The organism is Paenibacillus sp. 01T424 (assembly GCF_056398745.1).
This window is the reverse complement of the sequence record NZ_JBFTPZ010000071.1, coordinates 1-57,671: the sequence shown is the minus strand read 5'-3', so window position 1 is coordinate 57,671 and position 57,671 is coordinate 1. Positions and strand designations below refer to the sequence as shown.

46 protein-coding genes (1 of these 46 running past the window's edge) are annotated in these 57,671 nt (G+C 43.9%); 41 read left to right on the top strand and 5 right to left on the bottom strand.

What is annotated here, in order from left to right:
• Window positions 1–86, top strand: part of the annotated coding region (locus tag AC1DPK_RS32355; protein ID WP_477512814.1) for an S-layer homology domain-containing protein (this coding region is incomplete at its 5' end). 2,965 nt of the annotated region lie to the left of the window's left edge; 86 of its 3,051 annotated nt are in view.
• Window positions 87–199: 113 nt separating this feature from the next.
• Here AC1DPK_RS32355 and AC1DPK_RS32350 read toward each other — a convergent pair.
• Both AC1DPK_RS32350 and AC1DPK_RS32345 read right to left on the bottom strand, forming a co-directional pair.
• On the bottom strand, window positions 200–676 hold the full coding sequence (locus AC1DPK_RS32350) for a small multi-drug export protein (protein ID WP_477512813.1): 477 nt from the start codon (window positions 674–676) through the stop codon (window positions 200–202).
• A 24-nt stretch (window positions 677–700) separates the two neighbouring features.
• Window positions 701–1,729 carry a peptidoglycan DD-metalloendopeptidase family protein gene (locus AC1DPK_RS32345; RefSeq protein ID WP_477512812.1) on the bottom strand — a complete coding sequence of 343 codons (1,029 nt, stop codon included), beginning with the start codon at window positions 1,727–1,729 and terminating at the stop codon, window positions 701–703.
• A gap of 193 nt (window positions 1,730–1,922) precedes the next feature.
• Here AC1DPK_RS32345 and AC1DPK_RS32340 point away from each other — a divergent pair, with 193 nt between their 5' ends.
• From AC1DPK_RS32340 to AC1DPK_RS32330, 3 genes are all read left to right on the top strand, one after another.
• The gene (locus AC1DPK_RS32340; protein ID WP_477512811.1) at window positions 1,923–2,681 is read left to right on the top strand and encodes a response regulator; all 759 of its coding nucleotides are present in this window, start codon (window positions 1,923–1,925) and stop codon (window positions 2,679–2,681) included.
• Complete coding sequence (locus AC1DPK_RS32335) at window positions 2,678–4,429, top strand: sensor histidine kinase (RefSeq protein ID WP_477512810.1); 1,752 nt, start codon at window positions 2,678–2,680, stop codon at window positions 4,427–4,429. The genes AC1DPK_RS32340 and AC1DPK_RS32335 overlap by 4 nt, the downstream gene beginning before the upstream one ends.
• Window positions 4,430–4,614: 185 nt before the next feature.
• Window positions 4,615–4,797 carry a hypothetical protein gene (locus AC1DPK_RS32330; RefSeq protein ID WP_441876987.1) on the top strand — a complete coding sequence of 61 codons (183 nt, stop codon included), beginning with the start codon at window positions 4,615–4,617 and terminating at the stop codon, window positions 4,795–4,797.
• A 78-nt stretch (window positions 4,798–4,875) separates the two neighbouring features.
• On the opposite strand, the gene AC1DPK_RS32325 is transcribed toward AC1DPK_RS32330, so the two are convergent.
• On the bottom strand, window positions 4,876–5,538 hold the full coding sequence (locus AC1DPK_RS32325; RefSeq protein WP_441876984.1) for a PspA/IM30 family protein: 663 nt from the start codon (window positions 5,536–5,538) through the stop codon (window positions 4,876–4,878).
• A 62-nt stretch (window positions 5,539–5,600) separates the two neighbouring features.
• Window positions 5,601–5,816, bottom strand: a complete 216-nt coding sequence (locus tag AC1DPK_RS32320; protein ID WP_076271803.1) for a PspC domain-containing protein — start codon at window positions 5,814–5,816, stop codon at window positions 5,601–5,603.
• Window positions 5,817–6,413: 597 nt separating this feature from the next.
• On the opposite strand from AC1DPK_RS32320, the gene AC1DPK_RS32315 reads away from it, so the two are divergent.
• The 36 genes from AC1DPK_RS32315 to AC1DPK_RS32140 all read left to right on the top strand — a co-directional run bounded on the left by AC1DPK_RS32315 (window position 6,414) and on the right by AC1DPK_RS32140 (window position 55,666).
• Window positions 6,414–9,755 (top strand): outer membrane protein assembly factor BamB family protein, encoded by a 3,342-nt coding sequence (locus AC1DPK_RS32315; RefSeq protein WP_477512809.1) that lies wholly within the window; start codon window positions 6,414–6,416, stop codon window positions 9,753–9,755.
• A gap of 432 nt (window positions 9,756–10,187) precedes the next feature.
• On the top strand, window positions 10,188–10,859 hold the full coding sequence (locus AC1DPK_RS32310) for a hypothetical protein (protein ID WP_477512808.1): 672 nt from the start codon (window positions 10,188–10,190) through the stop codon (window positions 10,857–10,859).
• Window positions 10,860–12,487: 1,628 nt separating this feature from the next.
• Window positions 12,488–19,600: an endo-alpha-N-acetylgalactosaminidase family protein gene (locus AC1DPK_RS32305; RefSeq protein WP_477512807.1), complete on the top strand. Its 7,113-nt coding sequence runs from the start codon at window positions 12,488–12,490 to the stop codon at window positions 19,598–19,600.
• Window positions 19,601–21,766: 2,166 nt separating this feature from the next.
• Window positions 21,767–22,972, top strand: a complete 1,206-nt coding sequence (locus tag AC1DPK_RS32300; protein ID WP_441876968.1) for an outer membrane lipoprotein-sorting protein — start codon at window positions 21,767–21,769, stop codon at window positions 22,970–22,972.
• Between the two features lie 148 nt (window positions 22,973–23,120).
• On the top strand, window positions 23,121–24,305 hold the full coding sequence (gene alr, locus AC1DPK_RS32295; protein ID WP_441877571.1) for an alanine racemase: 1,185 nt from the start codon (window positions 23,121–23,123) through the stop codon (window positions 24,303–24,305).
• Window positions 24,306–24,532: 227 nt separating this feature from the next.
• Window positions 24,533–24,814, top strand: a complete 282-nt coding sequence (locus AC1DPK_RS32290) for a CopG family ribbon-helix-helix protein (protein ID WP_477512806.1) — start codon at window positions 24,533–24,535, stop codon at window positions 24,812–24,814.
• A 3-nt stretch (window positions 24,815–24,817) separates the two neighbouring features.
• Window positions 24,818–25,168 (top strand): type II toxin-antitoxin system PemK/MazF family toxin, encoded by a 351-nt coding sequence (locus AC1DPK_RS32285; protein ID WP_028609438.1) that lies wholly within the window; start codon window positions 24,818–24,820, stop codon window positions 25,166–25,168.
• Window positions 25,169–25,415: 247 nt separating this feature from the next.
• A complete protein-coding gene (locus AC1DPK_RS32280; protein WP_441876963.1) occupies window positions 25,416–26,135 on the top strand; it encodes a CpaB family protein in 720 nt (239 codons plus the stop codon).
• 2 nt (window positions 26,136–26,137) lie between these two features.
• Window positions 26,138–26,986 (top strand): CpaE/TadZ family protein, encoded by an 849-nt coding sequence (locus AC1DPK_RS32275; RefSeq protein WP_477512805.1) that lies wholly within the window; start codon window positions 26,138–26,140, stop codon window positions 26,984–26,986.
• Window positions 26,941–28,356, top strand: a complete 1,416-nt coding sequence (locus AC1DPK_RS32270; RefSeq protein WP_477512804.1) for an ATPase, T2SS/T4P/T4SS family — start codon at window positions 26,941–26,943, stop codon at window positions 28,354–28,356. The genes AC1DPK_RS32275 and AC1DPK_RS32270 overlap by 46 nt, the downstream gene beginning before the upstream one ends.
• The gene (locus tag AC1DPK_RS32265) at window positions 28,349–29,284 is read left to right on the top strand and encodes a type II secretion system F family protein (RefSeq protein ID WP_477512803.1); all 936 of its coding nucleotides are present in this window, start codon (window positions 28,349–28,351) and stop codon (window positions 29,282–29,284) included. The genes AC1DPK_RS32270 and AC1DPK_RS32265 overlap by 8 nt, the downstream gene beginning before the upstream one ends.
• Before the next feature lie 13 nt (window positions 29,285–29,297).
• Entirely contained in the window at window positions 29,298–30,188 is an 891-nt protein-coding gene (locus AC1DPK_RS32260) for a hypothetical protein (RefSeq protein ID WP_441876951.1), read from the top strand.
• A gap of 35 nt (window positions 30,189–30,223) precedes the next feature.
• The gene (locus AC1DPK_RS32255) at window positions 30,224–30,373 is read left to right on the top strand and encodes a hypothetical protein (RefSeq protein WP_179089950.1); all 150 of its coding nucleotides are present in this window, start codon (window positions 30,224–30,226) and stop codon (window positions 30,371–30,373) included.
• Window positions 30,374–30,418: 45 nt separating this feature from the next.
• Entirely contained in the window at window positions 30,419–30,565 is a 147-nt protein-coding gene (locus AC1DPK_RS32250) for a hypothetical protein (RefSeq protein ID WP_441913223.1), read from the top strand.
• Entirely contained in the window at window positions 30,562–30,987 is a 426-nt protein-coding gene (locus tag AC1DPK_RS32245) for a hypothetical protein (protein ID WP_441876945.1), read from the top strand. The genes AC1DPK_RS32250 and AC1DPK_RS32245 overlap by 4 nt, the downstream gene beginning before the upstream one ends.
• A 21-nt stretch (window positions 30,988–31,008) precedes the next feature.
• A complete protein-coding gene (locus AC1DPK_RS32240; RefSeq protein ID WP_441876943.1) occupies window positions 31,009–31,494 on the top strand; it encodes a hypothetical protein in 486 nt (161 codons plus the stop codon).
• A 63-nt stretch (window positions 31,495–31,557) separates the two neighbouring features.
• The gene (locus AC1DPK_RS32235; RefSeq protein ID WP_477512817.1) at window positions 31,558–32,778 is read left to right on the top strand and encodes a M24 family metallopeptidase; all 1,221 of its coding nucleotides are present in this window, start codon (window positions 31,558–31,560) and stop codon (window positions 32,776–32,778) included.
• Between the two features lie 24 nt (window positions 32,779–32,802).
• The gene (locus AC1DPK_RS32230) at window positions 32,803–33,282 is read left to right on the top strand and encodes a PH domain-containing protein (RefSeq protein WP_339207432.1); all 480 of its coding nucleotides are present in this window, start codon (window positions 32,803–32,805) and stop codon (window positions 33,280–33,282) included.
• Window positions 33,275–34,807 (top strand): PH domain-containing protein, encoded by a 1,533-nt coding sequence (locus AC1DPK_RS32225; protein WP_477512802.1) that lies wholly within the window; start codon window positions 33,275–33,277, stop codon window positions 34,805–34,807. The genes AC1DPK_RS32230 and AC1DPK_RS32225 overlap by 8 nt, the downstream gene beginning before the upstream one ends.
• 147 nt (window positions 34,808–34,954) lie before the next feature.
• On the top strand, window positions 34,955–35,488 hold the full coding sequence (sigY, locus tag AC1DPK_RS32220; protein WP_441876934.1) for an RNA polymerase sigma factor SigY: 534 nt from the start codon (window positions 34,955–34,957) through the stop codon (window positions 35,486–35,488).
• On the top strand, window positions 35,475–35,813 hold the full coding sequence (locus AC1DPK_RS32215) for a YxlC family protein (protein ID WP_441876931.1): 339 nt from the start codon (window positions 35,475–35,477) through the stop codon (window positions 35,811–35,813). Before sigY ends, AC1DPK_RS32215 begins: the two co-directional genes overlap by 14 nt.
• Entirely contained in the window at window positions 35,801–36,022 is a 222-nt protein-coding gene (locus AC1DPK_RS32210; protein ID WP_441876928.1) for a sigmaY antisigma factor component, read from the top strand. The genes AC1DPK_RS32215 and AC1DPK_RS32210 overlap by 13 nt, the downstream gene beginning before the upstream one ends.
• 37 nt (window positions 36,023–36,059) lie before the next feature.
• Window positions 36,060–36,269 carry a PLD nuclease N-terminal domain-containing protein gene (locus AC1DPK_RS32205; RefSeq protein ID WP_339207436.1) on the top strand — a complete coding sequence of 70 codons (210 nt, stop codon included), beginning with the start codon at window positions 36,060–36,062 and terminating at the stop codon, window positions 36,267–36,269.
• The gene (locus tag AC1DPK_RS32200; RefSeq protein ID WP_477512801.1) at window positions 36,266–37,216 is read left to right on the top strand and encodes an ABC transporter ATP-binding protein; all 951 of its coding nucleotides are present in this window, start codon (window positions 36,266–36,268) and stop codon (window positions 37,214–37,216) included. The genes AC1DPK_RS32205 and AC1DPK_RS32200 overlap by 4 nt, the downstream gene beginning before the upstream one ends.
• Window positions 37,213–38,058: an ABC transporter permease gene (locus AC1DPK_RS32195; RefSeq protein WP_477512800.1), complete on the top strand. Its 846-nt coding sequence runs from the start codon at window positions 37,213–37,215 to the stop codon at window positions 38,056–38,058. Before AC1DPK_RS32200 ends, AC1DPK_RS32195 begins: the two co-directional genes overlap by 4 nt.
• 104 nt (window positions 38,059–38,162) lie before the next feature.
• A complete protein-coding gene (locus AC1DPK_RS32190; RefSeq protein WP_339207439.1) occupies window positions 38,163–38,546 on the top strand; it encodes an ATPase in 384 nt (127 codons plus the stop codon).
• A gap of 148 nt (window positions 38,547–38,694) precedes the next feature.
• Window positions 38,695–41,775 carry an ATP-binding protein gene (locus AC1DPK_RS32185; protein WP_477512799.1) on the top strand — a complete coding sequence of 1,027 codons (3,081 nt, stop codon included), beginning with the start codon at window positions 38,695–38,697 and terminating at the stop codon, window positions 41,773–41,775.
• 64 nt (window positions 41,776–41,839) lie between these two features.
• Entirely contained in the window at window positions 41,840–42,946 is a 1,107-nt protein-coding gene (locus AC1DPK_RS32180; protein ID WP_477512816.1) for a response regulator, read from the top strand.
• Between the two features lie 205 nt (window positions 42,947–43,151).
• Window positions 43,152–47,024 carry an Ig-like domain-containing protein gene (locus AC1DPK_RS32175; RefSeq protein ID WP_477512798.1) on the top strand — a complete coding sequence of 1,291 codons (3,873 nt, stop codon included), beginning with the start codon at window positions 43,152–43,154 and terminating at the stop codon, window positions 47,022–47,024.
• A gap of 265 nt (window positions 47,025–47,289) precedes the next feature.
• Window positions 47,290–47,577 carry an Asp-tRNA(Asn)/Glu-tRNA(Gln) amidotransferase subunit GatC gene (gene gatC, locus AC1DPK_RS32170; protein WP_477512797.1) on the top strand — a complete coding sequence of 96 codons (288 nt, stop codon included), beginning with the start codon at window positions 47,290–47,292 and terminating at the stop codon, window positions 47,575–47,577.
• A gap of 35 nt (window positions 47,578–47,612) precedes the next feature.
• Window positions 47,613–49,070 (top strand): Asp-tRNA(Asn)/Glu-tRNA(Gln) amidotransferase subunit GatA, encoded by a 1,458-nt coding sequence (gene gatA / locus AC1DPK_RS32165; protein WP_076271889.1) that lies wholly within the window; start codon window positions 47,613–47,615, stop codon window positions 49,068–49,070.
• A gap of 36 nt (window positions 49,071–49,106) precedes the next feature.
• Window positions 49,107–50,546: an Asp-tRNA(Asn)/Glu-tRNA(Gln) amidotransferase subunit GatB gene (gatB, locus tag AC1DPK_RS32160; RefSeq protein ID WP_339207443.1), complete on the top strand. Its 1,440-nt coding sequence runs from the start codon at window positions 49,107–49,109 to the stop codon at window positions 50,544–50,546.
• A gap of 148 nt (window positions 50,547–50,694) precedes the next feature.
• Window positions 50,695–51,405 carry an MgtC/SapB family protein gene (locus tag AC1DPK_RS32155; protein WP_076271891.1) on the top strand — a complete coding sequence of 237 codons (711 nt, stop codon included), beginning with the start codon at window positions 50,695–50,697 and terminating at the stop codon, window positions 51,403–51,405.
• Window positions 51,387–53,312 (top strand): DUF4097 family beta strand repeat-containing protein, encoded by a 1,926-nt coding sequence (locus AC1DPK_RS32150; RefSeq protein ID WP_477512796.1) that lies wholly within the window; start codon window positions 51,387–51,389, stop codon window positions 53,310–53,312. The genes AC1DPK_RS32155 and AC1DPK_RS32150 overlap by 19 nt, the downstream gene beginning before the upstream one ends.
• A gap of 77 nt (window positions 53,313–53,389) precedes the next feature.
• The gene (perR, locus tag AC1DPK_RS32145) at window positions 53,390–53,824 is read left to right on the top strand and encodes a peroxide-responsive transcriptional repressor PerR (RefSeq protein ID WP_076271893.1); all 435 of its coding nucleotides are present in this window, start codon (window positions 53,390–53,392) and stop codon (window positions 53,822–53,824) included.
• Between the two features lie 117 nt (window positions 53,825–53,941).
• A complete protein-coding gene (locus AC1DPK_RS32140; RefSeq protein ID WP_477512815.1) occupies window positions 53,942–55,666 on the top strand; it encodes a glycosyl hydrolase family 18 protein in 1,725 nt (574 codons plus the stop codon).
• 170 nt (window positions 55,667–55,836) lie between these two features.
• Here the strand turns inward: AC1DPK_RS32140 and AC1DPK_RS32135 are convergent, their stop codons facing one another.
• Window positions 55,837–56,196, bottom strand: a complete 360-nt coding sequence (locus AC1DPK_RS32135) for a YgzB family protein (RefSeq protein ID WP_076271895.1) — start codon at window positions 56,194–56,196, stop codon at window positions 55,837–55,839.
• Window positions 56,197–56,349: 153 nt separating this feature from the next.
• Here AC1DPK_RS32135 and AC1DPK_RS32130 point away from each other — a divergent pair, with 153 nt between their 5' ends.
• Window positions 56,350–57,234 (top strand): nucleotidyltransferase-like protein, encoded by an 885-nt coding sequence (locus AC1DPK_RS32130; RefSeq protein WP_441876898.1) that lies wholly within the window; start codon window positions 56,350–56,352, stop codon window positions 57,232–57,234.
• The last annotated feature ends 437 nt before the right edge of the window (window positions 57,235–57,671 follow it).

Below are 57,671 nucleotides of genomic sequence, written 5' to 3'. Positions count from 1 at the left end.
CTGTGCTTGCTCCAAAAGATGAAATCACGAGAGCAGAAGTGGCTGTGATCATCCAAAGACTTCTCAAAAAATCTAATTTGATTTAAAAGACTAAATACTAAAGGGTTATCTTACAAAGGTGAATACACCAATGTGAGATAACCCTTTTTTCTGTTTGAGCAATAGGTTTTAAGTGAGCCTGTATGCTCGATCATCGCAATTAAATTATTTTCATATAGCTGAATCCATAAACAGAGCCGAGCGCCATTACAATGGTCCATACGGCAAGGCTGACTGCCATCCATTGAATGACGCGTTTTCGCGAAGAGCCTAATGACAAAGCTAATAAAGCCGCGATGTCGGTACCCACAATAAGGGGCGCCAGCAGGGCAAGTCCGGGAAGGCCGTAACGCTCCCAAATTCGCCTTGCTCGAGTCTCCTTTTTTGATGTTGTGGTAATGCCCTTCTTCAATTTCCGATTCGTATTCCACTTCGAAAATTGTTTGAAAAACAGGCCCAGGAGCAGTACCAAAAGAAAGTTGCCTGCAAAACCGATAATGGCTACTGCTACTGGCGACAATCCTGCTACGATGCCAAGAGGTACGACTAGAAATACATCCAACCACGGCGCTGCTGCAAGTAAAAATGAAACAATATATGGCCATATCCCATCCGTTTGCTGAATCCATTCAATCATAATGTTCCTCCAGTTATTATTTATCTAATTAGCTGAGGAAATGGYTTCGCCTTGAGTCGGCTTCATCGCATTTTCCCACTTCACATTGATGGATCGGGCAGTGAATAGTTCGGGTCCGTCCGATAGCTGAAAATGCAAATGGGGCTCACTGCTATTGCCTGAATTGCCGGTCAGACCGATGACGTCGCCTTTTTTGACCTTGTCTCCTGGCTTAACTGTTGCAGAGCCTTTCTTGAGATGCGCCAGATGGCTGTATTCTCCACCGTGATCAATGACGACATTATTCCCAGCAGGTTCATTCGGATTCATTACCCCAACAGGCGCATTATCTAAAATATCATTCACTACCGATATGATTGTACCATCCGCTGGAGCAATGATTTCTTTCCCGAAGGCAAAATAGCTTTCATTTTTGAGCGGGTCACCTTTATAGGAAAAATGATCCTTTGTTTGGATAAAATCGTACGCGTATCGCTGAATCTCTAGTTCATAATGATAATTCACAAGAACATTCTCGCCGCCCCAAAATACGAACCAGTCGCCCTCAAAAGGTAAAGCATATTTATTTTTGCTCAGCTTCGAATCGGTTTCAGGTGAGGAGGTTAGTTCCTGAACTTGAATTGATGTAATGACTCCGTCAGAATCAAACATTCCGAGCAGCCCCTTATTCCCCTCATCACTCACCCATATGCGCCGGTCGTAACCATTAAGCTGTATAGTAGAGGATTTCTCGAAGCTATGGATCCCATTCGTAAATTCCTCTCCCGTCTTTTCTAAATCTGCTTCGCTTACCGCATCTTTTAAAGGTTGATTAAAACGGGCATAAATTTCCTTATACTTGCCGTCCAGCAGCGCCTTTGGCAAGTCGTCTGGCATAAGTAATTGGTTCGTTGTCTCCGTGGGGCTCATTGTTGGCACAGCTCCTGTGTTGGTGGTCACTGCTGAATTTTCTCCGCTGCAAGCGGCTAGAAGTAAAGCTAGTGAACCGGCAGCTAATGCCGTTTTTGCAGTCATTGCTGTACCATATATATAATTCGTTGCTCCTTTTTTCATTTTCATCGCCTCCCGATAATACCATTGTAGCAGCAGAGTCTTAGCTCTTATGAAACCCATCATTAACGCACTCTTAACTTTAAGAAGGGTGAATGGAAACGAATTAAGCTTCCCTTAAGATTAGAATGATTTAAAGTGAAAAAAATCATGCTATGATGATATAAACATCAGTTGGCGGAAGGAGCTGGCACGAATGAACCATGCATCGATTTTGCTCGTTGATGATGAGCAAGCGCTACTGGAGCTTTTGCAGACGGTATTGCGCAAGGAAGGCTACATGAATATTGATACCGTGCAATCGGGTGAAGAAGCCATTGAAGCTTGTGAAGCTAAAAAATACGATTTAATTGTATTGGATGTGATGCTGCCAGGGCGCAGCGGAATTGAAATATGTCCTTTTATCCGGCAAACGACGAACGCGCCAATTTTATTTCTAACCGCGAGAACATCGGATTTCGACAAGCTGACAGGGTTTGCAATTGGCGGAGATGACTACATTACCAAACCATTTAATCCACTGGAAGTGGTAGCCCGCATAAGGGCGCAGCTGCGGCGGTACTTTAGTTCGTCAACGGAGACTGCTGCCTTAAAGAATATCTCAGAAGATTCTCTCAATCGAAAATCCAACGTATTTGATTACGGCCGATTTAAATTAGAAGAGACAGCAGGTGAGCTGTTTATTGAAGGACAGGCTGTTTCATGTCCTGCGCTTGTGTTTCAGCTGCTGCTTTTTCTATGCAAAAACCCTAATCGAATATTCAGTAAAAGCGAGCTGTATGAGAAGGTTTGGGGTGAAGAAGCCTTCAGTGATGACAATACGGTCATGGTTCATATTCATCGGATAAGAGAAAGAATTGAAGCTGATCCGTCTAACCCAAAATTTATCGTTAACGTCAGAGGTATGGGCTACAAACTAGTTAAAGCGGATCAGCAGGAGCTTACTATGCCATGAATATTAAGCGACAACTAACACTGAAGTTCGTTCTTCAACTCGCAATAGCAGGAATGATCGTTCTTCTCATAGCTGCGCTAACCTTTTATTGGATGCTGCAGCGGTTTAGCGAGATTAACATAACACGTGATTTTGCCAGTGTAGGGTTAGAACAGATGGTAGAATCCTCTAAGCTTGGCAAGAATGGCATTACGTTTGCACCCAGCTTGCTGAGGCAGGTGAAGAAAAACAATGGCTGGCTGCAAAGCCTAGATGAGAATGGAAAAGTTGCTAGTGCTTATAACACGCCCAAAGATGTTCCTAACCAATACGGGCCAGGTGAATTAGTGGAACACTGGATGGGGAAGAGCGCATTTCCTTACCAGATTGCGTTATGGATACAGCAGAAGGATGGGAAGAAATTCACAATGGTCTATGGGGCTCCAAAAGTAATAGAGCCTATATTGGAACAATTAAATGAAGTCGAATTCATTGTTTCTGAAAAAAAATTAGTCCTTCCAGATGCCTTATCAGGAAAAATAAGATCGGCTCATGCTTTTGTTCAACTGATCGATTCGGCAGGATTGGAACTGGACTCCTATAACAAGCCCGATGCGGTGCCTTCGCTATACTCCGTTCCGGAACTTGCGCTTCGCACATTGTACAGTGAAAGATACGGTTACCGGATAGCAACCTCGTATGATGCAAAAACTGGAAACACCTGGCTTGTCGGAGAACCGAATACTGTAGCGGGAGAATCGGGCAAAAAGAAATGGATACCGGAGGAAGCACAGGTAGTCATTATCGGGTCCATTTTCTTGTTTATCTCCTTACTGGTCTTGTTCGTACTCCTCTCACTATGGCAAGCCCATCGTTTTGGCGCCCCGATGCTGCACATGCTTGTATGGCTGGATTCAATAGGGAAAACCGTGTATGAAGAACCTGTCGATCGTAGAGGTCTCCATCGAAGCCGAACGTCAGCAGGAAAATGGCGGCGAAGGTATCGTGTTTTTGCTGATGTGATGGTTTCTATTGAAAAGCTATCCAATGCCTTGAAGAGAGAGCAAGCGATGCGGGAGCAAACGGAAAGCCTGAGAGAAGAATGGATTGCTGGCGTTACCCATGATTTGAAGACGCCGTTATCCTCAATAACTGGTTATGCCCATTTATTAGCGGAGCCGGCATATGATTGGTCTCAGGAGGAGGTACGTAAATTTTCTGCGACGATGCTGGAAAAATCGGCTCATATGGATATGTTGATCAGCGATCTTGCTATGACGTACCGATTGAGGTCGGGAATTCTTCCTCCTGAGACGATGAAGGTTGAACTAAACGCCTGGCTTTATGAAGCGCTTGAACAGGCTGCCGCTGATCCTGCTTACGGAAAACAGCGAATTGTATTTCATGCTGCGCAAGATGATGTCTGGTTCCAATTGTATACACCTTGGCTGGAGAGGGTAGTTAATAATTTAACCGCTAATTCGCTGCTTCATAACCCGCCTGATACCGTTTTGACGGTATCGCTTCTGGCGGATGAAGAAGGTGGCGGAATAACGATAAAATTCTCCGATGATGGCGATGGTATGGATGAAGTTACATTAAATCGGCTTTTTGAGCGTTATTATCGCGGCACGGATACCGCATCCACCACCAATGGTTCTGGACTTGGCATGGCTATATCGAAGGGACTGATTGAAGCTATGGGTGGCAGGATTATGGTTAAAACAACACCGGGTGAAGGGACGACGATTTTGTTAATATGGAACTGACAACATCGACTTTCATCGAACAAACAACAGTTAAAGAATTGCTGTAAAATTAGTAAATAAATGAAAAAAAACGCTAGATCATGATATATTGATGATCTAGCGTTTTTTTAAATCTACAAGAGAATGAAAAATGTAAAGAAAATATATTCTTGTCAATCGAAATTATTTGCCAGGGAGGGGTAAGAATGCAGCAACAGGAAAAAGAAATACAGGAGCTTAAAGAACGATTAGTTAACGTCGAGGAAAAACTTCAACGTAAATCGAATTCTTCTAACGCTCTTAAGTTTGTACTGTGGTTCGTCCTTATATTCGTCGTTCTACTGATCGCAATTGGCGTATTTCAATTTATTAGCTCTTCTTCATCCTAATTTAAAATAAATATTCTAACGAATGAAGCGGCGGTCAATGACGTTACTATACGTCTTGCCCGCCGCTTTAAGTTGTATTTAGGCTTTTTTAGTTTGAAGCCGTTTAAGTTCTTCATCCACACGAGCTTTGCGCTGCTCGAGCTGCTGATCGGAACCATATGCGCCAGCATGTAAGCTGTTGTATGAACCTTTCGTAAGGTCACGTTGTGCTTCTAATTCCATCACCTTCTGTTCAATCCGATCGAACCCTTGTGAAGCGGAGCTGCCATGTAGGGAGTTGGAATAGCCAGTAGAAGTTGCAGTTGTCTGCTGCACGCGGGTAATGAGCTCAGCGCGTTTTCCTTGCAGCCGTGTTTTCTCTTCTTTTAATGCCTCAATGCGATAACCGAGGTCAAGTACCGCTTGCTTTGCTAGCTGCTGCAGTCTTGCCGTTTCTTCGGCTTGTTCTAGATACAACAGCTTCGCTTCAAGCGCCGTACGTGCTTCTGCTTCACGTTCCTCAACTGCCGCTTGCTCTGCTTTACCCTCGTAATAGCTTACTTGTCCGCTGAATTCACTTAGTTTAGATTGCAGCATACGATCCTGTGCTTGCTGCTGTGCTAGCGCATGCTCCGTTTTGGCAATTTCCTCATCCAAATCTCTCAAATAATGATTAAGCATCATGACCGGATTTTCCATCTTATCCAACATTTCATTTGCTGCTGCCTTTGTCATACTAACTACTCGTTGTAAAATTCCCATTGATAATCTCTCCTTAAAAGTTTGTGTTTGGTTTTATTTTCATTTGCATTCGTTTATTTGATTTAGTAGTGATCGGCAAATCGAAAGTCGTTGTTAATTGCTTTTGGGATAAAGAGGGTAGCTATAAAATATGCGAGTATAACCGTTCCGAAGCTGAAGAACGCCGCAATGACAACTAACAATCTAACAATAGTGGAATCAATGCCGAGCCATTGTCCGATGCCTCCGCATAGACCTGTCAGCTTGCTGTCTGTCGTTGATCGAAATAATTTTTTCATATACAGTCATCCTTTCGTGTAGCTCATCTATGTCCTTATTGTAGCCTCTTGAAGATTCTTTCGTAACGGTCCTCGGGCCATTTCGGTGCTAGGCTTTAGGCGGGGACTGTCTGCGACGGGCGACGGGGCTGCCGCTATTCTTATAGCAGTTATAGGCTGTGCTTTATTAGAAATTGCAATTGGGATTGGTGGTGGTCTCAGTTGAAAATGTAAATCCATAAAAAAACTGCCCGAAAGTAATTAGACCTTTGGGCAGCTTTATCGGGATGAACGTGTTGTTGTTAAGGTGTTAAAACCAAAGATTTACGGTTGTGGGTTACATATTCATTGCGTAGCTAGGCTTTAGACGCGTTTCTTCTTTAAAGGAGCTGCTTAGAAATACTATTCCTGCAGGCAAACCTTCTGCTGTGTAATCAGTCGGAACCGTGATTGCTGGCTGGGAATCCTGAATAAGGGCTAAGTTGGTTATTGTTTCCCACTTTCCCGCCTTCTCGAGCGAGAGAGGCTGCTAAATTCCTTTACTCTATTCAACCAATCTACTATTATAAATTTAGATTTGAGAGATAATAATTAGTATAAATGGGAGATGGGACCAACATGAACAGATGGTTTTATTATAAAATCGGAATTTGCTTGCTGATCGTTTTTACGCTGTGTGTTCCAAGCTTCGGTGCTTCATCCTCTGTCCAAGCGAATGACGCTAAACCTGCTGCTTCCTATTTAGCAGAGCGTTGGAGCGAGAGCATCAAGGGAGGTGCAGCTGCGAATCCGGTCATCGGTGAGGACGGTACGGTGTATATCCTATCTCAGCAAGGGAAGGTTTATGCCTTTAGCCCTGCTGGCAAGCAGCTGTGGACTGCTGATGTTAGTCCTATGGATGATACTTCTCCAGAAAGGGAGGGTCAGCTCGAAGTTGGAGCAGATGGGATCCTTTATGTCGGCTCAAGAGGGAATTTATATGCATTCAACAAAGATGGCGTGAAAAAATGGGAGTATGAAACAACCTATTCAAGCTTTCAAAAGGTTGTCGTTCAACGTAACGGCTTAATCTATATTCAAGTCAGATCAAGGGAGMTGCTGCTTGCCTTGCGCACGGATGGCACGAAAGCAATGGAACGAACCAGTATTAGAAATTTGGTAAAGCACGCAGGCACTTTAGAGGATAAGGTTTTTATTACATCTTATAACCTAGATACTAAATTTGTTGAGGGCAAGATAAGTTTAGAATCTACATCTTATGCTGAGGAATTAAATGCTAGTGGTTTATCGCGCTGGAAAGTCAATTTGAATGGATCATCTTATAATACCCCAATGACGGACAAGCAAGGCAATTTAATCGTATATTTAGAAGCTTCGAAAAAAGGAGATCAATCGGGTAGTTCACAGCTTAATCAGGACAGAAGTCCAGGTGAGGTTAAAGTGATCAGCGAGGGAGCTGTGAAACAAAGTTACTCGCTAAGCGCAAGGACGTACGCTCCTATTGTTTTTGATGATCAACAAAACGCTTATATTGTAACGCGAGATGCCGTCATTTCTAAATTTGATACGCAAGGAAAACTTATATGGAAGCTGCAAATCGATCAAGAGGCTAATGTATTGGAAAATGGAACGGCAATGCAGTTGGATAAAGATGGTTCCCTTCTTTTCTACAGCTCATTGACTAGTTATGATAAGACGAAAGTTGAGAAAACCGAGCAAAATGAATATTTTAAGCATCGGTTGCTTCGAATTAGTCGAGGAGGGGAACTGCTTTCCTCTATAAAGAGCGGTATTTACACAACCTCGGTTGTTTGGTTAGACAATGGAATGATTTTATTAAACGGTTATGACAAAGTTGTTTTATCGGATATGAAATTAACGAAGCTAACAGAGTACAACATGAATTCTCCCATTTATTTAACGTATAGGGATATCAATACGATCTATGTTGGAACAGAGAGCGGCCGGGTAATCGCGCTTGAAATAAAACAAGCATCGAACAAGGGCGATGCGGTTTCCATCACGTTTGGGAACCTCTTTCCGTACATTGAATCAAAAAGTATATACTCGCTATTTGTAACTGTGAAGTGGGCAGATGGCAAGGAGCAAACCAATCCGCAAGGCATCGTTTATCGCAGCAGCAATGAAAAAATTGCTTATTTTGATAAACAGGGCCTTCATACGGTCGGAGCTGGTGAAGTCGAGGTGAGCGCTGAATATTTGCATTTAAAGACGACAATGAAAATTAAGGTAAACGAGCGAGCTTATATGAATGAGCCTGGGGTTACCTATAGCGCTCAGCTTGTGAAAAAATGGGGAGTGTCACTGCCTACACTGAATAGCAGTATTAATGAGGTATACCAGGTTCCCCTCCTCTCGGATGATGGAACGGTTTATGCGCTTAGCAGTCAAGGGAAGGTAGCAGCGGTCAGTTTGGAAGGAAAGCTGCAGTGGCAATACGATTTGAAGGAGCAGGTAGGGGCGAGGCCTGCAATTGGACCGGATGGACGGCTATTTATAGGAACGAATAGCGGTTTGCTTACAGCATTTGATCCAAGCAGCGGCAAGCAGGTTCTTCATAATATGGTGGCAGCTAATCAGCGCAATACTATGCTTGGCTGGGATCGTTCCGGCAATAGATATACAGGATTCACAAATAATAATATTGTAAGGGATGGCAGCAAACGAAGCGTTACCAGTTATCTTGAAGCATCAAATGTTTCGGATACTCGGCTTTGGTCGATATCCTTGAGTGGAGAGATCACACATTTTGAGCCAACTTTAAATGATACTGGAGACACTTTATATGTTATCACTACGGCAGATGAGTGGGTTGGTGAGAGTGCGACTATACCTTCAGGAATAGTACAAATTCGTAGACATGGCATGCTATATGCTATTAATGCTTCATCTGGCAGCATACGCTGGAAGTATGAGCTTGGCGCGTCAGATAATACATTTTATAAACCTTTGCTGCTTCAGGATGGCACCATTGTTACAGGCAGCTCACAAGGTACTGTAGAAGCAATAGATAAAGAAGGCAAATCGAAATGGAAGAAAAATTTGAAAGTATATGCCTATACAGGACCATTTTTAAGCGAAAATAAGCTCGTTATATTTAAACCTGGCGAGAATATTGGCGTGACCGAGGGAGAAGAGCTTATCCGTTTTATTAATGTGAAAAATTATCCCGAATCCACCAATAGCATCAATCAGCAGCAGAATGAATGGCTTCTTACTTTATCTGATAATACTTACGCTAGTAGAGGACGTCATTCTCTTGCATCGTATAATTTAGCAGGCAAGTTGAAGTGGGAGCTCCCTATCGCTGGAGAGAAGACGGCAGTAAGTAGAATTAGCAACAACTTTCAAGTCGCGGTTATCGATTCAGCAGCTGAATTAACCTTCTCTGATATTAAGGTTAAACATACTTCTGGACTTTTATTTTCTGATTTGAAGCTGCACTGGGCAAAAGGAGCTGTTGAGGAACTTGCAGCAGCTGGCGTTGTTGACGGTTTTCCAGATGGAACATACCGTCCTGCAGCTCAGGTAACGAGGGAGCAGTTTCTAGCTATGCTTGCGAAGAAATTGAAAGTTTCTGTTAAAGCAGAAAACCTGTCATTTCTTGACGTCCCGAGCACGCGCTGGTCTAGGCCTTTTATTGAATCGGCTGTAACACGAGGCTGGATTGATGCTTCAAAATATGGAAATCGCTTCAAGCCTGAACAGCCGATTACAAGAGAAGAGGTAGCGGTATGGACAGCAAAAGCTCTAAAGTTGATCGAAAAAACGGATGGCTTAGCTAAGATTTCTGACAAATCATCCATACAAGCATCAAACCTTGGGCTGGTGGGCGCAATAATAGATTCCGGTATTATTACTGGCTACAAGGATGGAAGCTTCAAGCCGCTCGCGACTTTGACTCGTGCAGAGGCGGCTGCTCTACTGGCACGAATGTAACAAGTTAGAGAGAGAGTGTGAAAAAAGGAAACAGCTTAAGATGTAGCATTAGCGTCATAGGCTGATGTCTTTTAAAAGTTGAATAAGATAGTTGTGACGTAGAACGTCATAGTATGACATATTATAAAAAGATGAATAAAATAGTTTTGACGTAGAACGTCATGGTATGACATCTTATAAAAAGTTAAATAAAAAAAGTGTGACGTAGAACGTCATAGGCTGACATCTTTGAAAAGTTGGATAAGATAGTTGTGACGTAGAACGTCATAGGCTGACGTCTTATAAAAAGGTAAATAAAAAAAGTGTGACGTAGAACGTCATAGTATGACATCTTATAAAAAGTTGAATAAAAAAGTGTGACGTAGAACGTCCCTGGTTTTCCTCTGTACAAGAGGAGCCAAGGACGTTTTTTCATTTTGAGGAGGATGAGAGATGGAATTTGCTGAAGAACATGAGAAATGGTTGAAAAAACATTTGCGTGCAAGTAAGGGAGAGCACAAGAGCAGGCTTCAGCGTGGACATGGGCATGGTGAACGTTTGTTTTTGAAGCAAGTTTGGTGGCCGATGATGGGTAGTTTTGATCATTTACATCCGGAGTATGAAGTCGTGGATTGGCGTGGGAACCCTTTTTATATTGATTTAGTTTGGCAGCGGGGAGCGACGAGGTTCGCTTTCGAAATAAAGGGTTATGGACCTCATGTTCAGAATACCGATCGAATTCGATACCGACGGGAACTAAATCGGGAAACATTTCTGCAAGTGCTTGGATACCGCGTCGTGTCCATACCTTATGACGAGTTGGAGGAAAAGCCGCAACTTATTGTGTCTTTGCTGCAGTCGCTGCTGGCTCCTTATTTGGTGACTCACACGCAAGAGCAGAACATGACACGCTTTGAGCGGGAGTTATTGCATTATGCGTTTAGGTCAAACAAGAACATTCGCCCAGCTGATGTTATGAAGGAGTTTCATATTAATCGCCGCACAGCGGTCAAATATTTGAAAAGACTGTGTGACGTTGGCAAACTGCGTCCAGTTGTATCTGGAAAAGGCATTCGTATTGTCAGCTATGAGCTAATACGCTCGGCTTTTAATCCTTTTTTTTAGGGAACGGAAGTGGACGTAGAAGTAGGACTAGGACTAGGAGTAAGAGTAAGAGTAAGAGTAAGAGTAAGAGTAAGAGTAAGAGAGGAATTAGAAATGACGGCTGAATATGTGTGAATGTGTTCATTTGTGGAGCGTGTGACTTGTAAGTATCTGGAGTGTTACTGGATTGCATGCAAATTGTATGTAAGTGGAGTGTGGTTTAATTGCATGCGATTTGTGTAGGTAAAGCGGGATTGAAATGGTGTAGATGGATTGTGAATGTAGTGTGTGGGGGGTGTGAATTTGGATTGTGCACGTAATGTGAGTGAAGTATGCATGTACCGCGCGTAAAGTTTGAATAAGCGCAGGAGTGCATCTATTTTCAATAGATAAGGTGGAATTTACTCAAATAGGTGCACAAGTGCATCTATTTGAGTGATTTGGAAAAGTAGTTGTCGGAATAGGTGTATTTATGCTCTTAGATGAGCCTGCTGATATGAACCGGGGTGCTCACTTAACTAATCAGCATGTACTCTCGACTGTTTTTGTTGAGAGTAGATACTGGACTATGAGGGAATGTGCGTTTGTTTAGTGTATTGGGTGTTGGGTTATGCGTTTGTAGAGCGTGCAAGGTGTCCGATTGGATGATTGTTAAGTGTACAAGGAGTGCTATTAAACTAACAGTATGTGATTTGTGTAGGTTATGTGCATTGAGAGTATAAGTGGTTTACGCATGTTGTGTGATTGTAGTGTGCGTGACCGGATGTGAAGTGTAAATAAGCGCAAAAGTGCACTAGTTTCTATCAAATTTGATGGAAATGATGCAAAGAGGTGCAAAAGTGCATCTAGTTGAGCGGATTTGTAAGGTAGCTGGCGGAATAGGTGCATTTATGCACTTAGATAAAGTTACTGCTGCTAACTGGGGTTCTCACTTAGTTATCCTGATTTTTGTTCTTCGCTTTTGTAGATAGTGATAAATGGGTGCGCAGCAGTGTGCATATTTTAAGTGTATTTGGAGTGAGAGTATGCGTTTGTGATATGTGCAAGGATTTATATGTGAGTTGTGTAGGTAGTGTAATTAGAGTGTTTATATGGTTTGTGCATGTAGTGTGATTGTAGTGTGCGTGACCGATCGTAAAGTGTAAATAAGCGCAGAAGTGCACTTGTTATTATAAAATTTGATGGAAATAACACAAATAGGTGTAGAAGTGCATCTAGTTGAGAGGATTTGAAAAGTAGTTATCGGAATAGGTGCAGAAATGCACCTAGATCAAGTTATTGAGGTTAACTATGTACCTAAATGAAGCTATTACAGTTAGCTCTGCATCTAAATGAAGCTATTACGGTTAGCTGTGCACCTAGATCAAGCTAATGAGGTTAACTATGCATCTAAATGAAGCTATTACGGTTAGCTGTGCACATAGATCAAGCTATTGTGGTTAACTATGCACCTAAACTATGCCATTACGATTAACTATGCACCTAGATGCAACTGAGCGGGCAGCACCATAGCACCCGCCCCACCCCATACAGACTTTTTTCAAAAAAGATCAGACTTCTAACAAAAATGATCATTCTTAAGCGCTTTCATCTGTTCTATGCTAATAAAATCCAATTAGGATCAGATTACCATGGAGGATGGGTGAAAGATGATTAAGAGGAAAAAAAGCACGGTTTTCAAATTGTATGTTTGGATGATTTGTTTTGCAATTTTGAGTCAGCTGGCTGTATGGCCAAGTGCGGTATCCTTTGCAGAGGAAGTCGTTGAGGTAAAAACGATCGCGAGCATTCCCTCTATCGAGATTAACACAACAATAGGGAATCCGCCGGTTCTTCCGCTGGAGGTAGAAGCTATATTTAGCGATGAATCCGTTGGACAAGTTCAGGTAAGCTGGGACGAAATTGATCCCTCGCAATATGCTGAGGCTGGAGCTTTTAAAGTAGAAGGCAGCGTTCAAGGCACTCCCCTCAAAGCTTCCGCAGAAGTTACAGTGAGGGAAAACGATTTTACAGTATTTCTGAATGAGATTACGAGCAATGTGCCAGATGGACAAAGCGTCGTTTCCTACAGCAACAATTATCAGTCCATGCAGCCCGAATTAATGACTTTTATGAAAGGAAACGGGACTACATCGGTTAACAATGGGCTGACGGTAGAAATGAATTCGTTAGAAAAAAATATAGCTATTGCTGCTTGGGATAAAGGACCATGGCTGTCCGCCGGCACAATCGATGCAACACTGCGTTACACCAGCGGGACGCAAGGTAATATTGGGTTTGTAATCGGTGCCTATAATTCTACCCAAGGATTGTCTATTCGTTATGATGCGGGTACGACTTGGGTCATTCAAAGCCCAGATGGTTCTGGCGCGTGGGAATCTTTTGAAGGACCCGAGTTGAAAATGGATACCGATTACCGGATCAAGATTGGTTATAACGGAAACAAGCTATTGGTTATCGTTGATGGCGTTACCTATTACAACAAGGACACGAATTTATTGAATTTGAAGGCTGGAATAGGTCAGGTGGCCTTGTATAAACGTTTTGCGACGGGACAAGTCGTTTTGAAGGATATTAACATTCAAGGCGTTGGCCAAATCGAAAAACCGTCAGATATCATTAATTATGTACAAAATTATGAAGACCCGGCGTACACACCGCGTTGGTCCGGACTTAACGCTCAAGTGGTAACAGACATTACAGGCAACAAGGTATTATCGCTAAAAAAAGGAGCTAAAGAACGCGGAGCAGATTTGGATTCCCCGCAGCTACAATCGGGTACGCTTTCATTGGACTTTAAGCTAGTAAATCCTGTTAAGCTTTCTAGCGGCCAAGGTTTTGCATTTGGCTTCAGAATGAATGAGACGGCAAGCATCTTTAGCGAAATCGGAGTCGATCCAAATCGCTGGTTGCCTGAATCCAGCTCCGGTTGGGGCAGCAATTTAAATATTCCTTATCCGATTCAGGGGAAATGGAACAATCTATTGTTCAATTTTAATGGAAAAACAATTACGGTCTATATGAACAAAAAGCTAGTTGGCGATATTACATTTGCTGAATTTACCGATGCGGCTGGCTTGTTTGGACTTCGAATCAGAAGCACAGTAGAGCTGTATATCGACAACCTGCAGTATACGAATCAAATGATTACTCCAAAGGAATTGGTGCAATACAGCAACAACTTTCAGGATGGCATTACGGGAGGGTGGAGTAGCGGCTCTTCATCCATCATCAAAGAAGGCAGCAATCGCTTTTTGAAGTTGTCCGGTATCACGGGCACGGTATTGAATAACGATGCGCCACTCCTACAGAGCGCAACCTATATGCTGGATGTAAAACCTACGACTGATGCGATTGGTTTTGCTATAGGCAGCAGCTCTGTGGTGAAATTTGCGAATGACCACTGGATTTTGGAGAAGGATGGCAGCACTATTCCTTTTGTAGCAAGTGACGCTATTTCATCGAGTCCATTAGTTATGAGTTGGAATAAGGTCGGAATACAATATAGCGACTCTTCGGTCACACTAAGTATAAACGGAGCTAAGTTGACTGCGAATTTACCGTCCGGACAACAATTCGGAGAAGGTTCATTCGGAGTATACGGGCAAGGCGACTTGTATGTGGACAACATTTTGTTCACGGAGGAATTTATCCAAATGGATACTTCCCCTGTCGCAAGCAAGATGTATTATGAACAATATTATGAGACAGCTTCAAGCATGAACTGGACAGGACTCGGCGGCAGTCAAGTCGTCGATGGTTATTTGAAGGGCAGTATCGCTTCGGGATCGGTTGCGATAAATGAAGATATCGTACCTGTGAAAAACGGCGTATACCAGGTCAAGATGAAGACAAATGCTTCGTCCGCAGGAGTTAAAATCGGCAATGCAGCCATTTATTACGAAGGTCAAGGCAAATGGATGTATCAACCTAACGGTGGAGAAAAAATAGCTATCGGAGACAGCGTTGAAATTGTACCTGGCAAAGATTTTATTTTGCGGGTAAGGTTGATCGAAAATGAGTTGAATCTTTATGTGAATGGCATTTTGGTGGGCACTGTCCAAACGAAAGACTTCACACCGGGAGCGTTTGGAATTTATAATTCCGGAAATGAAGTGATGCAAGTTGAGATGGATGCGATGACCGCAGAAGAAATTAGAATATATGAGCCTGACTTCACTACGCCTAACTGGAGCGCGATGGATTCGAGCAGTCCGGCCGTGCTGGAAAGCGGCGAAGGCAGCGTTAAATTAAGGCTGCCCGGCGTATCTCTCGTTACCGATAATAACAGTCCAGACGTTGTCGATCAGAAAGTAACCTTTGATTTCAAGACGAGTGTAGGCGCTGGGACAGACGGAGGGCGCTATGGATTTATTTTGAGAGGATATGACGATAACCGCTACGTATCTATCGTTCATGACATCAATGGAACTTGGAAGCTTTCTGCAAACGGCAACGATTCCAACTTCCCTACTGCGTATTCCATGGCGGCGGATACTGTGTATAAAATCGAATTGAATCTGATCGGCAACACAGTTACTTTCGCTATTACTGATGCTGATGGCAACAGGACGGATATGGGCGCGGTTACGGATAATACGGTGACCTCAGGGGCTGGGAAATTTGGAGTGTATACAGCTCAGACGGTTTCGGAAAAGGTTGGCGAAAGCAAATATGCCTATACGATGGCTTTTGACGAAATTGGCGTGGTGATTAAGGCTTTCATAGAAGCAAAAGAAAATAACGTTGTTCGATTCGAAGTGAGCGAAATTCAAGAAAAAAGTGATTTTGTTGTCAGATCTCTCGAGTTGAATAGTTCACTCTTCTATGTGGATAGCTCTATGAAAGGCGCGACGTACGCTTGGAACAAGTCTGACGGCAAGTGGCACGGGATTTCGGAAGAGCTGGTTGACGACATGTCCAAAATGAATCAAACCGGTTCATTCGGCACAACGATGACGATGGTGAGCGCAGAAGGACTGGGCGCGTCTATGGAAAATAACGTAATGAGCGGCGGAAATAAGATACTCGTTAACGCCGAGAAAAAGTCCCTTGTAAATAAGCTTACCGTAAAACCAGGATCGTGGACTTATCGTCATACCCAGAGCAATGAAAAGGAAGCACTGCCGTGGTATAACGTTGTTCTTACCGAGGATCGCAATTCCGATGGGAAGGTAGACTGGCAGGATGCGGCTGTGGCTTATCGTAAAGAAATATACGTGCAGCCGTTCGGCGCCGAAGACATGAAAAACAATATGATGTACATTGCGTTCAACTTCGCTAGTCAGGCAAATGATCCGTTCCTGAACGCTTTGGACACTGGTAAAGTGCTGTACAATTATTCCGACGGCTTTGGACAAATGATTTTGGAAAAAGGTTATCAGGCGGAAGGGCATGACGATGATATTCCTTCTTACTCCAACATTGGGGTGAGACAGGGCGGATTAGCCGATTTTAACTACTTGATTGACGAAGGGGCCAAATATAACCTTCGCGTCGGCGTTCATTTAAACGCCACAGAATACCATCTTGATGCAAACGAGCTGAACTATTCCAATCTGACAGGCGCTACGCCAAACGGATATAAACAGGATCGGCTAGCAAAAGGTTGGGATTGGATCGATACGAGCTATTATGTAGATCAGACAAAGGATGTTTTGAGCGGTGATCTGAAGTCACGATTTACAAACTTGTACAATCTCACCAAAGATCCAGCAAACCCGAATGACCCTGCTTTGGATTTTTATTATATCGATGTATACACAGGCAACGATTACAACGCTTATAAATTGCTGCAATATGCAAATGGCTTGGGGTTGAAAGTAGGAACCGAATTTGCGGGGCCGATTGAGCCAGGATCGGTATTTGTCCATTGGGGAACGGATTTGGGTTATCCGAACCAAGGGAACAAAAGCATTCTTTACCGATTGGTTAAAAATGACCTCGATATTTTCGTCGGCAACGCGCTGTTTAAAGGCCAGAAAATCCCGGTCGTAGCGACTTGGGGGGATTCGAAGCCAGATATTCAACAGGGTGTAACCGTGTTTTTCAATGAAGTGCTTCCGACAAAATTTATGCAGCATTATGGCGTCATGAAATATGAGACGGATCAAGTGACTTTTGAACAAAATGTTGTATCCAAACGAAACAAAGCAAGCAACAAGATTGAGCTCTCCAAAGACGGAAAAGTCATCTCTTCTTGGAAAGATACCGGAACAACGACGGACACAGCCGAGCGTCATACGAGCGAAGCAGACTCCTTGATCCCTTGGCTGTGGGATGTGAAGACCAACCAGCCTCTAGGAATAAACGAAGGAGCTAAATTGTACCACTGGAATACGACCGGTAATACGACGACTTGGCAACTGACAAATGATTTTAAAGACGTTGCATCGTTTAACATGTATGAATTAACGCAGCAAGGCAAGGTGCTTGTAGATACGATTGCTGCGGTGGATGGATCGCTAACGATTGCGAAGGCAAGCAAAAATACGCCATATGTTCTATACCCTGCAACAGCAGATGCTTTAAACCTGATTCCTTCTGCGGGTGAATGGGGAGAAGGCAGCCTGATTAAGGATTTTGCTTTCAATTCAGAGAAATTTAATGTTGAAGGATCATGGTCTGTTAATGATACGGCCAATGCTTCCATTAAGGTCGTTCAAGGCGATGTTGGATACGACACGACAAAAGAGATGGTAAGGTCCAACTGGAACCGCTATGCGGAAATTGGAAGCCGTGCTGGTGAGTTGTCTCAGCAAATCACTGGATTGATTCCGGGAGGAGAGTATACGGTTGGTGTATGGACTCAAACCGTTAAAGGAAGAAAATCCTCTTTACAGGTAACCATGAACGGCAAAACGTACAGCAATTATGTAACAGGCTTGGACGGTTCACATCAAAGTTCATTTAAATATGTGGACACAACTTGGCAGAGAATGAATGTGAAATTTAAGGTGCCAGAAGGCACGACAACGGCAACAATCAAGTTAATCGCAGATGCTGGAGCTGGCACTGTGCTATTCGATGATGTCCGAATTTGGAAGCATCTGACGTCGGGAAGCGGTGCTGAACAAGCTGGTTATGTCGTGAAGGAAGATTTTGAGAATGTGTATGAGGGCTGGGGGCCTTTCGAGTATGGAGGCGGCAGTCGAATGATTCATATCGCATCGGATCAGAGCAACCCGCATGATAACAATCCGATTGTTCAGGCAGCTGACCAAAAAATCGGTCCTGTCATGACTTGGGTATTGAATGGTCAGAATTCATTAAAGCTGAATGAAACTGACATGGGCAGACTGATCAAATCAAATGAGTCCGACATTAAATTAAAAGCGAATAAGACGTATGAGCTTGGCTTTGTTTATACGATGGAAAATGGGGTTACCTACGAGGTCAGCGTGTTGTCTCGTTCGACCGGCACTGCGGTGTTGAAGGAAACGCTGCTAAACAAGCCTAATTCGGGGATTAAGGCAGAGGATGGATACATCCGCTTTAGCCAAACCTTCACCACTGGGGCACAAGACGATTATCAGGTCGTGTTTAAAATGATTGCCAAAGGCGCAAGTAACGCGACTTCCGATTATGCTTTTATATTGGACGATTTCTACATCAAAAATACGGGCGTTGATTATGCCAAGGAGCTCCTGCTGCAAGCAATTAAAGATGCCCAAGCGCTTAAAGAAGCAGAGTATACTCCTGTGACATGGGCGACTGTTGCCGCTACTCTGCAAAGCGCTATCGAAGTAAGCAGCAATGCTGAAGCAACAATAGAAATGATTGAATCAGCGAGGACAGCTTTGGAGAAGGCTGTGAGTGAGCTGGAGACTCATGTCATCGCTATTGTAAGCTTGCAGGCAGTGTCAGTGACCACTACGGTTGGAAAGGCGCCAGTGCTGCCTCATACTGTGAGAGCTGTTTATAGTGACAAATCGGTTAAAGATCTTTTGGTCGTTTGGAATGCGATCAAAGCTTCCGATTATGCGCAAACTGGTACTTTTGAAGTAGAAGGCACGGTTGCAGGTACGACGCTTAAAGCGATCGCTACGGTGCATGTGCAGGCGGACAATAGCGGACCGGGTACAGATCCAGGAACAGGGACGAATCCGGGGACGGGCACTGGTCCAGGCACAGGCACAGATCCGGGAGCGGGCACTGGTCCAGGCACAGGCACAGGCACAGGCACAGATCCGGGAGCGGGAACTAAAGTGACTTTCCAGGATACAGCCAGTCATTGGGCTAGAAAAGAGATTGAAGCTCTTGCAGCCAAAGGCATTCTAACAGGCGTATCAGAGAACAAGTTTAACCCTAATGCTTCCATTACTCGCGCTGAAATCGCGGCTATGTTCACTCGGGGATTCAATCTCCAAGCAAGCACTTCTCAATCGTTTGAAGATGTGCGTGGGGACAAGTGGTACAACAATGTGATAACGGCTGCATCGGAATCGGGATTGCTACAAGGAACTGGAGGCAATCGATTTGAGCCCGACCGTTCCCTTACCCGTGAGGAAATGGCTGTCATTATCACGCGCGTGCTGCAAATAAAAGGTAAGCTGCCGACTCTTGCGACATCTGAAGATGCCATTTTAGCGAGCTTTAAAGACGAAGATCAAGCAGCCGCTTGGTCCAGAAATGCGCTGGCTATTTGTATCCAAGCAGGCTTGTTGAAAGGTATGCCGGATCAAACGCTCAAAGCCAACAAAGAGCTGACTAGAGCGGAAGCGGCGATTGTATTGAGCAGACTGTTCGATTATTTGAAATAGATTTAAAGTTTTTAGAGGACTAGTGGATTTCTCTACATTTTGAATGAGCTGTCCTAGAAATAGTCGGTTCGCTTTGAATTTTTAAAAATAGCGATATAGGGAGTTATTCCTGTATCGCTATTTTTCTATTCTGATCCATGGCTGCTTGCTTAAGCAGGTAGCGGGCAATCAAACGCCGCTCGACCCATTGGATGACATTCTGGCAGCCGATAAGCGGGAGACGGAACTCAGGGAACCCATAGATTCTGTAGCCCCTGTAGCAGCCACTTAAAACCCTCAGATCCCTCAAAGCCCTCAAAGCCCTCAGAACACCCCGAAACCCCGAAACCCCGAAACCCCGAAACCCCGAAACCCCGAAACCCCGAAACCCCGAAACCCCGAAACCCCGAAACCCCCAAACCCCCAAAAAACCGGAACCTTCGAAACCCCTGGAATCCTTGGAACCTCTGGAACCTCTGGAACCTCTGGAACCTCTGGAACCTCTGGAACCCCTGGAACCCCTGGAACCCCTCTACTATACTTTAGCTGTCTAAATACGCTTTCGAAAAGCGTGTTGGAGTGCGAATGGACTGTATACGAATTGTTAAGGTGGTGTGATTAGAGTGTGCGTGAACCAATTGTGGAGTGTAAATAAGCGCAGAAGTGCACTTGTTTTTAATATATGATCTGGAAATGACGAGAATAGGTGCACAAGTGCATCTATTTGAGCAGTTTTGAAAAGTAGCTGGTGGAATAAGTGTATTTATGCGCTTAAATGCTGCTACTAATTGGAGTGTGCTCACTAAACTAACTAATTTTATATTCTTGGCATCTGTAAGGAGTGGCGACTGGATGTGTGGGGGGTGCATTTGTAAGTGTGTAAGGAGTGCGATTGGACTGTATGTGAATAGTGTAGGTAGAGTGTTGGTAGTGTGATTTGAGTGTGCGTGAACCGATCGTGGAGTATAAATAAGCGCAGAAGTGCACTTGTTTTTAATAAATGTGCTGGAAATGAAGATGTCGCGATGCTGCTGCTAACAGGTGTATGCTCACTAAACTAGCCAGTTTTACATTCTTGAAATTTGTTGGGAATAACGGCTGGTTACGTGAGAGAACGTACATTTGTGAAGTGTGTAAGAAGTGCTATTGGGCTGTAAATGGATAGTGTAGGTAGAGTGTTGGTACTGTGGTGTGCGTGAACCGATCGTGGAGTGTAAATAAGAGCAGATTTGCACTTGTTTTTAATAAATGAGATGGAAATGACGTAAATACGTGCACAAGTGCATCTATTTGAGCAGTTTTGAAAAGTGGTTGGTGGAATAAGTGTATTTATGCACTTAGACGCTTAGATACCGCGATGCTGTTGCTAATCGGAGTGTGTTCACTAAACTAGTTAGTTTTGAATCCTTGGATCTTGTAGGGTGTGGCGACTGGATGTGTGGGCGTGCTTTTGTGAAGTGAGTAAGGAGTGTGATTGGACTGTATGTGAATTGTATAGGCAGAGTGTGTTGGTAGTGTGATTAGAGTGTGCGTGAACCGATCGTGGAGTGTAAATAAGAGCAGAAGTGCACTTGTTTTTAATAAATGAGATTGAAATGACGTAAATAGGTGCACAAGTGCATCTATTTGAGCAGTTTTGAAAAGTAGTTGGCGGATTAGGTGTATTTATGCACTTAGATGTTACGATGCTGCTGCTAACAGGTGTGTGCTCACTAAACTAGCCAGTTTTACATTCATGAAATTAGTTGTGAATGGCAGCCGGTTACGTGAGAGAGCGTACATTTGTGAAGTGTGCAAGGAGTGCGATTGGACCGTATGTAAATTGTATAGGCAGAGTGTTGGTAATGTGCTTAGAGTGTGAGTGAACCGATCGTGGATTGTAAATAAGCGCAGATGTGCACCTGTTTACAACAAATATGATGGAAGTGAAGTATATAGGTGCACAAGTGCATCTATTTGAGCAGTTTTGAAAAGCAGTTGGCGTACTAAGTGTATTAATGCGCTTAGATGCCGCGATGCTGCTGCTAATCGGAGTTAGCTAACTAAACTATCGCGTCAAATTGAGCTGAGATAGCCATATATTTTGATCCAAGCCCCTGCTTGTCAAACTAGTCCGCATAATTGGTCAAGTCCCCTCATAGACATGTTATCAGCCAGTAAAAAACAATGTGCAGAGGGGATGATTACATGCGTCGCATGACATGGACCGCGGCAATATTATTAATTTTTTCATTAGCATTAGCGGCTTGCGGAACGAAGGACGCCGAGTCCGTGGTTAAGGAGCTCGACAAGGTAGTAAACAGTATGGAGAGCTATCAAGGAAGCGGGACGATGACGCTGCGAACGGGACAGCAGCCACTCGAATACAAGGTGGAGGTTTCCTATCAAAAGCCGCAATTTTATCGGATCAAGCTGACAAATGAAGAGAAGGACATTACACAAATCGTGCTTCGCAATGACGACGGCGTATTCGTTCTCACACCGAAGCTGAATAAAGTATTCCGCTTCCAAAGCGATTGGCCGCAAAACCAAGGGCAAGTATATTTATATCAAACGCTCATTCAAAGCATCCTAGTTGATAACTCGCGGCAATTTGTAATCGATCAAGATGCTTACGTGTTTGATGTCATGGCTAACTACAACAATGGTTCATTGTCTCGTCAAAAAATTTGGCTTAATAAAGCAGACTACAAGCCGGTTCAGGTTGAGGTCAGCGATACGAATGCAACGGTAATGGTCGAAGTGAAATTTGACAAATTTGATTTTGGTCCAAAATTTGATAAAGCTGTATTTGAGACAGAAGCAAACATGAATGCTGCTCCTACTAATCAAGAGACGGAAGAGCCAACGATGACTACGCCGGAGCAACCCAGCAACAAGGGAACAAATACGAATACTGAAGTAGAAGCAGGAACCCCAGGCAATAAAGTGGACAAAGACGGGAATAAGCCAGGAACTGACAGTGCAGTAGACGGTAATAATCAAACGAATAATAGCGGCAATGCTGCGGAAAATGAAGGCGATGGAGCTGCAACGGGTACTACTCCTGAAGCCACTAATTTCACAGCAATGGAACCTTCGTACATTCCAGATGGTGTGGGCGAGCCGGAATTAGTTGATATTAAATTTGGCGGTAATCCTGGTCTGATGCTTCGTTACACTGGCGATTATAGCTACACGTTGATTCAGACGGAGCCAAAAGATCAAGCAGCCTCCTTAGTAGATGGGGTGATGGTCGATCTAGGCTTTACGTGGGGTCAGCTCAGCGGTGATGAACAACAGACGCTCACCTGGACTTACGAGGGTCATCAGTTCCGGCTGACCAGTGCAAATCTGCCTGAGTCCGAAATGCTTAAGGTCGCACAGTCGGTACAGGGAGAAATCGGGAAATAAAGCGGGGAAAAGAGCGAATTTCCAAGACGTACTAGCCAATTCCGAGGTTCGTTTCATTGACAGTCTTAGCAGCAAGGTTTAACATTATTGCTATTGATGTTTGCTGCTCGGACTGTTGTGGCTGAAAGATGAGGAGAAGGTGAAAGACTTGGATTCGTTTTATCGCCCGACTAGGGTTGAATTATCACTTGATGCATTACGACATAATTTACAAGCTTTTCGCAATGCCATGCCACAGGACTGCAAGCTAATGGCCTCCGTTAAGGCTAACGCTTACGGACATGGCGCGGTAGAAATAGCAAGGGAAGCAGAACGCTTTGGCGTGGACTATTTAGGAGTCGCTTTTCTTGATGAAGCATTGCAATTGCGCAAGGCAGGCATCCTAACCCCGATTCTTGTACTTGGATTCGTGGCTGCGGATGCCTTGTCTGTCGCTAGAAGCAATGATATTACAATAAGCCTGTTCAGGGATGACATTATGGAAGCAGCTGCAAAGCTGCCGCCTGACATAAGTGGACGAAAGCTTAAAGTTCACATCAAGATCGATTCCGGAATGGGACGGCTCGGCATAATCGGGAAAGACGCTGCGATTTCTTTTATTGAAAAGGCGTTGCAGATACCACAAGTTGAAGTTGAAGGATTGTTTACGCATTATGCGCGTGCGGATGAAGCGGATAAGAGCTATACGATCATGCAGTACGAGCGATTTCGAGAAGTGGCAGATTATGTCCGGCAGAATGGATTGCCTATACCGATTATTCATGCGGCAAACAGCGCTGCAGGCATTGACACTCCGCAATTTGCGGACGGTATGCTGCGATTAGGAATTAGTATGTTTGGTCTTTATCCTTCTGAAGAAGTTAATCAGCAGCGAGTGGAGCTGAAGCCGGTCTTGACGCTGAAAACAGAAGTGGTTATGGTCAAAAAAGTACCTGCCGGCTGGGGAATCAGCTATGGCACTCGTTATTTTTCAAAAAGCGAAGAAATCATCGGAACACTTCCGATTGGATATGCAGACGGCTTTAGTCGCATGCTAACGGGTAAAGCCCACGGACTTGTACGAGGTGTAAAAGTACCAATCCGAGGTACGATATGTATGGATCAATGTATGATAGCGCTTGATGCAGCTTCTGATGCGGGAGCGTTGCCAATTGAGTCAGGTGAAGAGGTTGTGCTCATTGGACGCCAGGGCAATGAGGCTATTACAGTGGAGGAAGTAGCTGAGCAGCTAGGAACGTTAAATTATGAATTAATCTGCATGCTTGCTACACGAGTACCTCGCGTATATGTCAGAGGTAACCAAATAATAGCTGTGCAAAACCCCCTAACTTAGACATCATTCGAATTGGTAATTGTTTCATCTTACAATTTTTCGTAAATGAAGAGGATTTTCGCCAAATATCTCGAATGTAGTAAGGCAGATCATCTATAATGGCTATACATGAAAACATACAGCATATTTGATATACGGCTATCATAGATATGTTGAAGTATAGCGACGGCAATATATTGTCATAATGTGTATTAAGGTTATGGAAAAGTTTTGGGGGTGCGAGTTCGGTGGCCAATGTACAAAATACCAAAAGAATCATGATTAGCCTGCCAGATCACTTGCTGGAGGAGGTTGACGGGATTGTAGCCAAGGAAAACTCCAACCGCAGCGAATTTATTCGGCAAGCCATGAAGCTGTATTTGGTGGAGCGCAAAAAACGTCAAATTCGAGAATCCAWGCAGCGCGGGTATATGGAAATGGCGAAAATAAACCTGAACATGGCCTCGGAAGCTTTTCAAGCGGAGGAAGAAGCAGATCATACGTTAGGCCGTCTCGTTAGCGGGGTGTAGAGGTTGATTGTAAAACGTGGAGATGTCTTTTTTGCGGATTTATCGCCTGTCGTCGGATCGGAACAGGGTGGTGTTCGCCCCGTCTTGGTCATTCAAAATGATATTGGAAACCGTTTTAGTCCAACGGTAATTGTGGCTGCAATCACAGCTCAAATTCAAAAGGCAAAGCTGCCTACCCATGTTGAAATGGATGCCGCCGCCCATGGGTTTGATCGTGATTCTGTCGTATTGCTTGAACAAATTCGGACGATCGACAAGCAAAGATTAACGGATAAGATTACGCATTTGGATGACGAAACGATGCGTAAAGTTGATGATGCTTTGTTAATCAGCGTTGGATTAATTGATTTTTAATGAGTGAGAGGGCTATTTGGCATAGGAAGGGGATTTCCCTTCTGCTGAATGGCTTTTTTTGTCGACTTTTACTGAATGTTGTTGAACTTGGAAAAATAATGATAGACAAATGAAAGTTCAATTTGCTATTATGAACTCAATTACTTATTGCAAACCTATATATGAGCTTTATTATGCGAAGAACGCACGTAGTACGCCTTAGTTGGCTGCTGCTGCGTTCTTTTTTTGTGCTCAGAGAGGAATGGGGATGAAAAAGAGACGAAATGCAATCATTAGTTTAACAGCTGCGGTGTTGTCGGCAAGCCTCGTGTATGGCATGTATGAGCTGCAAAGAATTCAAATCCAGGGGGAGGAGACGGTAGCTGTTCTCGTACCCAAACGATTTATTGGGGCTGGCGAGCGGCTTAAGGAAAGTGATTTAGAGTACAAATTGGTTCCGCAATCTGCTTATGTCTCCGACATGGTATTGAAGCTGGAGCAGGCTGCTGGGAAGGAAACGATGATCCCCCTTGGCAAAGGGGAGCCGCTCTTGATCTGGAAGGTCGACGATTATTATTTGCAGCCTAGAAGAAGCGAGTCGACATTTCAAATTCCGAAGGAGTATATACGCTCGATTTCGAATGGGATCAGAGCAGGTGATAAGGTGCTTCTATACGCTTCAGGTGATGCGTCTCCCTCGATGAGGATTTTCTCTGAGGCAGTTACTGTAGCCTCGGTCAAGACATCTGGCAACGTCGAAATAGATAATATTGAGAACCCGAATTTATTTTCGCTGGCTGAGGGAAATAAAGAGCAAATGTATGCGTCTAGGCGGGAAGCTAACGGAATGATTGATTATTTGAATTTAAATTTGTCGGAGGAACAGTGGCTTAAGCTCGACAGCTTATGCAAGGGAGGCTCTTTGAAGCTAGTTGTCGCTTATAGTCCGACATCGCTTGATTTGGTTGCTGGAGAGGAGGCTGAGTAATTGTGAATGGAACGCCAGCGCCTCTTGCAGTATTTATTGGCACGACTCCCAATATCGGAACGACAACCGCGGCGTTTGCAACCGCATATCGTATGGCGGAAGCATGCGGCAAGCCAATCGGCTACTTATGCCTTAATCTCAAAAGCGCGAAGATTCATCGGTATATCGGTGTAGACGAGCCACTTGTAACGCTGGATAAGCTTCGTCCAGAGCTTCGTTCCTATACGTTGACGCCGGAGAAGCTTCGCAGGGCTGTATATTCTGTGCCAGGTCAGCCGAATTTGCAGGTGCTGTTCGGTAATCTCATGAGAGATCAAGCTGAATATTTCACCCCAGAAGAAGCGGAGCATTTGCTTTCGATTGCGGAACAAACTTTTGCATTTGTCATTTTGGATGTGGGTGCCTATTGGGACAACGCAGCGACTATTTGCTCTATCCGTAGAGCGGGCTCGCGCATACTCGTTACAACTCCTGCATTATCGCATTTTCAAGAGGATGGAAGACGCTGGATAGGTCAAGTATCGCCCTTATTTGAAGTCACGCCTGAACAATACGATTCGGTCATTATCAACGGTCCATGGAGAAACGGAGGTTATCAGATGAAGCATATTTGCAAAGAGCTGGGAACAAAGGCACTTGGCCAGCTTCAATTAAGCGAGCCAGTTTTTAGTCAGTTGGATAGTGGAACGTATGCACAGTGGCTGAAGGTTGATACGGAGGGCAAGCAGGTTATGCAGGAGCCCGCCAAAGCGATGATGAAGAGGCATAATATACGCAGTATGAGCACTTCTGTTGCAGTACAGCCTTGGTATCGCAAACTGTTAGCGCATCGCAATGGTACGAGTTCGTGACAGCGGGGCAAAATCGATTTTCGCCTTCCCAATTCGCAGCTCAAATGCAATCGGAGAAAGAAAAACGTGAGCATGATGCAGTTGGTTCCTATTTGCCATCGGACGCACAAGAGGAAATGGGCAAGCTTGCCGATGATATTCGAACTTATTTAAGCGCCCCGCACGGGCTTGGCGAGGAAGAGCGCAGGCAATACAGCGAGACCTTGAATCGTGCAGTGCTTGGCTATACGCAGGAGCGTGAGCAAATTCTTGCGGTTATCACGGATCGATTAATTAGGCTTCGAATACATGGAGCCGCTAATATACAGCATTCGTTTCAATCGCTCGCAGAGGCGTTATTTGCGGAAGTGATAGGATTGAATGTTTTGGAGCTGGTGCTTGCTGACAAGGAAGGCTTGGAGGAAATACAAGTCGTTGGCGAGAGGGTTTTTACGGTAAAGAATGGGGTTACAAATGCTTCAGGCTACCGCTTTAACGACATTCGAGAGGTGGAGCGCATCCAGCAAAATTTAGTGCTCTACAATAATGACCGCATCAATCCGCGTAAACGGTGGGCAGAGGTGATGCTGCGAGATGGATCGCGTGTTACGATGACAGGTTTTGGCTTCACGGCAAACCCGACCTTAACGATTCGATTCTACACGGTACGAAGCTTCAGCCTTGAGACATTAAGTAAACAGGAATACCAGACGATTAATGCGCGAGTAGAGAGCTTGCTTAAAGCCATCTTAGCTGCACGATTCAATATGGTCATTATTGGACCAACGAACTCAGGAAAAACCAATTTAATGAAAGCTTTAATTGCTGAGCTGCCTGATGAAGAACGAATCATTACGATTGAGAGTCGATTTGAGATGATGCTGGGGCGTGATTTTCCAAATAAAAACGTTGTGGAATATATGACCGATGAAGAGGATTCCTATCATCGCTCGGATCAAGCTTTTAAGCTCGCGCTCAGGCAGTCGCCGCAGCGCATTATCCATGCCGAAATTCGCGACATGGATGCGAATATTTATGTCCGTGCCTGCACGCGTGGACATACCGGAAGCATGACGACCGTTCATGCGAACAGGCTGGAGGATGTGCCAGAGGCGATAACCGATATGTGTATGCTCGATGGAAGAGGCATGAACGCTGAACGGCTCGCAAAACGAATTACACAGTATGTAACCGAAATCGGCATTGAAATGAGTTACTTGGGTGGACGGCGAGTCGTTAGTCGGATAGGGGAGCTGTGCTGGGAGAATGGGCAGACAATCGTTAGAGACTGGGTAAGATTTGATGAGTCGCGAAATGATTGGCAGTTTCCAATGGAGCCAACTGTGAGGTCGGCTAGCAGGCTAATCACAGGGGGACTCAACGATGAATAAACTTTCCACAGCAGCAGCGGCATCCTTATTATTTTGCTTAATGTTTATCGCGTTGTATCACCTGTTCAAGCTGTGGTCGACTGAGCAGCAGCTCAGAAGCAAGCTCGCTTACCGGGCAAATAACGGTTGGCGCAAGAAGCTGGCTGAAGGGTTCAGACGATATAGCTGGCTGCATGATCATTTGAATGAACTGCTCGAGACGCTCCGATTGAAAATAACGCCTGCTTCCTTTGCTTGTGTATCAGGATTGCTGTTGCTTGCGGGGATTGCTTCTGGTGGCATATTTTTTCAAAGCGTCAAAGGAACCTTGTTGTTCGGCGCGTTGCTAGGGTTTTTCCCTTATACAATATTACGAGCACTGCTGGTACACCGCAGAATGCAGACGCAAATGGATTTTTTACCTGCGGTGGAGCTATTTTATCAATGTTATCTCGTAACAGGTGAGCGGCATGTCAGGAGTGCGCTGCAGCGCACGGTGGAGGAGAGAAGGCTGCTCGGACCGATGCAGCTTGTTTTTGAACAGCTGTATCGTAATTTATCGGTTCGAGGCGATGATGAAGCAAGCCTGAGGCTGCTCTCCGTTTCACTCGGCCATTTGTGGGCGGATTATTTCGTTCATATTTTGCGGGTGGCGCTTGTTGAGGGGGCTCCTATAACAGATAGCTTAAAAGAGCTTCTAACCGATATGCGCAAGGCAAGAAGAGCGGGCGAGCAGGAACGAAATCGATTGCTAGAGATTCGTGTAGCTAACTTCACGCCTATATTGTTTCTTGCTTTATTTGTAGGCATTAATCTCAGATACAACAAAGATAACTCTTATTATTACTACATCGTTGACCCGATGGGAAGAGATATGCTGCTAAATGCAATGGTGCTCATCTTTGCATCGTTCCTAATGGGTTTGTGGCTTTCACGCAAAAAGATGTGAAAGGAGGCAGTAAATGCCTGAATGGACAGGAGTATCAATACGGTTAGCGCTGTTAATAAGTCAGTGCATAGGCGGCGCGGCTGCGATTTATATGCTTTTGCAGTTGTGGCCGGAGCGGCCATCGAGATGGAAGCACCTCGCTGTATTCGGGTGGCGAACGAGGCAAGCACCGGATAAGTGGCTGCGGTTTTTGCTTATTTCAAGGCAGCATCCTTCTTTTATAGAGCGGGAGCTGCTGCTCGCAGGCTGTGGTGTAACCATCGATACAGCTTGGTATGTTTTTGCAAGGCGATCGTTATTAATTGGTGTAAGCGGGATAATTATTTTGGCTGCTGCATGGTATGAGCGTATAAACGCCTATATCCCCATGTCGTATGCGGGTCCAGGCTTACTCATTGTGATGCTTGTTTTGTATGTCGACCTAATATGGCTGCGTTCTATTCGCAAGGTGCGCACCCTGCAAATTACGAAAGAAATTTTCATTATTAGCAGGCAGCTTCTTTATTTATCCGATTCCTCCCTGCATGTTCATGCGAAGCTTCTGAGATGTGTACCCTTTACGAGAGCGATGCGCTATGATCTTGAACGGCTTCTGGCTGAATGGTATCACGATGCGGGCGGCGCACTTCAACGGTTTAAGCAAAGGCTCGGAACGGAGGAGGCTTTGAGCTTTGTAGAAACGATTGATGCGCTTCGACTCCATGAGAGTCCGCAATATTACGAATTGCTGCGTGTACGTATAGAGGATTATAAAGAGAAGCTGGAGCTGGCTAAAGAAAGTCGTAAGGAATCAACCTCTTATTTTTTGTTTGTTATCGCGGGAATCCCCATCTTGTATACCTTTCAAGTGTTTATATATCCATGGGTGAGAGAAGGACAGAAGCTGTTTGAATCGCTAGGCTAATCATTAATCGGTTATTTTGGAAAGGAGGTGGTAGCATGCGTAATATTTTGATGACAGTCATGATGCTTGTTGTTGTTATCGTTTTGTTTAACTCAATCATCGCTGAGGACAAGACTGGAACTAGCAGTCAGATCGAATCGCAAGGAACAGCAGCCAATACAAAAATTGGCGCTCTGCTTCCTTAAGCTCAGCTGCATAAAATTATAAAGTAGAGCGGAGGTGTTCCATTATTGCGCTCAATACTTGTATCGATGCTGCTGCTTATTGCCGTAATTATTTGCTATCAAGCAGTTGCTGATGGTGATAAGGGAATGAAGAAGCAAATCGATGGGGCAGGCAGCTCGATAAGCAGCCATATTAGGGAAATGAGTCCATGAAGCAAATATTGATTTTCGTTTTGTTTGCAGGGCTTTTATGCTGGCTTATGTTTTCGCCCATTTATAAGCATGTTCTCATTGTTAGACAAGCTGTTTTGCAGCAGGAGGTAGATTATTTACTGGAAATAGGCGCTAGTGGAACCTACGGCTACATTAGCGAGGAAATGCAAGAGCAATCTAGGCAGCGTATGGCTCGCTATGGCATGCAGGCTGACCAGATCGAATATAAACTAGCTACAACGAGTGGTGTCACAGCTTCAAACCCTAGCGCCCCTGTTGTAAGAGGGACCGGCATTTCGTTGACACTTAGCTACCCGTATGAGGATTTATTTGAAATAGATCGATTAATTGGTCTGGCACCTCCGCTGCCGAGCGAGCGAATGCGGGCTTTTGGAATGAAAATGAGTGAATATTTGCCATAACGGAAAGAGGTGAATGAATCGATGTACAAGCTATTGCTTATCGTGTTGATGATGACGGTCTGGATATCGATTCATTTGCTTCAGGTTGAAGAGGAGCTTGCGATGCGCACCTTGTTCCAAAGCAAGCGAGCGATTAATCGAGCTGCGCATGCAGCTGCACAACAGCTTGATCCAGCGGCGCTTGGCAATGGCGTGCTTCGATTATCTCCAGGTGAAGCGGCAGCGGCAGCGACTTTATATTTGCGAGAAAATTTAAGGCTGGATGAACAAGGCGTGCCGCTGCCGGAATCATTTTTGAAAAAGCGAGTTGAGGTACTCGTATTTGAGATCGTAAATGATGAAAAAACTTTTCCATACCTTTATCGAAATGAGACCTTTGATTATGAGGTGACGCTTAATCGGCCGGGAGTTGTGTTGATTGTACATATCGTGTATCCGCGAGCGTTTCAAGTGATGGATCCTATTGAATGGGATATTAAGGGGGCAGCAGAGCTGGTAGCAGGTTGACGAAAATTTGGAAAATTGGTGTAATAAGAGGAGGGAAATAAATAGGAGTTGATTAACGAAGTGATGGATATTAAAGCAGATGTTCCTGCTGAGCTTATCAAACAACGAATTGAGCGATTGCAGGACGTTATGAAAGCAGAGCGAATTATTGGTTTTCTTATTACTCAAAATGTAGATCTATATTATTTTTGCGGATCTATGCAAACGGGTTATTTATTTATTCCAAGCATTGGGGAACCTACCTTTTATGTACGTCGCAGCGTTCAACGCGCTAAGCTGGAGACGGTCATTCAGGTAGAGGAGCTCGGTGCTTTTCGTGTTTTTGGAGAAACGCTGGCAAAGAACTATGCGTATTTGTTTAACAAAGGAGAGGAGCTGCGGATAGCCGCCGATCTAGATGTGCTTCCAGCGCAGCTTTACATCAAGCTGACGGAGCTGCTTGGCACATCGGGACGTTGCGAGCTGATGGATGGCTCAGCTCACATTCGGAGATTGCGAATGATTAAATCTCCATGGGAAGTAAGCCGTATCGAGGCAGCTGCCGAAGTAGTGGCACAAGCATTAAGCGAGGCGCTGAATGATCTTAAGGAAGGAATCAGCGAGCTTGAATGGATGGCGCGTGTTGAATATGAGCTTCGTATACGCGGACATATTGGTTTGATGCGCATGCGCGGATATAACCAAGAGATAACGACCGGTATGGTTATTTCGGGAGCTGCAGCAGCGGTTCCATCCTATTTTGATGGACCTGCGGGCGGACTTGGTCTTGGCGGGGCATCGCCGCAAAGCGTAAGCAGATCGATCATCAAACGCAATGAACCTATATTAATTGATATTGGCTGCTGTGTAGATGGATATGTTATCGATCAGACACGTACAGCCGTAATAGGGAAGCTTTCTGAAACCCTTCACCATGCCTACAAGGTGTCGGAGTCAGTAATTGCTGATTCTGAGAAACTTATGATTCCTGGCACGCCTTGCGCAAGGCTTTATGAGGCTGCGCTTGAGAGCTGTGCAGCAGCTAAGCTAACCGATCATTTTATGGGTTATGGTGCGGATCAAGCCAAGTTTCTAGGGCATGGCATTGGGCTTGAAATCGATGAGTGGCCTGTACTGGCAAAAGGTTTTCAAATGCCTCTGCAGCCCGGCATGGTTATCGCAGTTGAACCGAAATTCACGTTTCCGGGAGAAGGCGTGGTCGGTATTGAGAATAGCTATTTAATTACGGAGCAAGGCGCTAGAGCGCTGACTCGTCCCAAGGCGGAGCTCATTCTTTTGCCTTAACAAATAGAGGGGGAAACGATAGAAATGAATCGAAAGTTAACGAATCGGCTTCATCGTGATTATATTACGGTTTATCGCATTAGTGAGCTAATTACGAACGGTATTTTTCTCGCTTTAATCATCGCCTATTTTTCTTGTGCAACGATTTGGGATTGGACGCTAATACCAGGATGGATCGCATTATCCATTTTTGCCATCTCTTTTATTATGTTCACTTGGGTTATTCCAGAAATGAAGTATACGCGATTTTCATATGAGCTATTTGACGATGAGCTTGAAATTCAATCAGGTCTTATCTTTTTGAGCAATGTTCTTGTTCCGATGGTACGCGTACAGCATGTCGAGCTTGAGAGCGGTCCTCTGATGCGGAAGTATGATCTGGCTAGCGTATCGATAGTTACAGCTGCTACAACCCACCGAATCAGTGGTTTGAAGCAATCGGAAGCAGAGCAGTTGAAACGTAAAATTGGAATTTTGGCTAAGGTGGATGATCAGGATGAATGATCGCCGCACGCTTCATCCAATGTATATATTGTTCGGACTGCTGAATACGATTAAAGGTTTTATTCCTGTTATCTTGATCGGCGTATTGAAAGGGACCAGTTGGACTAATTTGAATTGGTACTGGTATACCGGGGCAGCCGTTTTATCTGTCGTATTATTAGTCTTTAGTTTTTTTGAATGGAAGCGTTTCGGATTTTGGCTGGAAGAGGATCGTATTATCATTCGAAAAGGCTTGTTGTTCAGGGATGAGAAAACGATCTACTATACACGTATCCACTCCGTTAACGTCGAACAGCCGCTTATACAGCGGTTACTCGGGGTTGCTCAAGTGAAGATCGAGACGCCTGGCGGCAATAAGAAGGCAGATGGGATATTGCCGGCACTCTCTATAAAAGAAGCAAATGACATCCAGTACATGCTTAGAAAACAAGCATCGTCGATCGTTGTACCGACTGATCCGGCTGCTGAACATATCGCGGTCAATGAACAGGCTGATGAGCAGGTTGTTGTAAAAATAAACAATAAGCCGCTTACACCGCAAGCTCCGACTGTCGAGGCCAGCACCAAAAAATCGGAGATAACGTTATCGGCTGCGCAGCTTCTTCAAGCAGCTGCGACATCGACTAATTTTGGTCTCGTAGCGGCGTTTTTGGCGGGTTTGTTTTCTTTTGCAGATGATATTATCAATCAGCTTCTCCCGGATCACTTTTTTGAAACGGTTGTCGAGGATTCAACTAGTTTAATGCCAAGCTACATACTCATCGTAATTGTTGTCGTTATTGGAATTGTGCTGGCATGGCTTCTGTCTATTGTTTTGTACGTGCTGAAGTATAGCGGCTTCTCCATTAAAAGAGATGGCAGGCAAATTGCAGTTTCTTATGGTTTACTTGAGAAAAAATCGTTTGTTTTTGACCCGAAGAAGGTTCAGGCGGTTATCGTCAACGAAGGACCGCTCCGGCAGGCGATTGGTTATGCGGAAATCCAGCTTCAAATCGTATCATCGGACAAAAAGGAACAGCTTATGCTGCATCCTTTTCTGAAGTTTTCCGATATTCAAAAAGTACTCGATGAATTTGTTCCTCAAATGAACATTCCTTCGAGAGCTAAGCTGATCGGTGCGCCAAAACGTGCCTTCATTTATTACGTTAGAATCGAATTATTGATTACTCTGCTTTTATGTACCGCATTGATCGTATTATTTAAAGCAGATGGGTTATGGTCGCTAATACTGTTGCCGATAGTTATTTTGTGGAGAAAAAGCTGCTATAACGCTGCGGGGGTTCATTTGGGAGAAGGCCAGTTAACGCTTCGCAATCGTTTTTTATCACGATCTACTTATATGGTTAGGCGCCCGCAAATTGTAACGATGAGAGTAAGCCGCTCCATTTGGCAGCAGAAAAAAAATCTGTTTGCAATAGCGGTTCGGGTTCTGGGCAGCCCTTACGAATATCGTGTGAAATCACTCGATCGTGCGGACTTGCAGCCTGTATGGAATTGGTACAGCCGCAGTCATAACAAACAATAGAATATGGTTTCCATTCAACAGCTGCGGAAGAGCTACTATTTCCGCAGTTGTTTTATTTTAAAAAAATAAATTTAAAAGCAAATGAACGAAATGTGCTAGTGAACCGTCTAAGCTACAAGTGAATGAAAAAGAGGAGGTTGCGCGCTCGTGCATGACGAGACGAAGCTAATTAAGCAAGCAGTTCGCGGCGATTCGCGAGCGCTCTCGGAACTGCTGCGACAAAATTATTCATTTCTGTATCAATACGCACTTAAAGTAACGATGAACAAAACACGTGCGGAGGATGTCACACAGGAAACGATGCTGAAAGCGATTGAAAAAATAGCGACCTTTCAGATTAAAGCCAAATTTTCTACTTGGCTTATAACGATAGCATCGAGGCTCGTTGTTGATCGAATTCGGCGAAACGAGCTTGAAAAGCATTGGGTGCAAGAGGAGCAGTCGCTCAGGTCCATTCGCTACAATACTTTGCAGCGAGGAGATGAATGGCCCGAGGCGCTTCAAGCATTAGGTGATCTGAATAGCGATACTCGAATACCGGTATTGTTGAAATATTATTACGGCTACTCACAAGAGGAAATCTCCTCGATGCTGGATATCCCAGTAGGGACAGTAAAATCAAGGCTGCATAATGGGTTAAAGCAGCTGCGGAAGGAGCTAACGGAGCATGAAGAAGCTTAAAGAGGAAACAGAGGATCAGAAGTGGTTCGATGATCAACTGCAAGAGACATTAAATCGATTTGATGCTATTCATGCACCGCATGTTCCAGAGCTGCAAAGATTCGAGGACATGGTGGATGCGCATAAGCAGCAAATGAAAAGAAAGCTATGGAAGGATCTTTTGATTTTTTGGCTGTTAGCTTGTTTAATTTTTGGAATGATGATGTGGATGTTGGATCGTAACTTGGTATGGTTCGCTGTGCTTCAAGTGGTCATTGCCGTTGGAGGCATAGGTTTTGTTGGCATAACGTTTGGTCGAAGGAAGGTGCGAACATGGAAGAGCTGAAGATCATACCGATTTGGGGATGGATTTTGCTTATCTCTGTCTTGATCGCACAATCAACGTGGCTATTCATCGATGCTCGTAAAAGGGACAGTATGCCTTGGTTTTGGGGGTTATGGGGTTTGATTCAGGCGCCGATGCCGCTTCTCTTTTATTTTATTTTTGTGCGGAGCGGATGGTTTCCACGTCGCCGTGGAAAAGGAAATGAATAGCCTGATCATTTTTAAATCGAACTAAGGGGGCTTTAAAATGAATAATCAAATCGAATTATCGGATATATTACCTATCATTGCACCAATAATCGTTATTCAATTGATCTTAATGGTGATTGCATTGGTATTGTGTGCTAAGGCGGAGAGTACACGCGGTCCTAAGCTGATGTGGGTTTTAATTATTATATTTGTAAATATTTTTGGCCCGATCGCCTTCTTTATTGCTGGAAGGAGGAATGAAAGATGAGCGCATTGCTTCAGGTGAAGGGACTCACAAAAACGTTCGGTACAGTTGATGCAGTAGCTGGAATCGATTTTTCGATTGCGACAGGCCACTGTGTTGCCCTTCTAGGACCGAACGGAGCAGGGAAAACAACAACAATTAAAATGATTACAGGCCTGCTTAAGCAGACGGCAGGACAAATGGATTTTATGGGATCTGCTCAAGCAGGCAATCATCGTGAGTTGATTGGATACTTGCCGCAATCACCGTCGTTCTATAATTGGATGACTGGAATGGAATATGTGATATATGCAGGTAAATTATGCGGTCTCAGCGCTGCAGAGGCCAAAAAACGAGCCAAAGAGTTGCTGGAGCGTGTCGGGATTTCCTCTGCTGCGAAGCGGAGAATAGGCTCCTATTCCGGAGGCATGAAGCAGCGCTTAGGTCTGGCTCAAGCGCTTGTCCATCAGCCTAAGCTGCTTGTTATGGATGAGCCCGTTTCAGCGCTTGATCCGATTGGACGCAGAGAGGTGCTTGAATTGCTGCGTGAGCTGAAGCGGGAGACGACGGTGCTTTTCTCGACGCATGTTCTGCATGATGCCGAGGAACTGTGTGATGATGTCATTATTATTCGGAATGGGAAAGTTGCGCTGCAAGGAGCGATTGAGAAGATTCGCAATGAGCATCGCAAACCGATCATTGAGCTTCAGATTGAACGTGATGCAAATTCAGAACGCTGGTTATCCTCTTATGTAGAGCGTATCCAGCCGGCCCTTACGAATAGCGGCAAAACTAGTCTCTTTCAAGATGTTCAATTGCACAATGGAATTGCACGATTTACTGTAAACGAAGTGGATGCAGCTAGACGGAGTTTGCTTGAAGAATTGACGAGAGAACAAGTTAAGGTAAGCAAATTGGAGATTGGTCATTCATCATTGGAGGATTTATTTATGAGGGTGGTGACTGCATGAGTACAAAAGAAATGAGTCGTTTACAGACAGTTACTGTTCCTTCAGCTGGATCGTCAAGCTTTACTCGATACATGGTTATGGTTCAAAAGGAGCTTCTCGAACTTATGCGAAGCTTTAAGCTGYTATGGGTGCCATTAGTATTTATATTGCTCGGTATTATGCAGCCGGTATCAACCTATTTCATGCCGGTCATATTGGAGAAGGCAGGAAGTTTGCCGGAGGGAACGGTTATCGAAATTCCTACGCCGCTCGGTACTGAGGTTCTTGCACAAACACTGCAGCAATTTGGCACACTAGGGGTTCTTGTTCTCGTGCTCGTTTGTATGGGGACGGTGTCTGGTGAGCGTATCAACGGCTCAGCATCACTTATTCTTGTAAAGCCGATTTCGGTATTATCTTACATCTGCTCCAAATGGACAGCTATCGTTATGCTTACCTGGGGTTCATTTATAGCGGGGTATCTTGCTTCTTGGTACTATACAGGCTTGTTGATCGGCGATGCTCCAATGGATAAGGTGTTTAACAGCTTGCTTATCTACGGTTTATGGCTCACCTTTGTAGCAACGATTACGCTCCTTTTCAGCTCGCTGCTTCGGAGTCCGGCGGCTGCGGCGTTCTCGGCATTGGGGGGAGCTGTCATTTTATCCATTTTGACGGGGCTGTTTCCTAAGGCACTGGGGTGGAGTCCAGGCGCATTAAGCGGTTTTGCCTATCAAGCCGCGGTATCAGGTATAGAAAATAATTATCGATTCGGTTGGTCGATTTTGATCACAATGATATGTATTGCAGCGTCTATTTGCTTATCAGCAACGGTTCTTCGCAGAAGTTCAGCTGTTGAATAATGTAATTATTCCGTCTATCAACTCTCTTCGATTGGACACCGCTATCATTTTTTAGTAGGATAGTAGTGAAAGAATCAGCGGCGAAGAAACAGGAGTTGAGGACGATGCTACAGCTAGGCACAAAGGTCGTCATTGTGGCTGACCAATATGAACAAAACCTGCCCATCGGGGAACATGGTTATATTATAGCTTACGACCGCAATGCGGATAATGTATTTGATTACGTGCTCAGAGTACCCTCTGCGAATCGTAATTTCCTTATTCCTGATGAAGATGTAGAACTTGAAGAGGTACTCATTCAAGATGAGGTTGACCGCATTGAACGTGAGGCTTTAATTGATTTTGCTCTTGCTACACATAATGAAGAATTGTTTAAACGAATTATGAACGGTGAAGAAGAAACGGAAGCGGAACCAGAGAGTACGGCAACGGAGACGCTTAGCCCAGCGGACTTTATTCGTCAGGTTAATTTAAAGGCTTGGATTTAAAAGAATAGCTTGAGCTTTGGACTGTCCTGTAAGTCACTTTGGTGACCGCGGAACAGTCTTTTTTTTATGCCTAGAATTATAGAGATTTATGTGAGCTTGTGGTGATAAAATGGACGAAATGTTATGAACCGTGGAAGGGGCTGCTGCATTGCACAGAGAGAGCGTTAAAAGATTGATCAAAATAGCAGTATTTCTACTCATTACAATTGTATTGACAGCCAGCCTGCAGGCATTAACGCAATCTAACCGAGACTTGCCGCAAGCAAAGCGGGGAGTGCTGGATTTATCTAATTGGAGCCTTGAGCAGGATGGCCCTGTTTTTCTTGATGGTGAATGGGAATTTTACGAAGGACAGCTGCTTACGCCTGCCGATTTTCACCAAAACAATTCGGGAATTTCTTATTTATCTGTACCTGCTACTTGGACAGGGAAAAACGCTAAAGGAGGTATGGCTCGAAAAGGCTTTGGGACATATCGTCTAAAGATTCTTCTMCAAGATGAAAAGGAAGGTTTGGGTCTGAAAACAAGAAGTATCCGAATGGCTCATCGGTTATTTATTAATGGCAAATTGGAAAGCGAAAGTGGACAACCATCCTCGAGCAAAAAATTGAACATACCTGGAAATACGCCTTCTAGCGCTTTTTTTCAAACCGAAACGAGGGAAGTTGAGCTTGTTATTCAGATATCCAATTATGTGTTTGTCACTGGGGGGATCGTCAATTCGATTTCGTTCGGATTGGATTATGATATTAGCAAGATGAATGGCAGACAGCTAGGCATAGGAATTGGACTTGTTTTGATTATGGGTATGTTCGGGGCGTATCATCTTATCTTTTATTATCTTGGACGGAGGAATAAAGCTTACTTGCTTAGCGGATTGTACCTGCTAATCTTGTCTTTAGAGCGTTCACTGAATGGTGAGAAAATATTTCAACAGCTGCTTCCGAACATTCCATTCGACATCACTTATAAGCTGCTTGATTTGAGCCAAGTTTTAAGTGCTATGGTCATTATTATATTTTTTTGTTCATTTGATGCCAGGTTATTGTCGCCGAGAAACTTAAAGCTGTTTCAAACGCCATTTATCCTTTATATTGCTGCTGTTTTGCTGCTGCCGTACAGCGTTCACATTAATGTAAAAGGTTTAACTTTATATTATTTAGGGCTGTTGGTGTCGTATATCATTTTGAAAATGGCTGTATTTTACATACGCAGTGAGAGTACTTCGTCTGAAGGGAAAGAATGGCTTCTGTTCATTGGGAGCGGCGTTTCTTTGATGGTTTTTCTCCTATACGATGGTCTCTACTCGACGAATGTCGTAGACACTAATTTAGTGGGAACATTCGGTATTATCGGATTTATTGTCATTATAAATATTTTGCTCGCTGTAAGATTTTCGAATGCCTATGAGAAAACTGAAATACTCTCCCGTCAATTGCTCGTTTCCAATCAACTGAAGGATGAGTTTTTGATGAGTACCTCTCATGAGATCAAAACACCTCTGCACGGTATTATGAACATGACAGCTCATTTGCTTGAGGATGAGGATCATAATTTGCAGCCAAAGCAAAAACAAAATCTTTGGTTGATCAAGGATACTTCCACTAAACTGTCTATGTTAATTCATGACTTAATTGATGTAAGCCGCTTGAAGCATGGAGAATTAAGGCTGCATATGACAGTGGTGGATTTGCGAGTAGCCGTTCAGATCGTATTTGATGTACTGCAATTCGAGCTAGCTGGGAAGTCGGTGCGATTAGACAATCAGGTGGAAGTGGATATTTGGGTAGTTGCAGATGAAAGCAGACTTAGACAGGTGCTCTATAATCTGATTTATAACGCAATTAGGCATACAGAGAACGGCTGGATAAGGGTTAATTCGAGGTTGTTGGACAATAGGGTAGCTATCACTGTTGAGGATACGGGAAAAGGAATTCCGAGCAATAAATTTTTGAAGGTTTTCGAATATTTTGAGCAGCTGGAAGAAACGCTTCCGTCGGATGGTTATATGGGAATGGGCGTTGGTCTGTACATTAGCCGCAAGCTGGTTGAGCGAATGGACGGCGAAATTCGAGTGGATTGGTCCGAGATCGGTGAAGGAACTCGTATGCTCTTTACACTGCCTAGGGCTTTAGACATTCAAGGCTATCGGGAAGCTTCGGCATCCTCAGAAAACGAAATGGTGCAGCGAGTGACAGCTGATCACGCCTCGCTCGACGTTATAGGCTATTATGATCGTACCATTTTAATAGTGGATGACGAGGCCTCCAATATTTATAGCTTATTACATATATTAAAGCAGCATCGATACAATGTGATTACAGCATTTTCGGCTAAAGAAGCGATGTTCAAGATGGACGAGCATCCTCGTGTGGACCTTGTTATTTTAGATGTCATGATGCCGGGTACTTCTGGTATTGAGCTATGCCGTACACTGCGAGACCGCTATTCGATTCTAGATTTGCCCATTCTCTTCGCGACTGTTAAGGACACACCTGCAGATATTGCGTTAGGTTTCAGGGCAGGTGCTAATGATTATATAACGAAGCCATTTGATGGTGAGACGCTGCTTGCTAGAATCCAAACATTGATTGCAATGAAAACCTCCATTCAGGAGGCCATTCAAAATGAGCTAGCCTTTCATCAGGCTCAAATTAAGCCTCATTTTTTGTTCAACGCGTTAAGCAGCGTTATTTCCTTCTGTTATACAGATGGAGAAAAAGCAGCCTATTTATTGTCGATGCTAAGTCAATATATACGCTACATTTTAGATACGGATCGATCTAATTTAGTCGTTCCTCTAGACCGTGAGCTTGAATTGATTCATGCCTATGTTGAGATCGAAAAGGCTAGGTTTGGAGAGCGGTTTACTTTTATCTCTCATGTAGATGAAGGTCTTCAAGATGTAGAGATTCCTTCTTTATGCATACAGCCCTTTGTTGAGAATGCGATCCGTCACGGGTTGTTTGATAAAGAGGGAGAGGGCACTGTTTCATTAAAGATTAATGAAGGACATGGCTATATACAAGTAACCGTCGAGGACGATGGTGTTGGAATGTCGGATATTCTGCTTAGTCAAATAACGAGCGGAGAGAAGCGGGATGGGGGCATTGCTATCGCTAATATTCGAAAGCGGCTAGAGGCCATTTCTGGTGCTGCATTCACCGTTCATTCAGAGCAAGGGAGCGGAACAAAGATAACGATGTATTTGCCTTATGGTATCGTATAGGGTGAATAATCATGACGCAACACTTGGACGATATTTTGGATGAAGGATTAAAGGGGTGAAGATTATGTTTCGGGCTGTCATTATTGAAGATGAGAAGCCGATATTGGAATTGATGAAGGTTATTTTAGGACGGAATACTAATTACACCATTGTGGGAGCGTTCACTAATCCTATTGAAGCACTAGAGAAGATGGAAGACATTAAGCCCGACGTAGCTTTCATAGATGTGGAGATGCCTAAGATGAATGGGCTTGAGCTTGCACGGAAAGTACGGGCGTTAACGATACAGACAGAAATTGTTTTTACAACTGCTTACAAGAACTATGCTCTGGACGCGTTTGGGGTAGAAGCGATTGATTATATTTTAAAGCCAGTAACACCTTCAACAATTGAACGGGTGACAGAACGTTTAGTTAATCGGCAGCGCGCAACTACAATGGTCATCCCTCAAAAGGATTTATCTATGATCCAATGTTTTGGTGGGTTCGAGGTTCGCAATTCGGAAGGGGTTCCTGTACATTTTCGGACACGCAGGGCTGAGGAGCTGTTTGCCTATTTTCTGTGTCATTCGGGACGCAATATTAGCAAATGGCAGGTAATGGATTTGTTGTGGCCGGATATGCCGGAGGAGAGAAGCTCTTCCAATCTATACAATACAATTTATCTTATGAAGAAAATATTGAAAGAAAATGAACTCGGCATGAGCATTCGCAAAATGAATGATGGTTACATGATGGAAACGGGAAACCAAATGTATGATGCGCTAGCGTTCCAACGCTCAAATGTCTCTTTTGCCGAGGGGAAGCTGGATAGGGAGCAAATGGAGTATTTATGTGCGCTGTATCAAGGGCCGCTGCTGGATGGGAAAACCTATCTATGGAAAATACCACTGGAGGAAGCTTATTTTAAACAATACTCCACGATGACCAAAAAGCTAGTTGAAGATGATTTATTATCGAATGACTGGAATCAAGCGGAGCATCGCCTCGACAAATATTTGGCTGTTTATCCGCTCCATGAAGAGATGAATCAGCTTATGATCGATATTTATGAGAGACAAGGGAACAGAGAGAAGATGCTTCGACTATATACGAAATATGAGAGGGCCAGCCGCGAAGAGCTTGGAATAGAGCCGTCTTTGGAAATGAAGAGCAGGTTATCTACGTTCTAGATTCATTAAAAATATAGTTATAAACAATTAGAGCAGAGGAGTGTCCACTGTTCTTTTTTTGTTTTTTCGACATGTAGCGACGAATTGTGAGATTTTGTTGAGTTCTAATTGATAAGATTCTTCCAAACATGGTAATAGCCAATCACACGGTGGGAGAGAGGTCAAAAATATGCTTAGTTTAGTAAGGTCCAAGAAGATAATCAGTATGATTCTATTCGCGCTGATGGTCAACCTATGCTCGTCATTGTTTATGGAGGATGGGAGAAAGGTAAATGCGGCTGGAGCTGGAGAAGTTTCTGTATTTAAAAAAGCGTATATCACAAGCTTTAGCAATGGTACTGTCGATGTTGTTAATCTAACAGATTTGACTGTAGAAAAGGCTAAAATCACGGTAGGAAACCAACCGAACAGCGCTGCGATCAACCCCAATCAGAAGCAGGTGTTCATAACCAACAGAGCAAGCAATACGGTCTCGGTTATTGATCCGGCGAAGGATGAGGTAATCGCGACCATACCGGTTGGAGTTCAGCCTCATGGCGTTGCCTTTAATAAGGATGGAAGTAAAGCTTATGTGGCAAATGACTCAGGAAGCTCGATTTCAGTTATAAATACAGCCTCGCTTGTTGAGGAGAAAAAAATATCCGTAGCTACGCCTATTGCGATGGCATTGGTTGGGAATGATCTTTATGTTACCAGTAGAACCGGAAAACTCACGATTATAGATATAATAAGCGAAACAGTTGTGAAGGGAATTACCATTGAGGGGGAACTTTACGGACTCTCGGTTAATCCCTCGGGCACAAAGATTTATGTGGCTAACTTAGTAACTAATTTCGTAAATATAATTGATACGAATTCAAAAACTCACGAAGCGGATATACCGGTTGGCAGCATGACAACTGCAACAGAAGTTAGTCCTGATGGCAGTAAGATATTTGCAGCACATGGCTATAATGACTCTGTGTCAGTAATCAATGCGGCAACCCTTAAAGTGGATGCTACCATAAATGTTGATGCTAACCCTTACGTCATCGGCGTTTCCAAAGATGGTCTTCAAGCATACACGATTAATTATGGCTCGAGCAATATGAGTGTTATTAATACAACGACAAATTCGGTCGACAAAACAATTGAGCTCAGTGTGGGACCTTTTATGGTCGGAACCTTCATGGTTCCTGTTGCTATTGCATTGGATGCTGAACCTTCTGAACCGTCTGAGCCAGCTGATAATCAAGCTCCTGTTGTGACAGCACTAACTCCTGTTAAAGGTGCACAGAATGTTGGTGTGGATACTAATCTTAAATTAACGTTTGATGAGAAAGTAAAGGCACTGGCGGGTAAAAAGATAACGCTTTGGAAACCTCGGGAATTATCAATGATTAACGGACCAGATTACCCGATCTTAATAAGCGATGCAACGTTAGTAGAAACAATTGATGCAGGTGATTCGACAAAGGTAACAGTCTTGGATAATGTAGCAACGATTAATCCAGCAGCGGATCTGGAATATCAGACGAATTATTTTGTGAAGATTGAACCGTCTACTTTTACGGATATTGCAGGGAACGGCTATGCTGGATTATCAGCTGATGTCGAAATTCATGATGGTCAAGTACAGGATACAGTTACCGAATCATGGCATTTCAAAACGGTTTTTGAACCGGGCAGAGCCACACCGGATGGAACAAATCCAACGGCTCCAATTTTGCTAGAAGAAATATCTTCAACAGATACGAGCAAAATAACGATTTCTGGGAACAAAGTTACCATTAATCCAACGAAAAACATGAAAAACAATATCTATTATTATATCCTCATGGATAAAGGTGCGTTTCAGGACATATACAATAATGATTTTGATGGCATGTTCCAATTCATTCAGTTAATGAACGAAAACGTAATGTATATGGGTGAGCCGGGGAAGATATGGTTCTTCAAAACAGAAGCTGCACCAGACACAACAGCGCCGACAGCTACTGGATATACACCAGCGAATAATGCGCTTGATGTGGCGGTTGATGCGAGCTTACAGCTGACTTTTAGTGAGATTGTGGAAGCGATGGCAGGCAAAAACATTAGCATCCGCAAAGCAAGTGATGATAGTGTTGTTGAAACCATTGCAGCTAACGATACTGCAAAATTGACACTAGCAGGAACTAAGGCGACCATTAAATTGTCAACTAGTTTAGCTAACGATACGGGCTATTACGTTCTGATTGATGATGGAGCCTTTAAGGACAAGGCAGGCAATACGTATAAGGGTATTACAGGTAAGACGATCTGGAGCTTCAAGACAGCAAAGAGTTTTTCGCCACTAACTGTCACGACATTATCTCCTATTGATGATGCTCCAGCAGTGGCCACCAACTCCGATTTGTTGCTAACTTTTAGCGAGAATGTACAAGTGATTCCGGGTAAAAAGATTTTTATCAAGAAGCAATCTGATGACAGCATTGCTCATACTTTTGAAATTAGCAGCATAAGCGATGTAAGTGTATCGGGTAATAAAGTAAAGATAAATCCTTACCTAATGGTACCGGATGCTCCAGGGAATTATTTGGAATACAATACTGCTTACTATGTTCAAATAGAAGCGGGAGCACTGAAAAGCACGACCAGCAGTGCACAATACGCAGGTATTGCAGACAAGACAACTTGGAACTTCACTACAGGCGCTGCTCCGGAAAAAAACGAACTGAAGGTTACAGCGTACTCACCTGCCGGAGGGTCAAATAGTGTTTCTCAGAGTACAGCTCTAAAACTGACGTTTAGCACAAATGTTCAGGGAGTAAACGGCAAGAGCTTTGAAATTAGAAAGAAGTCTGACAATAGCGTTGTGCATAAAGTGAGTATCGGAGAAATGGGAGTCGATATATCGGGAAATACAGTAACGATCAATCCTCCAATCCTCCCGCAACCTGGCAATGGGCCTAAGGTCGAATATTTGGAGCCAGGTACAGAATATTACGTCTTAATTGCAGCTGGAGCTTTGAGGGATAAAGACGGAAACAGCTATGCGGGTATTTCTGATAAATTAGTATGGACCTTTACCACGGAGCCAGATTTGGAACTGGATACAGACGGAGATGGTATTCCAGATTCGACTGATCCAGACGATGATAACGATGGATTGACGGATGAGCAAGAAGCGAAAACAGGTACAAATCCGAAAGATCCAGACACCGACAAGGATGGAATCAATGATAAAGATGATCCATTCCCAACGGATGCAGCTAAGCCGGGTACAGTAAACGGTGAGCTGGATACAGACGGAGACGGCATTCCAGATTCGACTGATCCAGACGATGATAACGATGGATTGACGGATGAGCAAGAAAAAGCAATTGGAACGAATCCAAAAGATCCAGACACGGACAGAGATGGTGTCAATGATAAGGATGATTATTATCCGTTGGATCCAACGAGATCCAGTTATTCAGGCAACAACTCGGGTGGCAACGTGACGCCAAAGCCCGATAAGCCTGATCCGGTTGAAGTTCCAGATCATAAAGAAGTCAAAGCTTATATTATTGGTCATCAGGACGGAAGCTTTAAACCAGAGAAAGGGATTACACGTGCTGAAATGGCAGCGATACTTGTTCGCATACTGGGCAAGGAAGCTGAATTATCTTCCGTGAGCAGCACGGGCGTTGATGCTGAGCATTGGGCTGCAAAATACATTACAATTATTACCGAATTGGGTTTAATGGTTGGTTATCCAGATGGCAGCTTCAAACCAAATCAGACGATCACTCGTGCGGAAATGGCTGTTATTATTAATCGATTGATGGAGCATATTGAAACCGGCGGCAAAAGCTTCTCTGACATTAATGGGCACTGGGCACAAACAGCCATTGATCAGGGGACTGCAGCAGGAATTTTCAACGGATATAAGGATGGTACATTTGCGCCAAACCGCGTTCTTACGAGAGCAGAAGCTGTTGTCATATTCAATAGACAGCAGGGCAGATCTCCTCTAGCAGGAGCAGATCAACAATGGAGTGACGTTTCGCAGAAGCACTGGGCGTATGAAGATATTCAGACTGCGAGCATCGACCATGAGATTAAAGAGCAATAATGCTAACGGTCATCTAGAGCATTTCAGTAAGAACCTGATTCTCTAAAACTAAAAAGCAGCCTGCCTCACAACAGCTTAAGTTGTGAGAGTGGGCTGCTTTTGTTTGTTTGATAAACGATTGCTTTTAAGCCCAACTCTTCTGTTGGAGATCCAGTTCCTTTTATGTGGAAATTAAGAAGTGATTTGCCGTTTACATTGATGTTCTCCCTGTATGTGAGATATAATAGGAAGAATGATTACAGGAATAGGAAAGGAAGAATACCTGATGAGCATTTCACCTAAGGATGTAGACCATGTAGCAAGACTTGCGCGGTTAGAGCTATCCGATTCGGAGAAGGATCAGTTTACGGAGCAGCTCAATGCGATTTTGAAATATGCGGAAAAGCTAGAAGGCTTGGACACGGAAAATATTGAGCCAACCAGCCATGTGCTCCCTATAACGAATGTAACGCGCGCGGATGAGAAACGCCCGTCGCTGCCGATCGAGAAGGTTTTGTTGAATGCGCCTGATGAAGAAGATGGACAATTTAAAGTACCTGCGGTGCTTGAATAATACGAATGGGTTTAATTTGAAGGGAGGAACTACTGTTGGCACTGTTTGATTTGCGCCTGCAGGATGTACATAACAAGCTTAACAATAAGGAACTGTCTGTTTCTGAGCTGGTTAGCGCATCATTTGCGAGAATTGCGGAAACTGAGCCTGCTATTAAGGCTTTTATTACATTAAATGAAGAGAATGCACGCTTGCAGGCTTCCGAGCTGGACAAGCAATTGCAAGAAGGCGGCGACCAAGGTTTATTGTTTGGATTGCCGGCGGGTGTTAAGGATAATATTGTGACTGAAGGTCTACTGACCACTTGTGCGAGTCAGTTCTTAAGCAATTACAATCCTATCTATGATGCCACTGTTGTTCGCAAGCTGAAAGCAGCTCAGTCGGTAACGATTGGCAAGTTGAACATGGATGAATTTGCGATGGGCGGTTCCAACGAGAACTCCAGCTTCTATCCAACTCGCAATCCATGGAATACGGATTATGTTCCAGGCGGCTCAAGCGGCGGATCGGCAGCTTCGGTTGCTGCTGGACAAGTTTATTTCTCGCTTGGCTCCGACACTGGCGGCTCGATTCGTCAGCCAGCTGCTTATTGCGGTATCGTTGGCCTCAAACCAACATATGGCCTAGTATCACGCTTTGGACTTGTTGCTTTTGCATCTTCTTTAGACCAAATCGGTCCGCTTACCAAAAATGTTGAAGATTCCGCATTTGTGCTGCAAGCCATTGCTGGTTACGACACAAGCGACTCTACATCAGCGAATGTGGATATTCCAGATTACACAGCAGCTCTTACAGGTGATGTAAAAGGTCTGCGTATCGGTGTGCCTAAAGAATACCTAGGAGCTGGTATTGATCCGCGTGTGAAAGAAGCGGTACTTAAAGCGCTGGCAGTATACGAATCACTGGGCGCGACTTGGGAAGAGGTTTCACTTCCGCATACGGAGTATGCAATCGCTACTTACTATTTGCTTGCTTCCTCGGAAGCATCGTCAAATCTAGCTCGTTTCGACGGCGTACGTTACGGTGTACGTGCGGAAGATCCTGCAAATCTCATTGATTTGTATAAGAAATCCCGCAGCGAAGGATTTGGCGCTGAAGTAAAACGCCGGATTATGCTTGGAACCTATGCTCTAAGCTCTGGCTATTATGACGCATATTATTTGAAAGCTCAGAAGGTGCGTACACTTATCAAGCAGGACTTTGACCAAGTGTTCAGCCAATATGATCTCATCATCGGACCTACGGCTCCGACACCTGCGTTCCGAATCGGAGAGCAAGTTGGAGATCCATTAACGATGTATTTAAACGATATCTGTACGATACCGGTAAGCTTGGCTGGCGTTCCTGCCATTAGCGTTCCTTGTGGAACGGCAGATGGCTTGCCGATTGGCTTGCAAATTATCGGGAAAGCGTTCGACGAATCGACGGTGCTGCGCGCCGCTCATGCGTTCGAGCAGCATACAGAGCATCATAAACAACGTCCGCAGCTATAAGCGGATCTATATACGTTTACGAAGGGATCGATACGAATGTCTGAACCGAACAAATACGAGACGGTTGTCGGGCTGGAAGTCCATGTGGAGCTGCATACGAACAGTAAAATCTTTTGCGGCTGCTCTACGGCTTTCGGCGCGCCGCCGAATACCCATACCTGTCCAGTATGCCTTGGACATCCCGGCGTTTTGCCGGTATTGAATCGCCAAGCCGTTGAATATGCAATGAAAGCGGCAATGGCTTTGAACTGTCAAATTGCAGATATCAGCAAGTTTGACCGTAAAAACTATTTTTACCCCGATTCGCCAAAAGCGTATCAGATTTCGCAATTCGATCAACCGATTGGTGAACATGGCTGGATTGATATTGAAGTGGGCGGAGAAACCAAACGAATTGGGATCACAAGGCTGCACCTTGAAGAGGATGCAGGCAAATTGACTCACGTCGATGGCGGTTATGCATCACTTGTCGATTTCAACCGTGTAGGTACGCCGCTAATTGAGATCGTATCAGAGCCTGATATTCGTACACCTGAGGAAGCTAAAGCATACCTCGAGAAAATCAAAGCCATCATGCAGTATTGCGACGTTTCTGATGTGAAGATGGAAGAGGGCAGCTTGCGCTGTGATGCAAATATAAGCCTTCGTCCATACGGACAAAAGGAATTTGGTACACGTGCGGAGCTTAAGAACATGAACTCCTTCCGCGGCGTTCAGCGCGGCCTTGAGTATGAGCAGTTCCGCCAAGCGGAAATTCTCGACAGCGGTGGTGAGGTCATTCAGGAGACTCGTCGTTTTGACGATGCACTTGGTAAGTCCTTCTCTATGCGCGGCAAAGAAGAAGCACATGATTATCGCTACTTCCCGGACCCGGATCTAGTACAGCTTCATATTAGTGAAGATTGGAAGCAAAGCATTCGTGCGACAATTCCAGAATTGCCTGATGCGCGCAAAGCGAGATATACGGCTGATTACAGCTTACCTTCCTATGATGCTGAAGTTATTACTTCATCTAAGAAGCTTGCTGATTTCTTCGAGGAGAGCCTTTCCTACACGAAGGATGCCAAATCCGTATCGAACTGGATCATGGGTGATTTGCTTGGTTATTTGAATGCCAACGGTCAAGAAATTACCGATGTGAAAATTACTGGACAAGGCCTAGGTGAAATGATTGGTTTGCTTGAGAAAGGCACAATCAACGGTAAAATTGCCAAAACGGTATTTAAAGCGATGCTGGATTCAGGCAAGCTACCACAGCAGATTGTAGAGGAACAGGGTCTCGTTCAAATCAGTGACGAAGGCGCTATTCAAGCCATCGTTAACCAGATCGTTGAAGCAAATCCGCAATCTGTTGAAGATTACAGAGCAGGTAAAGATAAAGCAATTGGTTTCCTTGTTGGTCAGGTTATGAAGGAATCAAGAGGGAAAGCAAATCCTGCACTCGTGAATAAGCTGCTTGTAGAGCGCTTGAAATAAGAGCAGTTGCACGCAAAAAGACGCGGTTCATCAACATGATGAACCGCGTCTTTCTTTTTGAACATCACTCTGGACAGAAGACCTGTAAGCTCCATACGCTGCATACAATTATGTTACAATAGCGAATATAGAAAGGTCGGGATTGTTTATGCTGCTAAGTACACTTCATAATCCTTGGTATATTAGTGAACTTCATATTTTATTAAGGCTGCTGCTTGCCTTGCTATTGGGCGGACTTATTGGCTTCGAGCGAGAACAGTCGAATCATGCTGCTGGACTTCGAACGAATATTCTAGTTTGTTTAGGTTCTTGCTTGTTGATGCTGCTATCCATGTACGGTTTCTCAGCATTTGTCGACGAGCCTAACGTACGGGTTGACCCAGCGCGACTTGCAGCCGCAGTTATTACAGGCATTGGATTTCTAGGTGCAGGTACTATTTTATTTACCGGAAAATCAATAACGGGTTTAACGACAGCGGCGTCCCTATGGGTCGTTTCTGCAATTGGATTAGCAGTCGGAGCAGGCTTTTATTTTGCATCAGCTACCGCAACGATCATGGTTCTTGTAACATTATGGGCGTTTAATAAGCTGGAAAAAAGGTATATTAGTGCAAAGAAAGAGCACTTGCTCAAAATAAAAGCTAATAATTTATCTCAAGCTATGCTTGAATTAAATAGCCTACTGACTGATCGGAAAATCATCATGAGAAAAATGCTGCTGGAAGAATGTGAGGGTGAAGAGGAAGGCGAGCAGATTTTGCTGCAGGTGTATATTACACTGCCTAAATCAGAAGCATTGTTAGTGCTCCTCGATAATATAAAGCACTTGGAGGGTGTACGTTGGGTCAGCTCAGAATAAAACGAATAAAAAATAGACTTCTCACCGTATTATTCGCATTTGCTATGCCAGGAGCAGGACATATGTATACGGGACAGCATCCGAAAGGCTTACTGTTAATTGCGGCCTTTTGGCTGGATTTGACGGCGATTGTAAGGTTAGCCGATTCAGATGGCGGCAGACATTTGCTGTTGATCGTTTATTTAGGTATTATGCTTCCTATCTTTTATTTTATTAGCGTGTTTGATTCCTTGCAAAGCGCGGATGTCGATAATAACAACCCCGTTGCACTGAATCGCACACATGGTATTTTACTTTTGGCGGCGGGAAGCGTCATGCTTATTTTAGTGAAGCCTCCACAAGCGATTTTACCCTGGATGAATGAACTAGCGGAGTTATGTGTTGGCCCGATTATTATAATCGCTTCAATATTGCTGCTGTCACGTTCAAGGAAAGGAAGAGTTACTATGTTTAAGCTGGGACGCTTTACAGCAGCGGCACTGGTATTGGTCGTGGGAGGATTGCTTCTCTGGGATCAAATTCAAGGACGGAATGATATTTCATTGCTTGGTCAATGGTGGCCGGTTATTTTTATATTGTTAGGTTTAGAAATCATTCTATACAGCATAAAGTTTAAAGACATAGAAAAAAAGCTTCGATTTGATATTGGAGGCGCGATGATTGCTGTTGCGATTTCGTTGACCGCTTACGTTGTGACCCAATACGCGGATATTCCTTATCGTTGGCTGGATCAATTTAATGTTGATTTGAACGGGGCAGCAGAATTTGGAGAAGAGAAAGGATTTCATTATGAGAAGACCATCATTAAGGTTCCTTTAGATGAAGCGATTTCTCTCATTCGTGTTGTTAATCCCAATGGGCAAGTAACCATTCGATCGGGTGACGTACAGGAAATAGAGCTTTTGACTGCTGTATGGGTTGATGTGCCAGGCAAAACGGAGGCTGATGCGATCGCAGAGCAATCAACCGTCAAAATTAATCCAGGCGCTGAAGTAACGTTGGAGGCGAAGGGTCAAACCTATGGCGCTAACGGCAGCAGAAAACCGAGAATGAATATGATTATTACCGTACCAATGTCTTTGTCTGATCAGGTTGAGGTTAATCAACAGCCTACAGAAACACCGTTATCCTTGGGTTCGGAAAGTATTGATACGATTGGCGAAGAAGTTGATGCGGGAGCATCTGATGTTGATTTGAACGATCAGTCCGCAACTGAAAAGCCTACGGATACAGATGCAGGTTTAAATGGTCAATCTGAACAACCGCCTCAGAATGCTGAGGAACAGAAGCCTGTATTAAAGATGAAAGTTGAATCAGGCAATGGTTCAATTGAAGTCATGAATTTGACGCTGCCAGGCGGCCTTGAGCTCCGAAGCAATAGCGGAATTGTTTCCGTAAGCAACATTAAAGGTCCTATCTCCGTCAAAGGTAATAATGGCGGAATTAATGTGAAAAGCATAACCGGTGATACCAGTCTTGAAACAAAAAATGGTACGGTTACTGCAGATTCTATTGAAGGTAAGCTTTATGCCAATACACTCAATGGCAGTTTGGAGATCAAGCAGATTGATGGAAACATTGAAGCAGAAACAAAAAACGGGAAAATCAAAATGGACGGTGCAGGCGGTTCTGTTAAAGCGGATACGCTGAATGGGAACATTGAACTAAGCAGTGCTGAAGTTAGCGGAGATTGGGATCTCGATAGCTCCGTCGGAGAGGTAAAGCTTGCAATACCGGCGAATGCTCATTTTACGATGTATGGATCGGTAACTTTCGGTAATATTGTGTCCGATTTGCCGCTTGAAGTAAGTAAGAAAACGATAAGAGGCACTATTGGCGACGGCACTTTCAGGATTCAGATTAATGCTACGAACAGCATTGCAATTAAGCAATTTGGACTATCCTAAAAAGGCGCTTTCATTGACAAACTCTTAAATAAGAACGTACAATAGCTTTAATAACTTTAAGGAAGGGCGTGAGGGGAATGGGAGCCAGCGTTAACTTAGCACTTGAGCAACTGAAGATGAATGGCGTCCGAATGACCCCGCAACGTCACGCCATATTAAGCTACTTGATGGACTCGATGTCGCATCCGACTGCAGATGAAATTTATAAAGCGCTCTCACCAGTTTACCCGAGCATGAGCGTAGCTACCATATATAACAATCTGCGTTTATTTGTAGAAGCTGGATTAGTGCGTGAGCTGACTTATGGCGATGATTCAAGCCGGTTTGATTCGGATTTATCCGATCATTACCATGCCATTTGCAAAAATTGCGGTTCAATCGTCGATTTTAATTATCCACCGCTGCTTGAGGTAGAACGTGCAGCGTCACGTGTAACAGGTTTTGTGGTTGAAGGACATCGGATGGAAATTTACGGTGTTTGCTCGACTTGCAATACTAAATCAGCGAAATAATTGGCGTTATGCCTACAAGAACGTGCCGGGAAGCGATACAACGCTAATCTGCACGTTTTTTAATAGTCGAATAGTATTTTGAAGTTAACATTACAGGAGAGTGATGACTTGGAAACGATGTACAACCGAGCGCCACGCCGAAAAGGCAACAGAGGTGTTCGGAGCATAATATTGTTGTTTTTGTTAGGAGTAATAGCTGTCTTTTGTTGGTATGGATATATGCGTTTTATTCCAAACAATGAAAAGGTAGAACCAAATTATAAGTCAGAGCATCCTATATTTATTCAAGGCGTTGAAGCGGAGCAAGGAGCTATTATCGAAAATGATGAAGTTAAGCTGCCGCTTTCGGTGCTGGAGCAGGTATTAGGAGCGGACAAGCCTATAAGATATGAGCCTGATTCAGGTTCAATCATTTTGACAACTGCCAATAAGGTGCTTCACCTCAAGACGGATTCTTTAACGGCGACTATCAACCAAAAACCATATGATCTAACGATTACTGCAGAAACGTCTAATGATACGGTCTATATTCCTGCAGAACCTTTGGAGGAGTTATATGGGCTGAAAGTAGAATTCGTAAAAGAGACAGGCACAGTAACGCTGCTGAATGCAGGAGACATGGTTCAGCTCGCTGAGGCTACACCTGAGAAAGGGGCGGCTATTCGAACCGAAGCGACTATTCGAGCGCCTTTTGTTCAAAAAGTTCCTCAATCACAGTCAATAAGAATTTGGAAAGAGCAGGAAGGTTGGCTGCTTGTTCAAAACAGCGAAGGCATCATCGGTTTTATGAATAAAAAAGATGTGAAGCTTACTTCTATTGAGAAAATGCCCGAGCAGGCGTCAGAACCTCCATTTATTGCGTGGAAGGTGCTCGGCAATAAAATTAATATGACATGGGAAGCTGTTTATCAACGGAAAATCGATACTGCCAAAATAGCGCCGATGCAGGGAGTAAATGTCGTAAGTCCAACCTGGTTTGAACTTGCCGACGACAAAGGAACAATAAAAGGCAAGGCTGATCCCGCATATGTAAAATGGGCACATCAGCAAGGGATGCAGATTTGGGCGCTGTTCAGCAATAGCTTCGAGCCTGATCGAACGACAAAGGCATTAGCGTCAGTGGAAACTCGGTTCTCGATGATACAGCAGCTGATCGGCTTTGCTCAAGTATATGGATTGCAAGGGATTAATTTAGATTTTGAAAATGTACACACGTCGGATAAAGCTAACTTTGTACAATTTGTTCGGGAGCTGACTCCGCTTTTACACGAGCAAGGCTTGGTTGTCTCCGTGGATGTAACGCCCAAGTCGAATAGTGAGATGTGGTCGCTGTTTCTTGATCGTGCAGCGCTTGGCAATGTTGTAGATTATATGATGGTCATGGCTTACGATGAGCATTGGGCTGCGAGTCCAAAATCGGGTTCGGTAGCATCGCTGCCTTGGACAGAGAGTTCTCTTGTTCGTATCATGCAGGAGGATGCAGTACCAGCAAGTAAAATTATTTTAAGCATGCCTCTGTATACCCGGATATGGACTGAAAAAAAAGGGGAAGACGGTAAAATAGACGTTTCCTCAAAGGCAGTAGGCATGAAGAAGGTTAATGAGATTATTACGACTAAGAAACTTAAGCCAGTGTTTGATGCAAAAGCAGGTCAGAATTACGTGGAATATACGGAAGACGGAAATTTGATGCGAATATGGATTGAGGATGAAGTATCCATTAAAGCTCGAGTAGCGCTTGCGCGTAAATATGATTTAGCGGGTGTAGCAACATGGCAGCGTGCGTTCCAAACGGAAGCTATTTGGAAATCTATCGACGATTCTCTTAAGCTTAGGCCATAATTCATTTATAAATGTTAAATAAGAAACGCCTCCTCACATGTGAAGACATGGAGGAGGCGTTTCTTATTTTTATAATGCTGCGATCAAAAGTTGGTTTTATTAGCTTTTTACCTTCTTAGTAGAATAAAGGTTGTTTCCTAAGAAAGAATCAACCGTATATTCACTATAGGTTAAACTTGCTGTTCAGAAGGAGTAGTTGTTGCTTGTGCAGGATCAAGCGTAAGTATCGTTTTGCAATACATACAACGATCTGTTTTTCCAAGCATCTTGGTTGGACGCGAGCATTCTGGACACTGAAGCATTGTGGCGCTTGTTGACATCATGCCAGCCCAGAAATAAACGGCTACGCTGATTAACAAGGAGATCATGCCGATTACCATGAAGATAGCAGCAATAATTTTGCCTGCTTGTCCCCAAAAAACAATGCCGGCTGTTCCGAGTATCATGACTCCCATGCCAACAAGGGTGAAAACGAGTCCCCATAGACGGAATTCATTGATTTTGGCTGACTTGAAAAAGAACTTATTCATGTATTCATACCCTTCCTATGACCAATGACTTATGATTTTGAAACAGTTTCTGAGTTAGTAAGCAGGAATGTGCCTCCAACCTGTCGAAAAAGAATAAAACTGTAGAATATTATTATAGCGTAATAAAATGTGATTAGCTATATGGAGGAACCAGTGGAACATATAAAAGCGTACTTCTCGGACAGCTATCGAGATGAACCTCATTTAATCGGTTTGGCTGTTATTGAAAACCCATATCCTTATAATCCTTTAGCTGATGGATTAGATTCATTAGTACTTGTTGTAATGAATGAAGAGATTGAGCGGAATGATACGGAGCATGTCCAAATCGAGGATCAACGGGTATTGATTCGAACGATTGATTCGAATGGATTGAGTGAATGGTTGTCTGGTGGCGAAAACCGCAATATTATCGAATGGCTAGTTCGGGGGGAGATCTTGGTGGATCGCGACGGCTATCTGAGCAGTGTTCGTGAACGTCTGCTTCAGTTTCCTGCTTCAATGCGGGAGCAAAAGCAGTTTGCTGAATTTACGGGTTTCTTAAGAACGTATTTACAAGCAAAGCAGGATCTATTGGATGGTAATTTGTTGGATGCATACAGTCATGTGCTGACAGCCTTGCATCATTGGGCTCATATCGTTCTTATAGAAGAAGGAAGGCATCCTGAGCTAACCGTGTGGAAACAGCTGAAGCGAGTTCACCCAGGAATATATAAGCTCTACGAGGAGCTAACGGTAAGCCCAGAAACATTGGAGCAACGAGTACAATTAGTTATGCTTGGCTGCGAGTTTTCCGTTATGAGCAAAATGAAAACAAGCTGCGCGTTATTATTTAATATACTTGGCAGTCGCGAAGAGCCTTGGAGTATTGCGGAGCTGCAATCACACTCCACATTAAATATTTTGCATGGTGATTTATCACTTGTTCTTCAGAAGCTTGTAAAGCGGGAGTACATTCGTGAGGTTGCTGTTATGAATGAAGCAGGAGATATAGGTGCGCTTGAACTTCGATATATGAACAACGTGAAAACAAGCTAATGATTCAACCGTTTATAATAGTAGAAGCGCATGTCATGCCCTATGTTTATAGAGGCAGGCATGCGCTTCTTTTGTTTAAAATAAAAAGTAGAAAACATGCTTGACTTATATTAGTATCAGATGATATATTAGTACTCGCCGCTTTTACAGGATACATAATCGCGAAAACGACATTTTAAAAAAAATGTCGAAAAACGAAAAAAAGTACTTGCAAAGAGATAGGCAAACGTGATATATTATAAAAGTCGCCGATACGAAATACGCGGTTGACACGAAAGAAAAGATTGCTCTTTGAAAACTGAACAACGAGTAATAACTGCCTTGCAAATCCTTCGGGATGAGCAAATATAGCGATAAAAGTTATGAGCAAGTCAAACACCAATTTGGAGAGTTTGATCCTGGCTCAGGACGAACGCTGGCGGCGTGCCTAATACATG

Excerpts from the sequence above, each read along its gene's own strand:
- AC1DPK_RS32350 (WP_477512813.1), bottom strand. The coding sequence starts at position 676 with ATGATTGAATGGATTCAGCAAACGGATGGGATATGGCCATATATTGTT.
- AC1DPK_RS32340 (WP_477512811.1), top strand. The coding sequence starts at position 1,923 with ATGAACCATGCATCGATTTTGCTCGTTGATGATGAGCAAGCGCTACTG.
- AC1DPK_RS32335 (WP_477512810.1), top strand. The coding sequence starts at position 2,678 with ATGAATATTAAGCGACAACTAACACTGAAGTTCGTTCTTCAACTCGCA.
- AC1DPK_RS32330 (WP_441876987.1), top strand. The coding sequence starts at position 4,615 with ATGCAGCAACAGGAAAAAGAAATACAGGAGCTTAAAGAACGATTAGTT.
- AC1DPK_RS32325 (WP_441876984.1), bottom strand. The coding sequence starts at position 5,538 with ATGGGAATTTTACAACGAGTAGTTAGTATGACAAAGGCAGCAGCAAAT.
- AC1DPK_RS32320 (WP_076271803.1), bottom strand. The coding sequence starts at position 5,816 with ATGAAAAAATTATTTCGATCAACGACAGACAGCAAGCTGACAGGTCTA.
- AC1DPK_RS32310 (WP_477512808.1), top strand. The coding sequence starts at position 10,188 with ATGGAATTTGCTGAAGAACATGAGAAATGGTTGAAAAAACATTTGCGT.
- AC1DPK_RS32305 (WP_477512807.1), top strand. The coding sequence starts at position 12,488 with ATGATTAAGAGGAAAAAAAGCACGGTTTTCAAATTGTATGTTTGGATG.
- AC1DPK_RS32300 (WP_441876968.1), top strand. The coding sequence starts at position 21,767 with ATGCGTCGCATGACATGGACCGCGGCAATATTATTAATTTTTTCATTA.
- AC1DPK_RS32280 (WP_441876963.1), top strand. The coding sequence starts at position 25,416 with ATGAAAAAGAGACGAAATGCAATCATTAGTTTAACAGCTGCGGTGTTG.
- AC1DPK_RS32265 (WP_477512803.1), top strand. The coding sequence starts at position 28,349 with ATGAATAAACTTTCCACAGCAGCAGCGGCATCCTTATTATTTTGCTTA.
- AC1DPK_RS32260 (WP_441876951.1), top strand. The coding sequence starts at position 29,298 with ATGCCTGAATGGACAGGAGTATCAATACGGTTAGCGCTGTTAATAAGT.
- AC1DPK_RS32255 (WP_179089950.1), top strand. The coding sequence starts at position 30,224 with ATGCGTAATATTTTGATGACAGTCATGATGCTTGTTGTTGTTATCGTT.
- AC1DPK_RS32245 (WP_441876945.1), top strand. The coding sequence starts at position 30,562 with ATGAAGCAAATATTGATTTTCGTTTTGTTTGCAGGGCTTTTATGCTGG.
- AC1DPK_RS32240 (WP_441876943.1), top strand. The coding sequence starts at position 31,009 with ATGTACAAGCTATTGCTTATCGTGTTGATGATGACGGTCTGGATATCG.
- AC1DPK_RS32235 (WP_477512817.1), top strand. The coding sequence starts at position 31,558 with ATGGATATTAAAGCAGATGTTCCTGCTGAGCTTATCAAACAACGAATT.
- AC1DPK_RS32230 (WP_339207432.1), top strand. The coding sequence starts at position 32,803 with ATGAATCGAAAGTTAACGAATCGGCTTCATCGTGATTATATTACGGTT.
- AC1DPK_RS32225 (WP_477512802.1), top strand. The coding sequence starts at position 33,275 with ATGAATGATCGCCGCACGCTTCATCCAATGTATATATTGTTCGGACTG.
- AC1DPK_RS32215 (WP_441876931.1), top strand. The coding sequence starts at position 35,475 with ATGAAGAAGCTTAAAGAGGAAACAGAGGATCAGAAGTGGTTCGATGAT.
- AC1DPK_RS32210 (WP_441876928.1), top strand. The coding sequence starts at position 35,801 with ATGGAAGAGCTGAAGATCATACCGATTTGGGGATGGATTTTGCTTATC.
- AC1DPK_RS32205 (WP_339207436.1), top strand. The coding sequence starts at position 36,060 with ATGAATAATCAAATCGAATTATCGGATATATTACCTATCATTGCACCA.
- AC1DPK_RS32200 (WP_477512801.1), top strand. The coding sequence starts at position 36,266 with ATGAGCGCATTGCTTCAGGTGAAGGGACTCACAAAAACGTTCGGTACA.
- AC1DPK_RS32190 (WP_339207439.1), top strand. The coding sequence starts at position 38,163 with ATGCTACAGCTAGGCACAAAGGTCGTCATTGTGGCTGACCAATATGAA.
- AC1DPK_RS32180 (WP_477512816.1), top strand. The coding sequence starts at position 41,840 with ATGTTTCGGGCTGTCATTATTGAAGATGAGAAGCCGATATTGGAATTG.
- AC1DPK_RS32175 (WP_477512798.1), top strand. The coding sequence starts at position 43,152 with ATGATTCTATTCGCGCTGATGGTCAACCTATGCTCGTCATTGTTTATG.
- gatC (WP_477512797.1), top strand. The coding sequence starts at position 47,290 with ATGAGCATTTCACCTAAGGATGTAGACCATGTAGCAAGACTTGCGCGG.
- gatB (WP_339207443.1), top strand. The coding sequence starts at position 49,107 with ATGTCTGAACCGAACAAATACGAGACGGTTGTCGGGCTGGAAGTCCAT.
- AC1DPK_RS32155 (WP_076271891.1), top strand. The coding sequence starts at position 50,695 with ATGCTGCTAAGTACACTTCATAATCCTTGGTATATTAGTGAACTTCAT.
- perR (WP_076271893.1), top strand. The coding sequence starts at position 53,390 with ATGGGAGCCAGCGTTAACTTAGCACTTGAGCAACTGAAGATGAATGGC.
- AC1DPK_RS32140 (WP_477512815.1), top strand. The coding sequence starts at position 53,942 with ATGTACAACCGAGCGCCACGCCGAAAAGGCAACAGAGGTGTTCGGAGC.
- AC1DPK_RS32135 (WP_076271895.1), bottom strand. The coding sequence starts at position 56,196 with ATGAATAAGTTCTTTTTCAAGTCAGCCAAAATCAATGAATTCCGTCTA.